This is a genomic window from Leisingera aquimarina DSM 24565, assembly GCF_000473165.1.
Classification (GTDB): domain Bacteria; phylum Pseudomonadota; class Alphaproteobacteria; order Rhodobacterales; family Rhodobacteraceae; genus Leisingera; species Leisingera aquimarina.
This window is the reverse complement of record NZ_KI421504.1, coordinates 1-55971: the sequence shown is the minus strand read 5'-3', so window position 1 is coordinate 55971 and position 55971 is coordinate 1. Positions and strand designations below refer to the sequence as shown.

General features: G+C 62.2%; 52 protein-coding genes (1 of these 52 only partly in view). 26 read left to right on the top strand and 26 right to left on the bottom strand.

Annotation, left to right across the window (positions count from 1 at the left end):
* The 4 genes from paaB to AQUI_RS27150 all read right to left on the bottom strand — a co-directional run.
* On the bottom strand, positions 1 to 276 hold the 5' portion of the coding sequence (gene paaB / locus AQUI_RS0104035; RefSeq protein WP_014879084.1) for a 1,2-phenylacetyl-CoA epoxidase subunit PaaB. The gene continues 9 nt to the left of window position 1, outside the view; the window shows 276 of its 285 coding nt (coding positions 1-276); it begins with the start codon at positions 274 to 276; its stop codon lies beyond the left edge, outside the window.
* A gap of 63 nt (positions 277 to 339) precedes the next feature.
* On the bottom strand, positions 340 to 1317 hold the full coding sequence (gene paaA, locus AQUI_RS0104030; protein WP_027256361.1) for a 1,2-phenylacetyl-CoA epoxidase subunit PaaA: 978 nt from the start codon (positions 1315 to 1317) through the stop codon (positions 340 to 342).
* Between the two features lie 23 nt (positions 1318 to 1340).
* The gene (gene pcaF, locus AQUI_RS0104025; RefSeq protein ID WP_027256360.1) at positions 1341 to 2543 is read right to left on the bottom strand and encodes a 3-oxoadipyl-CoA thiolase; all 1203 of its coding nucleotides are present in this window, start codon (positions 2541 to 2543) and stop codon (positions 1341 to 1343) included.
* Positions 2544 to 2680: 137 nt separating this feature from the next.
* Entirely contained in the window at positions 2681 to 3247 is a 567-nt protein-coding gene (locus tag AQUI_RS27150) for a GNAT family N-acetyltransferase (RefSeq protein ID WP_051371815.1), read from the bottom strand.
* A gap of 129 nt (positions 3248 to 3376) precedes the next feature.
* Between AQUI_RS27150 and AQUI_RS0104015 the strand changes: the two genes are divergently transcribed.
* Together AQUI_RS0104015 and AQUI_RS0104010 are read left to right on the top strand one after the other, a co-directional pair.
* Positions 3377 to 5002 (top strand): sulfatase-like hydrolase/transferase, encoded by a 1626-nt coding sequence (locus tag AQUI_RS0104015; RefSeq protein ID WP_027256359.1) that lies wholly within the window; start codon positions 3377 to 3379, stop codon positions 5000 to 5002.
* Positions 5003 to 5132: 130 nt separating this feature from the next.
* Positions 5133 to 5783, top strand: a complete 651-nt coding sequence (locus AQUI_RS0104010) for a GntR family transcriptional regulator (protein WP_027256358.1) — start codon at positions 5133 to 5135, stop codon at positions 5781 to 5783.
* A 71-nt stretch (positions 5784 to 5854) separates the two neighbouring features.
* Here AQUI_RS0104010 and AQUI_RS0104005 read toward each other — a convergent pair whose 3' ends face one another.
* Positions 5855 to 6565: a type 1 glutamine amidotransferase gene (locus AQUI_RS0104005; protein ID WP_027256357.1), complete on the bottom strand. Its 711-nt coding sequence runs from the start codon at positions 6563 to 6565 to the stop codon at positions 5855 to 5857.
* A gap of 81 nt (positions 6566 to 6646) precedes the next feature.
* On the opposite strand from AQUI_RS0104005, the gene AQUI_RS0104000 reads away from it, so the two are divergent.
* Together AQUI_RS0104000 and AQUI_RS0103995 are read left to right on the top strand one after the other, a co-directional pair.
* Positions 6647 to 7906, top strand: coding sequence for a cytochrome P450 (locus AQUI_RS0104000; protein ID WP_027256356.1), 1260 nt, complete (start codon positions 6647 to 6649; stop codon positions 7904 to 7906).
* A 109-nt stretch (positions 7907 to 8015) separates the two neighbouring features.
* Entirely contained in the window at positions 8016 to 9305 is a 1290-nt protein-coding gene (locus AQUI_RS0103995) for a type I glutamate--ammonia ligase (protein ID WP_027256355.1), read from the top strand.
* A gap of 199 nt (positions 9306 to 9504) precedes the next feature.
* On the opposite strand, the gene AQUI_RS0103990 is transcribed toward AQUI_RS0103995, so the two are convergent.
* Both AQUI_RS0103990 and AQUI_RS0103985 read right to left on the bottom strand, forming a co-directional pair.
* Complete coding sequence (locus tag AQUI_RS0103990; RefSeq protein ID WP_027256354.1) at positions 9505 to 10860, bottom strand: aspartate aminotransferase family protein; 1356 nt, start codon at positions 10858 to 10860, stop codon at positions 9505 to 9507.
* Positions 10861 to 10908: 48 nt separating this feature from the next.
* Positions 10909 to 11688 (bottom strand): IclR family transcriptional regulator, encoded by a 780-nt coding sequence (locus AQUI_RS0103985; protein WP_027256353.1) that lies wholly within the window; start codon positions 11686 to 11688, stop codon positions 10909 to 10911.
* Between the two features lie 172 nt (positions 11689 to 11860).
* Between AQUI_RS0103985 and AQUI_RS0103980 the strand changes: the two genes are divergently transcribed.
* The 6 genes from AQUI_RS0103980 (at position 11861) to AQUI_RS0103950 (ending at position 20046) form a co-directional block, all read left to right on the top strand.
* Positions 11861 to 12808: a tripartite tricarboxylate transporter substrate-binding protein gene (locus AQUI_RS0103980; protein WP_027256352.1), complete on the top strand. Its 948-nt coding sequence runs from the start codon at positions 11861 to 11863 to the stop codon at positions 12806 to 12808.
* Between the two features lie 72 nt (positions 12809 to 12880).
* Positions 12881 to 13411 carry a tripartite tricarboxylate transporter TctB family protein gene (locus AQUI_RS0103975; RefSeq protein ID WP_027256351.1) on the top strand — a complete coding sequence of 177 codons (531 nt, stop codon included), beginning with the start codon at positions 12881 to 12883 and terminating at the stop codon, positions 13409 to 13411.
* 9 nt (positions 13412 to 13420) lie between these two features.
* The gene (locus tag AQUI_RS0103970; RefSeq protein ID WP_027256350.1) at positions 13421 to 15040 is read left to right on the top strand and encodes a tripartite tricarboxylate transporter permease; all 1620 of its coding nucleotides are present in this window, start codon (positions 13421 to 13423) and stop codon (positions 15038 to 15040) included.
* Positions 14947 to 16389: an aldehyde dehydrogenase gene (locus AQUI_RS27145; protein WP_084294274.1), complete on the top strand. Its 1443-nt coding sequence runs from the start codon at positions 14947 to 14949 to the stop codon at positions 16387 to 16389. Before AQUI_RS0103970 ends, AQUI_RS27145 begins: the two co-directional genes overlap by 94 nt.
* A gap of 103 nt (positions 16390 to 16492) precedes the next feature.
* On the top strand, positions 16493 to 17725 hold the full coding sequence (locus AQUI_RS0103955; RefSeq protein ID WP_027256349.1) for a Tm-1-like ATP-binding domain-containing protein: 1233 nt from the start codon (positions 16493 to 16495) through the stop codon (positions 17723 to 17725).
* Positions 17726 to 17955: 230 nt separating this feature from the next.
* Positions 17956 to 20046, top strand: coding sequence for a 3-hydroxyacyl-CoA dehydrogenase NAD-binding domain-containing protein (locus AQUI_RS0103950; RefSeq protein WP_027256348.1), 2091 nt, complete (start codon positions 17956 to 17958; stop codon positions 20044 to 20046).
* A gap of 184 nt (positions 20047 to 20230) precedes the next feature.
* Here the strand turns inward: AQUI_RS0103950 and rpe are convergent, their stop codons facing one another.
* Positions 20231 to 20920 carry a ribulose-phosphate 3-epimerase gene (gene rpe / locus AQUI_RS0103945; RefSeq protein ID WP_027256347.1) on the bottom strand — a complete coding sequence of 230 codons (690 nt, stop codon included), beginning with the start codon at positions 20918 to 20920 and terminating at the stop codon, positions 20231 to 20233.
* Between the two features lie 215 nt (positions 20921 to 21135).
* Between rpe and phnC the strand changes: the two genes are divergently transcribed.
* From phnC to AQUI_RS0103920, 5 genes are all read left to right on the top strand, one after another.
* The gene (gene phnC / locus AQUI_RS0103940) at positions 21136 to 21954 is read left to right on the top strand and encodes a phosphonate ABC transporter ATP-binding protein (RefSeq protein WP_027256346.1); all 819 of its coding nucleotides are present in this window, start codon (positions 21136 to 21138) and stop codon (positions 21952 to 21954) included.
* 66 nt (positions 21955 to 22020) lie between these two features.
* Positions 22021 to 22923, top strand: coding sequence for a phosphonate ABC transporter substrate-binding protein (phnD, locus tag AQUI_RS0103935; RefSeq protein WP_027256345.1), 903 nt, complete (start codon positions 22021 to 22023; stop codon positions 22921 to 22923).
* A gap of 114 nt (positions 22924 to 23037) precedes the next feature.
* The gene (gene phnE / locus AQUI_RS0103930) at positions 23038 to 23907 is read left to right on the top strand and encodes a phosphonate ABC transporter, permease protein PhnE (RefSeq protein WP_027256344.1); all 870 of its coding nucleotides are present in this window, start codon (positions 23038 to 23040) and stop codon (positions 23905 to 23907) included.
* Positions 23904 to 25286 carry a phosphonate ABC transporter, permease protein PhnE gene (gene phnE, locus AQUI_RS0103925; protein ID WP_027256343.1) on the top strand — a complete coding sequence of 461 codons (1383 nt, stop codon included), beginning with the start codon at positions 23904 to 23906 and terminating at the stop codon, positions 25284 to 25286. Before phnE (AQUI_RS0103930) ends, phnE (AQUI_RS0103925) begins: the two co-directional genes overlap by 4 nt.
* Before the next feature lie 25 nt (positions 25287 to 25311).
* A complete protein-coding gene (locus tag AQUI_RS0103920) occupies positions 25312 to 25926 on the top strand; it encodes an LbetaH domain-containing protein (protein WP_027256342.1) in 615 nt (204 codons plus the stop codon).
* A gap of 223 nt (positions 25927 to 26149) precedes the next feature.
* Here the strand turns inward: AQUI_RS0103920 and AQUI_RS0103915 are convergent, their stop codons facing one another.
* Together AQUI_RS0103915 and gap are read right to left on the bottom strand one after the other, a co-directional pair.
* Positions 26150 to 27223 carry an Mrp/NBP35 family ATP-binding protein gene (locus tag AQUI_RS0103915; RefSeq protein ID WP_027256341.1) on the bottom strand — a complete coding sequence of 358 codons (1074 nt, stop codon included), beginning with the start codon at positions 27221 to 27223 and terminating at the stop codon, positions 26150 to 26152.
* A 265-nt stretch (positions 27224 to 27488) separates the two neighbouring features.
* Positions 27489 to 28517 (bottom strand): type I glyceraldehyde-3-phosphate dehydrogenase, encoded by a 1029-nt coding sequence (gene gap / locus AQUI_RS0103910; protein ID WP_027256340.1) that lies wholly within the window; start codon positions 28515 to 28517, stop codon positions 27489 to 27491.
* 143 nt (positions 28518 to 28660) lie between these two features.
* Here gap and AQUI_RS0103905 point away from each other — a divergent pair, with 143 nt between their 5' ends.
* On the top strand, positions 28661 to 29665 hold the full coding sequence (locus tag AQUI_RS0103905) for a LacI family DNA-binding transcriptional regulator (RefSeq protein WP_027256339.1): 1005 nt from the start codon (positions 28661 to 28663) through the stop codon (positions 29663 to 29665).
* A 147-nt stretch (positions 29666 to 29812) separates the two neighbouring features.
* Positions 29813 to 30028 carry a hypothetical protein gene (locus tag AQUI_RS0103900; protein ID WP_027256338.1) on the top strand — a complete coding sequence of 72 codons (216 nt, stop codon included), beginning with the start codon at positions 29813 to 29815 and terminating at the stop codon, positions 30026 to 30028.
* 68 nt (positions 30029 to 30096) lie between these two features.
* On the opposite strand, the gene AQUI_RS0103895 is transcribed toward AQUI_RS0103900, so the two are convergent.
* The 7 genes from AQUI_RS0103895 to AQUI_RS0103865 all read right to left on the bottom strand — a co-directional run bounded on the left by AQUI_RS0103895 (position 30097) and on the right by AQUI_RS0103865 (position 38222).
* Complete coding sequence (locus AQUI_RS0103895) at positions 30097 to 31242, bottom strand: iron-containing alcohol dehydrogenase (RefSeq protein ID WP_027256337.1); 1146 nt, start codon at positions 31240 to 31242, stop codon at positions 30097 to 30099.
* Positions 31243 to 31307: 65 nt separating this feature from the next.
* Positions 31308 to 32690, bottom strand: coding sequence for an aldehyde dehydrogenase family protein (locus AQUI_RS0103890; RefSeq protein ID WP_027256336.1), 1383 nt, complete (start codon positions 32688 to 32690; stop codon positions 31308 to 31310).
* Between the two features lie 100 nt (positions 32691 to 32790).
* A complete protein-coding gene (locus AQUI_RS0103885; RefSeq protein WP_027256335.1) occupies positions 32791 to 34143 on the bottom strand; it encodes a glutamine synthetase family protein in 1353 nt (450 codons plus the stop codon).
* Between the two features lie 115 nt (positions 34144 to 34258).
* Positions 34259 to 35293, bottom strand: coding sequence for a TRAP transporter substrate-binding protein (locus AQUI_RS0103880; RefSeq protein ID WP_027256334.1), 1035 nt, complete (start codon positions 35291 to 35293; stop codon positions 34259 to 34261).
* A 52-nt stretch (positions 35294 to 35345) separates the two neighbouring features.
* Positions 35346 to 36848: a TRAP transporter large permease gene (locus AQUI_RS0103875; RefSeq protein WP_027256333.1), complete on the bottom strand. Its 1503-nt coding sequence runs from the start codon at positions 36846 to 36848 to the stop codon at positions 35346 to 35348.
* Positions 36848 to 37444: a TRAP transporter small permease subunit gene (locus AQUI_RS0103870; protein WP_027256332.1), complete on the bottom strand. Its 597-nt coding sequence runs from the start codon at positions 37442 to 37444 to the stop codon at positions 36848 to 36850. The genes AQUI_RS0103875 and AQUI_RS0103870 overlap by 1 nt, the downstream gene beginning before the upstream one ends.
* Complete coding sequence (locus tag AQUI_RS0103865) at positions 37437 to 38222, bottom strand: N-formylglutamate amidohydrolase (protein ID WP_027256331.1); 786 nt, start codon at positions 38220 to 38222, stop codon at positions 37437 to 37439. Before AQUI_RS0103865 ends, AQUI_RS0103870 begins: the two co-directional genes overlap by 8 nt.
* Positions 38223 to 38376: 154 nt before the next feature.
* Between AQUI_RS0103865 and AQUI_RS0103860 the strand changes: the two genes are divergently transcribed.
* The 4 genes from AQUI_RS0103860 to AQUI_RS0103845 all read left to right on the top strand — a co-directional run bounded on the left by AQUI_RS0103860 (position 38377) and on the right by AQUI_RS0103845 (position 41401).
* On the top strand, positions 38377 to 39249 hold the full coding sequence (locus AQUI_RS0103860) for a MurR/RpiR family transcriptional regulator (protein ID WP_027256330.1): 873 nt from the start codon (positions 38377 to 38379) through the stop codon (positions 39247 to 39249).
* An 87-nt stretch (positions 39250 to 39336) separates the two neighbouring features.
* Positions 39337 to 39687 (top strand): hypothetical protein, encoded by a 351-nt coding sequence (locus tag AQUI_RS0103855; RefSeq protein ID WP_027256329.1) that lies wholly within the window; start codon positions 39337 to 39339, stop codon positions 39685 to 39687.
* Positions 39688 to 39738: 51 nt separating this feature from the next.
* The gene (locus AQUI_RS0103850; protein WP_027256328.1) at positions 39739 to 40089 is read left to right on the top strand and encodes a RidA family protein; all 351 of its coding nucleotides are present in this window, start codon (positions 39739 to 39741) and stop codon (positions 40087 to 40089) included.
* 265 nt (positions 40090 to 40354) lie between these two features.
* Entirely contained in the window at positions 40355 to 41401 is a 1047-nt protein-coding gene (locus tag AQUI_RS0103845; protein ID WP_027256327.1) for an Ldh family oxidoreductase, read from the top strand.
* A 308-nt stretch (positions 41402 to 41709) separates the two neighbouring features.
* Here AQUI_RS0103845 and AQUI_RS0103840 read toward each other — a convergent pair whose 3' ends face one another.
* From AQUI_RS0103840 to AQUI_RS0103800, 9 genes are all read right to left on the bottom strand, one after another.
* The gene (locus AQUI_RS0103840; protein WP_027256326.1) at positions 41710 to 42984 is read right to left on the bottom strand and encodes an aspartate aminotransferase family protein; all 1275 of its coding nucleotides are present in this window, start codon (positions 42982 to 42984) and stop codon (positions 41710 to 41712) included.
* Positions 42985 to 43049: 65 nt separating this feature from the next.
* The gene (locus tag AQUI_RS0103835) at positions 43050 to 44153 is read right to left on the bottom strand and encodes a mandelate racemase/muconate lactonizing enzyme family protein (RefSeq protein ID WP_027256325.1); all 1104 of its coding nucleotides are present in this window, start codon (positions 44151 to 44153) and stop codon (positions 43050 to 43052) included.
* Positions 44150 to 44764: a dimethylsulfonioproprionate lyase family protein gene (locus tag AQUI_RS29135; protein ID WP_051371813.1), complete on the bottom strand. Its 615-nt coding sequence runs from the start codon at positions 44762 to 44764 to the stop codon at positions 44150 to 44152. The genes AQUI_RS0103835 and AQUI_RS29135 overlap by 4 nt, the downstream gene beginning before the upstream one ends.
* 4 nt (positions 44765 to 44768) lie before the next feature.
* Entirely contained in the window at positions 44769 to 45878 is a 1110-nt protein-coding gene (locus tag AQUI_RS0103825; protein ID WP_027256324.1) for a mandelate racemase/muconate lactonizing enzyme family protein, read from the bottom strand.
* Complete coding sequence (locus tag AQUI_RS0103820; protein WP_027256323.1) at positions 45875 to 46159, bottom strand: cupin domain-containing protein; 285 nt, start codon at positions 46157 to 46159, stop codon at positions 45875 to 45877. Before AQUI_RS0103820 ends, AQUI_RS0103825 begins: the two co-directional genes overlap by 4 nt.
* Before the next feature lie 70 nt (positions 46160 to 46229).
* The gene (locus AQUI_RS0103815) at positions 46230 to 47342 is read right to left on the bottom strand and encodes a mandelate racemase/muconate lactonizing enzyme family protein (protein WP_027256322.1); all 1113 of its coding nucleotides are present in this window, start codon (positions 47340 to 47342) and stop codon (positions 46230 to 46232) included.
* Between the two features lie 17 nt (positions 47343 to 47359).
* On the bottom strand, positions 47360 to 47968 hold the full coding sequence (locus AQUI_RS0103810; RefSeq protein WP_035919786.1) for a dimethylsulfonioproprionate lyase family protein: 609 nt from the start codon (positions 47966 to 47968) through the stop codon (positions 47360 to 47362).
* Positions 47965 to 49047, bottom strand: coding sequence for an alcohol dehydrogenase family protein (locus AQUI_RS0103805; protein WP_035919784.1), 1083 nt, complete (start codon positions 49045 to 49047; stop codon positions 47965 to 47967). Before AQUI_RS0103805 ends, AQUI_RS0103810 begins: the two co-directional genes overlap by 4 nt.
* 101 nt (positions 49048 to 49148) lie before the next feature.
* Positions 49149 to 51608, bottom strand: coding sequence for an FAD-dependent oxidoreductase (locus AQUI_RS0103800; protein ID WP_027256319.1), 2460 nt, complete (start codon positions 51606 to 51608; stop codon positions 49149 to 49151).
* 71 nt (positions 51609 to 51679) lie between these two features.
* Between AQUI_RS0103800 and AQUI_RS0103795 the strand changes: the two genes are divergently transcribed.
* The 5 genes from AQUI_RS0103795 to AQUI_RS0103775 form a co-directional block, all read left to right on the top strand.
* The gene (locus AQUI_RS0103795; protein ID WP_027256318.1) at positions 51680 to 52567 is read left to right on the top strand and encodes a MurR/RpiR family transcriptional regulator; all 888 of its coding nucleotides are present in this window, start codon (positions 51680 to 51682) and stop codon (positions 52565 to 52567) included.
* Positions 52564 to 53664, top strand: coding sequence for an aromatic ring-hydroxylating oxygenase subunit alpha (locus AQUI_RS0103790; protein ID WP_027256317.1), 1101 nt, complete (start codon positions 52564 to 52566; stop codon positions 53662 to 53664). The genes AQUI_RS0103795 and AQUI_RS0103790 overlap by 4 nt, the downstream gene beginning before the upstream one ends.
* Positions 53665 to 53670: 6 nt before the next feature.
* Positions 53671 to 55125, top strand: coding sequence for an aldehyde dehydrogenase family protein (locus AQUI_RS0103785; RefSeq protein ID WP_027256316.1), 1455 nt, complete (start codon positions 53671 to 53673; stop codon positions 55123 to 55125).
* A gap of 1 nt (position 55126) precedes the next feature.
* Positions 55127 to 55504: a carboxymuconolactone decarboxylase family protein gene (locus tag AQUI_RS0103780; RefSeq protein WP_027256315.1), complete on the top strand. Its 378-nt coding sequence runs from the start codon at positions 55127 to 55129 to the stop codon at positions 55502 to 55504.
* A 91-nt stretch (positions 55505 to 55595) separates the two neighbouring features.
* On the top strand, positions 55596 to 55971 hold a 376-nt coding region (locus AQUI_RS0103775), incomplete at its 3' end, for a helix-turn-helix domain-containing protein (protein WP_027256314.1).

The following is a 55971-nucleotide window of genomic DNA, read 5'->3' as shown; positions in this document are numbered from 1 at the left end:
CCCCACTTCTTCGGGGATGTCGAAGAAAGTCGGGTGGCGGTAGACCTTGGATTCGGACGGCTCATAGAGCGGACCCTTGTCGCTGGGCGAGGAGGCGGCGATGTGGTTCGCCTCGACCACCCAGATCGACACACCTTCGTTGCGGCGGGTATAGACGTCGCGGGCGTTCTTGATCGCCATTTCGGCGTCGGGCGCATGCAGGGAGCCGACGTGGCGGTGGCTCATCCCGTGCTGGCCGCGGATGAAGACTTCCCAAAGGGGCCATTCGTTTTTCATGTCTCAAATCCTCCTGGCTGAGGGGGCGCTTGCGCTGTGGCCGGAGCGCCGGAATGCTTGGGGTTATTCGGCGGCGTGCTGGCGCCCGGCTTTCTTCTTGGCATGGGCCAGCAGCCCGTCGCGGACCCAGGCGCCGTCGTCCCAGGCCTTGTTGCGGGCAGCAAGGCGGTCCGTGTTGCAGGGGCCATTGCCCTTGATCACCTCAAAGAACTCGGACCAGTCCGGATCGGTGTAATCATAGTGGCCGCGTTCCTCGTTCCATTTCAGGTCCGGGTCGGGGACAGTGAGGCCGAGGTATTCGGCCTGCGGCACGGTCTGGTCGACGAACTTCTGACGCAGCTCGTCATTGGTGTTCATCTTTATCTTCCAGGCCATCGACTGGGCGGAGTGGACCGAATCCTTGTCGGACGGGCCGAACATCATCAGCGACGGGTACCACAGGCGGTTCAACGCATCCTGCGCCATCTTCTTCTGCTCCGGCGTGCCCTCGGCCATCTTGCGGATGGCGTCGTAACCCTGGCGTTGGTGGAAGCTTTCTTCCTTGCACACCCGGATCATCGCGCGGGAGTAGGGGCCGAATGAGGTCCGTTGCAGCGGCACCTGGTTCATGATTGCGGCCCCATCGACCAGCCAGCCCACCGCGCCGATGTCGGCCCAGTTCAGCGTCGGATAGTTGAAGATCGAGGAATACTTCATGCGCCCGTCCAGCAGCATTTCGGTCATCTCGTCCCGGGACACGCCCAGCGTTTCTGCCGCGCAATACAGGTACAGCCCGTGGCCCGCTTCATCCTGCACTTTGGCCAGCAGGATCGCCTTGCGCTCCAGCGTCGGCGCGCGGGTGATCCAGTTGCCTTCGGGCAGTTGGCCGACGATTTCGGAATGCGCGTGCTGGCCGATCTGGCGGATCAGCGTCTTGCGGTAACCTTCGGGCATCCAGTCCTTGGGCTCAATCTTCTCGCCCGCGTCGATGCGTGCCTGAAAGGCCGCCAGCTGTTCCGGATCGTCCTGGGTTGCCTCGGATTTGACCATCTGAGCATACATGTCTGGGACCTCCTTAAGGCTTGTTACACGCGTTCGAGGATCAGGGCGGTGCCCTGTCCGACGCCGACGCACATGGTGCAAAGCGCATAGCGCCCGCCGGTGCGTTGCAATTGATAGGCAGCGGTCAGCACCAGCCGCGCGCCGGACATGCCCAGCGGGTGGCCAAGCGCGATTGCTCCGCCATTAGGGTTAACATGGGGCGCATCATCCGCAACGCCAAGTTCGCGTAGCGTGGCGAGGCCCTGCGAGGCGAAGGCCTCGTTCAGCTCAATCACATCCATCTGATTTATGGTCAGGCCGGTGCGGGCCAGAACCTTGCGGGTGGCAGGCACCGGGCCGATGCCCATGATGCGCGGCTCAACCCCGGCGGCGGCCATGCCGACGATACGCGCCATGGGTTTCAAGCCGTTTTTGGCAGCGGCGACTTCATTCGCCATCAGAATCGCTGCGGCGCCGTCGTTGACGCCGGAGGCATTGCCTGCGGTCACGGTCTTGTCCGGCCCGTTGACGCCCTTGAGGCCGGAAAGCTTCTCGGCCGAGGTGCCGGGGCGGGGGTGCTCGTCGGTGTCCACAACGACAGGGTCGCCCTTGCGCTGAGGGATGGTGACCGGGGTGATCTCGTCGCTGAACAGGCCCATCTCATGCGCGGCGGCCCAGCGGGCCTGGCTGCGGGCGGCAAAGGCGTCCTGGTCTTCGCGGGAGATGCCATAGTCCTCAGCCACATTGTCAGCGGTCTGCGGCATCGAGTCAGTGCCGTAGAGCTTCTCCATCTTCGGGTTCACAAAGCGCCAGCCGATGGTGGTGTCATAGACCGCATTGGCACGGGTGAAGGCGCTGGCCGCCTTGGGCATTACGAAAGGCGCGCGCGACATGCTTTCGACGCCGCCGGCGATGGCCATGTCATAGTCGCCTGCCTTGATGCCGCGGGACGCCATGCCCACCGCATCCATTCCGCTCGCGCAGAGCCGGTTGATGGTGGTGCCGGGCACGGTGGCGGGCAGCCCCGCCAGCAGCGCCGCCATGCGGGCCACGTTGCGGTTGCTTTCGCCGGCCTGGTTGGCGTCGCCCAGGATCACGTCATCCAGGCTGCTCCAGTCCACATCCGGGTTCCGCGCGGCAAGCGCGGCAATCGGCAGGGCGGCGAGATCATCGGTACGCACCTGGCTCAGCGCGCCGCCGTAGCGGCCGATCGGGGTGCGGGTGGCATCGCAGATGAAAGCATCCATGGGTGTTCGCGTCTCCTGTGGCGGCGGCAGGATAAGCCGACCGTTGGGTCGGTATTACGCCGGAAGATGATTCGCGGCAAGTTAAATGTAACGAAAAAATACACTCATGTGAAATCGTGTAACGAGTTGGGCGGATTTCAACGGTTTCCCGATACCTGCCCTGTGATCCGGTTTTTGAAATCAGTGCAGAGCAGGACCTCGTTGAGGTAGCGTCTGCCCTGAACCTCAAAATGGGTCAGGCCCGCTTTTTCAAAGCCTTGGTTGAGATAGAAAGCGATGGCCCCTTTGTTTTCAGAGTTGGTAGCCAGCCACGGAGCGTCCCATCCGTTGGTGCAACACGCCTCAACCCCTGCGGCAAGTAAGGATTGCCCCAGGCCCTTCCCCTGGTGCCGGGGCTGAACGTAAAGGGTGGAGATTTCAGTTTCCGAGCCGCTGTCACCGGGGCACGGATTTCTGTGCGACACCCGGACGTAGCCGTCGATTCCCTCTTGGTTTTCTGAGACCAGCAGTATTTCGGCAGGTTGGTTCAGGAGGTCTAGGAAGTGTTCGCGGGTGAATTGGCCAAGCGCATAGTCCGCAAAGAAGCTGCTGACGCCCTGGCGCAGATATGTGCCGACCCACACTTCGATGGACAGGGCTGCCAGGCAAGAGGCGTCTTCGCTTCGGGCGGTGCGGATGGAGCCGGGATCGGGTGTGTCGGTCATAATGTGTTTAGCCTTTGGAAAAACTGCGGGTGGAGATTGCGCCGGTGGAATGCTTGGCGGCTGACGTAATTCATCCTCGCCATTTTGCTTCACGTGTTCAATAATCCCGGTACTTACCGGGAGGTGCCGATGAACATTCTCTACATCATGTTCGACCAACTGCGGTTCGATTACCTGAGCTGCGCGGGTCATCCGCATCTGCACACCCCGCATATCGATGCGCTGGCGGCCAAGGGCGTGCGGTTCACCCGTGCCTATGTGCAGTCGCCCACCTGCGGCTCGTCGCGGATGTCGAGCTATACCGGGCGCTACCCGTCCAGCCATGGGGTTCAGTTCAACAGCTATCCCTTGCGGGTGGGCGAGTGGACCATGGGGGACCATTTGCGCAAGGCGGGCATGGGCTGCCACCTGATCGGCAAGACGCATATGGTGGCCGATGCGGAAGGGATGCAGCGGCTGGGGCTGGCCCCGGACAGCGTGATCGGTGTGCGCCAGTCGGAATGCGGGTTCGACCCATTTGTGCGTGATGACGGGCTGTGGGCAGAAGGGCCGGACGGGTTCTATGACCAGAAACGCAGCCCTTATAATGAGTACTTGAAGGAAAAAGGCTACCCCGGCGAAAACCCCTGGAATGACTTTGCCAATGCCGGCGTCGAAGGAAATGAGATCGCCTCGGGCTGGTTCATGGCAAATGCGGATAGGCCTGCCAATATCGCCGAGGAGGACAGCGAAACGCCCTGGCTGACCACCCGGGCGATGGCGTTCATTGAACAGGCCGCAGGTCCCTGGTGCGCGCATCTGAGCTATATAAAACCGCATTGGCCTTATATCGTTCCGGCCCCCTATCACGGCATGTACGGTCCGGAGCATGTGCTGCCGGTAGTGCGCTCGGAGGTCGAGCGTGACGCGGCGCATCCGGTGTTCGACGGCATGATGAACAACCAGATCGGCAAGACCTTCAGCCGTGATGAGGTGCGCGAAAAGGTCATTCCCGCTTATATGGGGCTGATTAAACAGGCCGATGACCAGATGGGCCGGCTGTTTGCCTGGCTGGAGGAGACCGGCCGCATGCAGGACACGATGATCGTGGTAACCTCGGACCATGGTGACTATCTCGGTGATCACTGGCTGGGTGAGAAGAACCTGTTCCACGAACCCTCCATCAAGGTGCCGCTGATCATCTACGACCCGCGCGAGGATGCTTGTGCCACACGTGGAACAACCTGCGATGCGCTGGTGGAGGCGATCGACCTGTTGCCGACATTTCTGGAGGCGGCGGGCGGCGATCCGGCGCCGCATATCCTGGAAGGGAACTCGCTGATGCCTTTCCTGCGCGGTGAAAACCCGGCCTGGCGGGATTATGCAATTGCCGAGTTTGACTATTCCACCATGCCGCTCTGCGAAAAGCTGGGACTGGAGCCAAGGGATGCACGGCTGTTCATGGTTACGGACAAGCGCTGGAAGTTCATGCATGCCGAAGGCGGGTTGCGGCCGATGCTGTTCGACATGGAAAACGACCCGGATGAACTGGTGGATCTCGCCAAGGGCAATGCGCATCAGGAGGTCATTGGCGTGATGTATGACCGGCTTCTGGAATGGGGGCTGCGGATGTCGCAGCGTATCACCCTGTCGGATGCGCAGATCAAGATGCGCCGGGGAAAGTCGGGTCGCAAAGGCATCCTGCTGGGTGTCTATGAGGCGGATGAAGTGGCGCCGGAGCTGACGGAGAAATACCGCGGGCCGGTGCCGCAATAACCAGTCTGCACATTCACCTTTGCGCAAATACTCCGGGGGAGCCCGCAGGGCGGGGGCAGCGCCCCTAACCCGCGTTGCCAAGCAGCGACAGCGGGCATAAATTGGCCGGAAACGCATCAGGGGCGGCGCAATGGCTGGGCAGACAGAGCAGATTCTGAACGCAATCCTAGAGGACATTGAAGCAGGCCGCCTGGTGCCGGGCGCGCCGCTGGAGGAAGGCGAACTGGTGGAGCGCCACGGAGTCTCCCGCACGCCGGTCCGAGAGGCTTTTATCCAGCTGGAAGCCATTGGGCTGATCAAACGGCTGCCGCGCAAGGGGGCAGTGCTTTTCAAGCCGACGCTGGAGGAATTCCTGGCCATTCTTGAGGTGCATGCCCGCCTGGAGGGGCAAGCGGCGGCGCTGGCGGCGCGGCGGTTGTCTCCGGTGCGGGCGGAGGAGCTGGAGGCGGCTGTGGCTGCCTGCGAAAAGCACGCTGTGGAAAAGGGCGATGGTGATCCGGGTGGATACTACCAGTTGAACCTGCGGTTTCATGCCTGTGTGGCCGAAGGTTCTGGCAATCCGTTTCTGGTCGAGATGATCAAGACCAACGCACGCAAGCTGATGGCCTATTACCGGGCGCGCTACCGCTATCCTGGCGCTATTGCGCAATCAGCCAAGGAGCATCGTGAGATTGCCGCGCTGATCTTTGCCCATGACTGGAAGGCGGCGGAGGCTGCAATGATTTCCCATGTGCAATTCGATCAGGTCACGGTGATGGATCTGCTGGCAGCACTGGGGTGAGACGCTGCTGAACGGGGCCGGGCGGCCCCGTGCCTGCGGCGCGGGTATTTTACAAAGAAGAAGATGCGGGCTTAGTGGGCAATTGCTTGTTCGAAAAACCGGGCGAGACATTCCGCAAATACGAGCTGATCGGAGTGGTCTTTGAGGCTGTTCTTAGCGCGGGTATGGACCGCAGGGCCAAGAACTTCCCGCATTTCTTCGCTTAGCGCGATGATGAAGTCATGGGTCATCTCCGGATGGTGCTGGGTGGTGAAGATGTGGCGGCCTAGGGTGAAACCTGTGTTCGTACCGCCGCTTTCGCAGATAGGGGTTGCACCCGTCGGCAGCGTGCGGACGCATTCGCAGTGGGAGCCGTAGAGTTTGATTTCCTCCGGCAGGGCTGCGGCCCAATCCGGGCGGGCAAGCAGATGGTTGCGGGTTAGCCCATGGACCCAGCCGTCATGGTTGCGGTCCAGGCTGCCGCCGAGGGCCAGTGCAATGGCCTGATGGCCGAAACAGGCGCCGAACAGCGGGAGGTCGCGTGCGTGGGCGGTGCGGATCAGCTCCAGCAGCTGCGCCACCCACGGGGCGCCGGAGCGCACCGAGGCCGGGCTTCCGGTGATCATTGCGCCGTTGAATTCAAACAGATCCTGAGGGAACTCCCCGTCCTTCACGGAAAACACCGTGGTGCGCCAGTCTTGCCGGGCCATCTGGATCAGATCGGTGAATTTCTCGCCGTCCTTTGGATGCCTTTGGGCAAATTCGCTTTCGTCTGTGTTGGTCATCAGGATGGCCAAATGCATGAGAACGCTCGCAAGGTTTTTATTTACATATTTATAATGCTATTTAATATACATTAAGAAAGCAAATTAGGAAAGCCGGCAATGACAGTTTGGACCCCCACGGACGACGGCTATGCGGATCTGAGCAGCCATGATGCCTTTGCCGGTGGCGCGCCGCACAACACGTTTGCGAGGCTCAGGCGCGAGGACCCGTTACATTGGACCGAATACGAGGGCGGCAAGAATTTCTGGTCGGTCACCCGCTATGAAGACATCACGGTGATGAACAAGAACACCGAGGTGTTCACGTCGGCCCGCGGGATCCGGATGGAAGACCAGTCCTACGAGGAATACCTGGCGCGGCGCACCTTTCAGGAAACCGACCCGCCGGAGCATTCCAAAGTGCGGATGAAGCTGCTGAAGGCGTTCTCCAAGACCACCATGGCGCAATATGAGCAGGATATCCGGGACCTCTGTGCGGATATTCTGGATCAAGCGCTGGCCCAAGGGGAGTTCGACGCCACCAAGGAGATCGCCCGTCAGCTGCCGATGCGGATGCTGGGCCGGGTGGTGGGCCTGCCTGAGGCGGACCTGCCCTGGCTGGTGGAAAAGGGCGATGCGCTGATTGCCAATACCGATCCGGACTTCACCTCGCATGTGCTCGACAAGATGCAGACGGATGAGTTCCGGATGATGCCCTTCAACTCTCCCGCCGGGGCGGAACTGTACATCTATGCCAAGGAGTTGATGGAGGAGAAGGCGCGCAAAGGAGATACCTCGGGTGTGCTGAACCTGATCCTGGAGCCGGCCAAAGATGGCTCGGTCATCACCGAGACCGAGTTCCGCAACTTCTTCTGTCTGCTGGTGGCGGCGGGGAATGACACCACGCGCTATTCCATTGCCGCCGGGATTCAGGCGATGTGCCATCAGCCCGAATTGCTGGCGCAGATGAAGGAAGGCGGGGAGGTCTGGGACACCGCGGCGGATGAGATCATCCGCTGGGCGACACCCGCTCTCTACTTTCGGCGCACCGCAACGCGGGATGTGGAAATGCATGGCAAGACCATCCGCGAGGGCGACAAGGTGCTCTACTGGTTCGCCTCGGCGAACCGGGATGACAAGTATTTTGACGACCCATTTCACGTGAATCTCTACCGCAGCCCGAACCGGCATCTGTCCTTCGGCCAGTTCGGCCCGCATGTTTGTCTTGGCATGTGGTTGGCGCGGCTGGAAGTCACCGTGCTGTTCCAGGAACTGGCCAAGCGGATCCGGCATATCGAGCCAGCGGGGCCGCACAAGTTCCTGCGGTCGAACTTTGTCGGCGGTATCAAGGCACTGCCGGTGCGGGTGGAAGCAGCCTAGCAGCCAGGCCATCCCGTAGGAAAGACTCTGCGAAAACCGCTAAATATGTTAAGTAACATGGCACGGGAAACGATGCCGAAAACTGACCAACAGCGAAGGACCTTGAGCCATGAAGACCCGCCTGCGCGCGATGTTTTGCGATCACCTCAGCATCATGCGGGGGAAGTATCTGCCGAATTCCAAGATCGGAGACGACTCGACCCGGTTCTGCCGTTCGGTCTTTGGCACCCATTACGACAGGGACTTGCTGGACGCACCGGGTTCGATGGTGAAACAGGGGCTGCCGGATATGGAGCTGAAGTGGCTGCATGACGATATCCGGGACAGCTGGCATGCCTCGACCAAGGTGGTGCTGGGTAATCTTTATGACGATGAGGGGCAGCCGCTGGCGCTGTGCCCGCGTTGGGCGCTGAAGCGGGCTGTGGCGGACTGGCGGAAACACGGGCTGACGCCGAAGGTCGGGATCGAACTGGAGGCCTTTGCGCTGCAGGCGGACGATCGCGGACGGCTGATGCCCTATGATGCGCCGGGCGGGGTGGTTTACGGCACTGGGCCGTTTGCCGATCCGCTGCGGTTCAATGATCGGATCTGGGCGATGGCGGATGACATGGGCTTTTCGCTGGACATGATCACCGCCGAATTCGACAGCCCGCAGTTCGAATACACGCTGACCTTTGACGATGCGGTGAAGGCGGTGGATGACATAGTGCTGTTCCGCCTGATGGCGCGGGAGGTGGCGCTGGAATACGGCATTGTCCTGACCTTCATGCCAAAACCGGTGGCTGAGGCCGGCGGCTCAGGCATGCATATCAACTTCTCCTTCACGGATGAGGCGGGCGGCAATGCGCTGTCCGCGGGGCCGCGGGGCGGGCCAGCGCATATGAATGATCTGGCGCGCGGCTGCCTGGCTGGGCTGCTGCATCACCACAAGGGGCTGGCGGGGCTGATTGCGCCCACTGCCAACAGCTACATGCGGCTGCAGCCGGGCTCGTTGTCGGGATACTGGCAGAACTGGGGCGGCGATCATCGCAACGTGACCACCCGCATCAGCTCGGAAGGCGGTGCCAAGGCGCGGCTGGAGCACCGGATGGCGGATGCCTCGGCCAACCCCTATACGGCGGTGGCGGCGGTGCTGCAGGCGGCGCGGCTGGGGCTGGAGAATGGCCACCAGCTGCCGCCGATGGAGACAGGCGACGGCTTCGACCGCACTGATGCCCGAGAGGGAACAGCGGTGGACCTGAAGGGCGCTGTTGCGGATCTGGAACGGGACACTGTTCTGGCCGGGGCGGTCGGGCTAGAGCTGGTCGCCAACCACGTTTTCATGAAGCGCAAGGAAGTCCGCAAGACCCGTGACCTGGAAGGGGACGGGATGCGCGATTTCTACGTTCATTTCATCTGATCTTGCGCAGAGGGGGGGCTGCAAAGGGCATGGGAATGGGCGCGGCTGCGGCAGCTGCGCTCTTTTCCGTATCACGCCACCGCGCCGCGTCAGCGGCGCCGCCGAAGGCGCGGCCCCGAAGCATATGCTTCGGGGCCGCCACGGTATCTGGTGGCGCCCGGCACTGGCGGTCCGGGCGTGGCGGCATATGGCGCGGGTGTCAGCTCACCGCCGCCAAGCCTGCGTCCAGGGCAGAGAGGATAGTTGTTGCCTCGGCCTCGCTCAGCACCAGCGGCGGTGACAGGATGATGTTGGGGCCGGAGACCCGCACCATCGCGCCCGCCTCATAAGCCGCTTCCTGCAGCCTTGCGGTGGATTTTTTGTCCGCCGCGGCCTTGGCGGTGCGGTCGGACACCAGCTCCAGCGCGCTCATCAATCCGTGGCCGCCGCGGACATCGCCGATCAGCTCGTACTTCCGCTGCAATTCCAGCAGGCCCTGGTGGAGCTGGGTACCGCGGGCGGCGGCATTTTCGGGCACGTTCAGGCGCAGGGTCTCTTGCAGGCAGGCCAGCGCTGCCGCGGCGCCTACGGGATGGCCGGAGTAGGTGTAGCCATGGCCGATGGCGGCTTTGCCAGTAGTGTCCTTCTCAAAAGTCTCCGTCATGTGATCGGCGATCATCACGGCGCCAAAAGGGAAGTAACCGTTGGTGATCGCTTTGGCCGTCGCCATCATGTCGGGCTGCACGCCCCAGTGGCGCGATCCGGTCCATGATCCGGTGCGGCCGAAAGCGGTAATGACCTCATCGGCAATCAGCAGGATACCGTTCTTTGAGCAGATCTCGCGCACGCCGGGCATGAAGCTGGCATGCGGCGGGATCACACCGCCGGCGCCCAGGATCGGTTCCATGATGAAGGCAGCAATGGTGCCAGCGCCTTGAAAGGCGATCTCGTCCTCCAGTGCTTGCAGGCACAGCTGGGCGAGGCGTTCCGGGTCGGTCTCGTTGAATGGGTTGCGGTAGGTGTAGGGCGCGGGGATCTGGAAGCAGCCGGGCAAGAGCGGCTCGTACTGGGTGCGGAAATTGGCGTTTCCGTTCACCGAGGCGCCGCCCATGTGGGTGCCGTGATAGCCCTTTTTCAGACTCAGGAACTTGGTGCGCCCGGCCTCGCCGCGGATTTTGTGGTACTGGCGGGCGAGCCGCAGGGCCGTTTCCACCGAGTCAGAGCCGCCCGACGTGAAGAAGGCGCGGGTGAGGCCGTCGGGGGCGAAGAATTTGCGCAGCTCCTCGGCAAGCTGGATCACCTGATCGTTGGTGGTGCCGCGGAAAGTGGAATAGTAGGGCAGCACATCCAGCTGCGCGGCAATCGCGTCTTTCACGGGCTGGCAGGAAAAGCCAAGATTTACGTTCCACAGGCCGCCGACGGCATCCACCACTTCATGTCCGTCGATGTCGGTGATCTTCACCCCTTGTGCGGAAGTGATGATCGCAGGCGGATTGGCTAGGCTGTCGCCGGGATGCGCCATCGGGTGCCAGAGGGATTTGGCGTTGTGCTCTTTCAGGAAGTTGGAGTCTTTCATGGGGTCAGCTCCTGGATGCGGCCCGCGCCGGGGCCGGAGAGGGGGAAATCAGACGGCGCCGTCCTGCGGATAGTCCGCAGGTGCCGAGCCGCCGATGCGATGGGTGAGGGCGGCGCCCGCGCGGCGCAGGGCCGCGGGGATCCGTTGTTTCTGTTCTGGGGTCATGCGGGACACCGGCGCGGCCACGGCAAGCGTGCCGATCACCTGGCGGTCGGGGCCAAAGACCGGCACTGCATGGGAATGCACATCTGCCTCGAACCCGCCGATGGATTGGGCCATGCCGGTGCTGCGGACATCTGTTAGCTGGGCGCGGAGTTCCTGCGGATCAGTGATTGTCTCAGGCGTGTGAACCAGCAATGGCTGCGCCAGTGCTTCGTCAACAAAGCCGGGGTCGGCATAGGCCAGCACCGCCATACCGGAACTGGTGCCGTGAAAGGTTAGGACTTCGGCGTCCTCCATCATCACCTTGGTTGCGTGGCGCGGTGAATAGGCGTGCGACAATGAATTCAGCTGGCTGCCCTGCAACAGTGACAGGTGAGTGGTTTCGCCGGTCTCGTCGCTCAGATCGCGCAACACCCGGCGCGAGACCGAAAGTATTGGAACCGCCGCCTCTCGCAGGGCGGCCAGGCGCAGAACCTGGGGCCCAAGCCGGTACATGCGGTCGCCGTCGGTCTGTTCGACAAAGCCTGATTCCTGCAGCTCGCTCATCAGCCGGTAGACGGTGGCCTTGTTCATGCCGGACAGGCGCGTCAGATCGCTGAGCCCGATTCCGGTCCGCCCGTGGTTGAAATGCGTCAACAATGACAAGGCTTTGGATACCGTTCCCATGTGTCCGCCCGTACTCCCTGTTTGATTCTGGCAGGTGGTGCTTTTGGAAAAAGACGCACCTTTGATGCAATTTTGTTGACAGATAACGGGGCAGGCTGTCAATCTAAATTCAAACCAACGGTTCAAATAACGAACCATGGCTGAAGCCGAAAAGAAAACTGGGAGGAAAATCATGAAAGTCAAAACCCTCATGAAAGGTGCAGCCGCAGCGGCGGCGCTGGGGCTGAGCGCGGTTGCCGCGCAGGCCGAATATCCGGAGAAGCCGGTGAACTTCATCGTGCCGTGGCCGCCGGGTGATCTGGAGGACGTGCTGACGCGGATGATCGCCGAGGATTTCCAGAACGAATACGGCGTTGCGGCTGCTGTGGTGAACAAGCCGGGAGGCGGCGGCGGGCCGTTCCCCGGCGCCATTGAAGTCGCCAACGCGCCAAGCGATGGTTACACCGTCGGCTCTTTCGTGATCGGCGTGCCGGTGATGGGCCACCAGATCGACATCCCGCCGCTGACGCCCGAGAAATTCGACCCATTGGGAATCTTCCTGACTTATCCCTTTGTGATCGCCACGTCCGGTGATGCACCTTACAGCACGATGGAAGAGCTGGCGGCCTATGCCAAAGAAAACGACGTGGCGCTGGGCCATTTCGGCGATGTGCTGACCCCGACCCAGGTGACCAAGGCCTATGCCAAGAACGCCGGTTTCGAGTGGGGTTCGGACGCGGCTTTTGATGCGCTGGATTGCAACACGCTGGCCTCGGGCGATGCGGATGTGATCAACACCACCCTGCAGCTGGTGCTGCCCTGCCTGGATCAGGTCAAGGTGCTGGTCTCAATCACGGATCAGCGCATCCCGCTGGCCCCCGACGCGCCGACCATCGGCGAGTTGGACGAGAGCCTGAACATCGCGCTATGGAACGGTCTGTTCGTGACCAAGGACACGCCGCAGGATGTGCGCGACAAGATCATCGGGGTCGCGGAAAAGGCCGTGATGAGCGAGCGCGCCCAGAATGTCGCCAAGGAAACCGGCGCGCTGGTTTATTGGCAAAGCGCCGACGACAGCGCGGCACGGGTTGCCAATGATATCGGCACCATGGCCCGCATCAGCGGCCTGCTGTCGGAGTAATCCTCCCCCCTGCATCGGGGCCCCGACGGGTCCCGGTGACTTTTCAAATCGCGCGGACAAAGAACATCTCACATGCCTTCGGAACGTGAACACCGCTTTGCCGGACCGCGGCGCGGCCAGCTGGTTTTTGCCCTGTTTCTGGTGGTGGCCGCGCTGCTGCTGCTGGCTCTGATTGGGGATCAGACCGCCTGGGTCAATAAAACCAAGCTGTTCGCCCAGCCGCGGTTCTGGCCCGCGGTTGCAATTGGCGGCATGGTGCTTATGGGCGGGCTGCATCTGTACAAACTGCCCTGGCGGCGGGTCAGCCGCTATGACCTGCGGGAGGTCAAACGCTGGGCGCAGGTGCTGGAATTCGCGGGCTGGTTCATGGGCTATGTCCTCTTGGTGCCGATCATCGGCTATCTGCCCGTGACACTGGCCTTCATGCCTCTGCTCAGCTGGCGGATGGGCTATCGCAGCCCGTTCATGCTGTGGATCAGTGCCGCCTTTGCAGTGGTCGTGGTTGTGCTGTTCAAGGCTGTTCTGTCGGTCAAGATCCCGGGGGCGATGCTTTATGAGTATCTGCCGGGGTCATTGCGCAGTTTCTTTATTCTCTATCTCTGAGTGCCCGTCATGGACCTTATCCTTTCTGCCGTTGACATCCTGATGCGCTGGGACGTGGCGCTGGCGCTGCTGGCGGGCTCGGTCGGGGGCGTGCTGATCGGCGCCATTCCCGGCGTCGGTCCCGCTGTCGCCATTGCGATCCTGCTGCCTGCGACCTTTTCGATGGACCCGATTGTGGGCCTGACGGTGCTGCTGGGGATCTACGGCTCCTCCATGTACGGAGGTGCCATCCCGGCGATCCTGATCAATACGCCCGGCACCGCGGTCAACGCGCTGACCACATACGACGGCTACCCGATGACCGCGCGCGGAGAGCCGCGCCGCGCTCTGAGCCTGGCCTATTCCGCCAGTTTCTTTGGCGGTATCTTCTCGGTCATCTGCTTGATCCTGTTCGCGCCGGTGCTGGCCAAGATTGCGCCAATGTTCGGCTCGCGCGAGATATTCCTGGCGGCCCTTCTAGGCCTGATCCTGGTGGTGGTCGCACACCGCGGCCACGCGCTGATTGCGGGTGCCTTGGCCTGTTTCGGTATCTTTCTGCAGACCATCGGGCTGGAGCCGGTGAAATACACCCAGCGCTATACTTTCGGGCAGGACTTTTTGGGCGGCGGCATCAACCTGATCGTGGTGGTTCTGGGGCTGTTTGCCATCTCGCAGGCCTTTGTACTGCTGACGGATGAGGACGAGAAGGTGCGCATGACCCGCCTGCGCGGCGGCATGTTCCAGGGCCTGCGCGAACTGACGCGCCATCCCCGCGTTGCAGGGGTTTCAGCAACCTTCGGCGTGCTGATGGGGATGGTTCCCGGCGTGGGGGAGTTCACCGCGCAGTTCATCTCCTACACCTATGCGCAGAAAACCTCGAAACGGCCGCAAGACTTTGGCAACGGGTCTTCCGAAGGGCTGATCGCGGCAGAAACTGCCAACAACGCGGTTCCGGCTGCAGCCATGGTGCCGCTCTTGGCGCTGGGCATTCCGGGAGAAGCGCTGACGGCGATGATGCTGTCGGTCTTCTATGTGCATAACGTGGTGCCAGGGCCGGGACTGTTTCAGAACGACATGGATTTTGTCGTGGCACTGTACCTCGCACTTCTGGTGCTGAATGTCCTGGTTCTTGTCTTCCTGCTTTTTGCTACCAAGTCGCTGATCCAGGTGGTGCGCATCCCCAACCGGTTTTTGGGCGTCTGCATCCTGACGCTCAGCTTCGTCGGGGTCTATTCTTTGCGCAACTCCGCCACCGACTGCGTGATGGCGGCGGCGTTTGGAATCCTCGGCTATGTACTCAAGCGCCTGTCGCTGCCTTCAGTGCCGATCATCCTGGGCATGGTCCTGGGCGGCATCATGGAGGTGAAGCTGCGTGCGGCCATGGCGCGGGTAAAGGAACCCTTTGATTTCATTGACCGCCCGGTGGCGTTCTTTCTGTTTCTACTCATTATCATCGTTCTGACGGTCCACATCCTGCGGGTGCTGAAGGACCACAAGGAACTGAAGGAGGCCGAATGGCAGACCAACAGCGCATCGACAAGCTTCGCCAACTTGATGTGGCGCCGCAAAAACTCTTTCTTGAAGGATCATGGCAAGCGGGTTCGGGCCAGGCACTCGAAGTTACTTCGCCGGTTGACGGATCTGTTCTGACCACGCTGCAGGGCGCCTCTGCAACAGATGTGGAAAACGCTGTCGCCTCGGCGCGGCGGGCATTCGACGACCGCCGCTGGGCGGGACAGTCCCCCGCTGCGCGCAAACAGGTGCTGCACAGGATTGCCGACCGTATCCAGGCGGAAGCGGTTGAGCTGGCGGTGCTGGGCGTGCGCGATAACGGCACCGAGTTCAGCATGGCGCTGAAGGCCGAGCCGGGATCGGCTGCGGGCACGTTCCGCTATTACGCCGAGGCGCTGGACAAAGTACCGGGCGAGGTCGCGCCGACTGCGCCGGATGTGCTGGGGCTGGTGCACCGGATGCCGGTTGGCGTGGTGGGCGCCATCGTGCCCTGGAACTTCCCGCTGATGATTGGTGCGTGGAAGCTGGCGCCAGCGCTGGCGATGGGCAATTCGGTGGTGCTGAAACCGGCCGAAACCGCCTCGCTGTCGCTGCTGCGGCTGGCAGAGATTTGCTCGGAATGCGGCCTGCCGGACGGGGTGCTAAACGTGGTAACCGGCTCAGGCGCCGAAACCGGCGCGGCGCTGGCCGCCTCGATGGATGTAGATGTGCTGGCATTCACCGGCTCGGGCGCCACTGGACGCAAACTGCTGGAGGCCTCGGCGCGCTCCAACCTCAAACGCTGCTATCTGGAGCTGGGCGGCAAGTCCCCGAATATCGTCTTTGCGGATGCGCCGGATCTGGCCAAGGCGGCCAAAGTGTCTGCCGCTGGCATCTTTCGCAACTCCGGGCAGGTTTGTATCGCGGGCTCCCGCCTTCTGGTCGAGGCGTCGGTTCATGACGAGTTTGTCGAAATGCTGCAGGCCGAGGCCGAGGCGCTGCGGGTGGGAGACCCGCTGGACCTGGGCACCCAGATCGGGGCGGTGAATTCCGAGGATCAGCTGCGCCGCAACCTGTCGTTCATGGACATGGCACGGTCCGAGGGCGGACAGGTAGTGACCGGCGGCCAGCGCATTCTGGAGGACACCGGCGGCACCTTTATGTCTCCGGCGATTGTCACCCATGTAGCGCAGGACCACGCGCTGTTTCAGCGCGAGGTGTTCGGTCCGGTGCTGGCAGTGACCAGGTTCGAGAGCGAGGAAGAGGCGCTGAGTCTTGCCAATGCCACCGACTTTGGCCTGGCGGCTGGTGTTTGGACCGCAAACCTGTCCGGCGCGCATAGGATGGTGGCGGGCATCCGGGCCGGTGTGGTGCATGTGAATACCTATGGCGGGGCTGACAATACTGTGCCTTTGGGCGGTGCCGGGCAGTCCGGCAATGGCCATGATAAGTCGCTGCATGCGCTCGACAAATACACCGATTTGAAAACCGCCTGGATTCAGTTGTGATGCAGGTTTTGCAGGGCAAAACCTGCAGCCTCCGGCGGGAGTATTTGGACAAAGAAGAAGGGGCTGTTTGGCCGCAGAAGGCGAACCAAGGTGGGAGCGGGAAATGACATGTAAAACGATTCTGGTTGCCGGAACGTACGATACTAAAGACGATGAACTGAGCTATCTGGCGGAGGTGATCCGCGGGCAAGGCGGCAAGGTGCTGACGATGGATGTCAGTGTGCTGGGGGATCCCAGCCAGCCCGCGGATATAAGCAAACATGAGGTGGCGGAGGCTGGCGGCAGCTCTATCCGGGCGGCGATCGGTACTGGCGATGAAAACATTGCCATGCAGATCATGGGGGCTGGTGCGGCGGCCAAGGCACTGGAGCTGTACCGCGACGGCCGCATCGACGGAGTGATCGTTCTGGGCGGCACCATGGGCACCGATCTGGCGCTGGACATGTGTGCGGCATTACCGGTGGGGGTGCCAAAATACATCGTCTCAACTGTCGCATTTTCACCGCTGATGCCGCCCGAGCGGATCCCGGCGGATGTGCAGATGATCCTTTGGGCAGGTGGGCTTTACGGGTTGAACTCGATCTGCAAAGCGTCCCTGTCGCAGGCCGCCGGTGCGGTTCTGGGCGCAGCACGGTCGGTGGAACCGCCCAAGCGGGACAGGCCGCTGATCGGCATGACCTCCTTTGGCAAGACTGTGCTGCGTTACATGGTGACGCTGAAACCAGCGTTGGAAACGCGCGGGTTTGAGGTTGCGGTGTTTCACGCAACCGGCATGGGCGGGCGGGCGTTCGAAAGCCTGGCCGCTGAGGGCGCTTTCGCGGCGGTGATGGATTTTGCCCCGCAGGAAGTGTCGAACCACTTGTTCGGCGGGCTGTCGGCGGGGGCTGACCGGATGACCAATGCAGGCAGATATGGCACACCGCAGCTGGTGGCGCCTGGCTGTTATGATCTGGTGGATTTTGTCGGCTGGCAAGAGACGCCCGCGCAGTTGAAGGGACGGGAAACACATGCCCACAACCGGCTGCTTACCTCAGCGATGCTGGTAGCCGCTGAGCGGCGGCAGGTGGCGCAAGTGATTTGCGGTAAACTGGCGACTGCCAAGGCCCCTGTTGCGGTGCTGCTGCCCGCTGGCGGTTGCAACGAATGGGACCGCCCCGGTGCCCCTTTGCATGATGGGGAGGGGCTTGCGGCCTTTTGCGATGAAATGCGGGACTCCTGCCCGGTGACTGCCGAACTTCACGAGCTGGACTGCCACGTCAATGACGCTGAATTTTCAGCCAAGGCATTGGAAATCCTGGATGGCTGGATCTCCAGCGGGGTGGTGAATCCCGGCTGAGGTGCCTGGCGGCAGTGCTGCCGGACAAGGCGTTTCAATAAGTTTCCATTTTCCCCGCTTTCTGTTACGAAACTGCTGGCATGATTGGCCGCCGGAAGCTGTGAGCCCCGCGACGAGGGGATTGCGTGTCTTCTGCGGCCATTGGGGCTTTGCGCCGGTCCGGCTGCTGTGCCTAATCTGTTGGGAGCCGGGCGCAGCCGCTGCCGCCGCGGAAGAGAGAGGAAGACCGGATGAGTGAAGCCATTGCATATGAGCGCGTGGGCGAGATAGCAGTCTTGAAGGCGCAGAACCCGCCTGTGAACGCGCTGGGTATTGAGGTGCGCAAAGGGCTGCTGGCCGGGATTGAACGCGCTGAGGTTGAGGGCGCCAAGGCAGTGCTGATCTATGGCGCGGGCAGGACATATTTTGCCGGTGCTGATATCCGCGAGTTCGGCAAACCGCCGCAGGCCCCCTATCTGCCGGGGCTGTGCAGCCGGATCGAGGCCTCACCGCTGATCGTGGTCTCTGCATTGCATGGCACGGCACTGGGGGGCGGGCTGGAGGTGGCCTTGGCTTCGCATTACCGGATTGCGGTGCCATCGGCCAGGATGGGGTTGCCGGAAGTGAATCTGGGCATTCTGCCAGGTGCGGGCGGCACCCAGCGGCTGCCGCGTCTGGCGGGGACCGAAGCGGCGCTGGAGATGATCACCTCCGGTCGCCATGTCAGCGCGGCGGAAGCGCTGGAAAAGGGAATAATCGACAAGATCGAAGACGGCGATCCGCGCGGGATCGGCCTTGCTTACGTGCAAGAGCTGCTGCAGATGGGCGCCCTGCGCCGGGCCGTTGGGGAAATGCGCGCGCCGGAAGCGGTGGACTTTGATGCGGCCTATACAGCCACGCTGAAAAAGGGCCGCGGCCAGCTGTCTTCGGCCACGGCTGTGCGGGCGGTGCAGGCGGCGGCTGAGGCAGAGAGTTTTGAGGCGGGCCTCAAGCGCGAGCGCGCGCTGTTCATGGAGCTGATGGAGTCTGATCAGCGGCAGGGGCTGATCCATGCCTTCTTCTCGGAGCGCGCGGTCAGCAAACTGCCGGAGCTGGAGGGCATCGCGCCGCGCGAGGTGGCTTCGATGGGGGTGATCGGTGGCGGCACCATGGGGGCGGGGATCGCCACTGCGGCATTGCTGGCGGGTCTGCCGGTGGTTCTGATTGAAATGACTGATGACGCCACGGCTGCAGCACGCGGCCGGATTGAAGGCAACCTGAAGGGCGCCCTGAAACGCGGCAAGATAACCGAGGCTCAATATGATCAACTGACCGGGTACGGGCTGACGGTGTCCACAGATTATGCTGCGCTGTCACAAGCGGATCTGGTGGTTGAAGCGGTGTTTGAGGACATGGGCGTCAAGCGCGAAGTATTTGGCAAGCTGGATACCCATTGCAAACCGGGTGCGGTGCTGGCGACAAACACTTCTTATTTGGATGTGGACGAGATTGCCGCCTCCATTTCCCGGCCGCAGGAAGTGATCGGGTTGCATTTCTTCTCGCCCGCGCATGTGATGAAGCTGCTGGAAGTTGTCGTGGCAAAGGATACCGCGCCGGAGGTGTTGGCGACCGGTTTTGCCCTTGGAAAGCGACTGAAGAAAGTTGCGGTGCGCTCGGGCATTTGCGACGGGTTCATCGGCAACCGGATCATGAACGCCTACCGCAAGGCGGCGGAGTATCTGGTGCTGGACGGTGCCTCGCCTTATCAGGTGGACGCGGTTGTAACCGGGTTTGGCTTCCCGATGGGGCCGTTTGCGATGGGGGATCTGGCCGGGCTGGACATCAATTGGGCGGCCCGCAAGCGACGCGCGCCGGCACGGGATCCGCGCGAACGGGTGCCGCGGTTCTACGAGATGCTCTGCGAGGGCGGCGATTTTGGTCAAAAGACCGGCAAGGGATTTTATATCTACGAGGAGGGCACGCGCGGCGGCGTGCCGAACCCGCAGGTGGCCGGGCTGATTGCCCGGGATCAGGAAGAGCAGGATGTCACCCCGCGGGAATTCCCGGACGCGGAGGTGTTGCGGCGCTATATGTGTGCCATGGTCAACGAGGCCGCCAAGGTGGTGGGTGAAGGCATTGCCCGCCGCCCGCTGGACGTGGATATGGTGATGCTGTTCGGCTACGGCTTCCCGCGCTTCTGGGGCGGGCCGCTGAAATGGGCGGATCTGCAAGGTCTGGACGATATTCTGGCGGATATCCGGGCCTATGCGGCAGAGGATGATTTTTTCTGGCAGCCCGCGCCGTTGCTTGAGCAGCTGGTGGCGGACGGGAAAACCTTCGATGACCTGAACAAGGGCGGTTAAGCCGGGGGCGAGCGCCCTTCCGGCCCGTCGAGGGCATCAGGGCGCGGCCCGGCAATGCCGGGCTGGACGCGCAGACACTGGCCGTATCACGAAAAAGCGCCGCGCGGAACGCGCGGCGCTTGGGCCAACAAGAGCGGCGCATCTGTGATGCGCCTGGCGATTGACGGGAGTTGCCCTTTGCGTTTTAGGTCCAGGTGCCCTCGGTGGCCGCACGGATCTTGCGGATATTATCGCCGTAGACTTCGGGATCGTTGACCGAGCCGCCCTTGAACACAGCGGAGCCTGCCACCAGCACGTCGGCACCGGCTTCGGTGACCAGCGGCGCGGTGGCAGGGTCCACTCCGCCGTCGATTTCGATATGCACCGGGCGGTCGCCGATCATCGAACGCAGGCTGCGGATCTTGGCGGTCATGTCGATGAACTTCTGCCCGCCAAAGCCGGGGTTCACGGTCATCACGCAGACAAGATCGGTAAGGTCCAGCAGGTGCGCTACTGCTTCCGCCGGGGTGCCAGGGTTCAGTGCGACGCCTGCCTTCATTCCGGCTCCGCGGATCGCCTGCAGGGTGCGGTGGATGTGCGGTCCGGCCTCGATATGGGCGGTCAGCACGTCGGCGCCGGCGTCGGCATAGGCGTCAATATAGGGATCGACCGGCGCAATCATCAGATGCACATCCATCACCGTTTTCACATGCCGGCGGAACGCCTTCACCGCCTGTGGGCCGAAGGTGAGGTTCGGCACGAAATGCCCGTCCATCACATCCACATGCACCCAATCGGCGCCTTGGGCCTCAATGGCCCGGATCTCCTGGCCGAAGTTGGCGAAATCGGCGGAAAGGATCGAAGGCGCGATCTTGATATTGCGGTCAAAGGACATCTGGCAGCTTCCTTTTGCAAAGGGAATTGAGGAGTCGATGGCCGTATAGACCGTCCCGGCCCCTGTGGACAGGGGCAGAATGCGCAGCAGGCCCGTAACCCTGTGCTGTACGCCCGTGGATTGCGCGGGGCGGCGTTACAAAACTTTCACGGCAGTGACACATGAGGTTTGAGCAAGCGCACTAGGCAAGTCCCGAACGAAGAGGGAGCGCCCCGGTGCTGCGCATTGATAAACTGACAAAACGGTTCGGCGGCAAGATTGCGGTGGATACTGCCACGCTGGACATCGACAAGCCCTGCATGATCGGCATTATCGGCCGCTCCGGTGCAGGCAAATCCACGCTTTTGCGGATGCTCAACCGGCTGGAAGATGCCAGTGACGGGCGCATTCTGTTTCAGGACCGTGAAATCACAGGCCTGAACGGCAAGGACAAACGGGCCTGGCAATCGGACTGCGCGATGATCTTTCAGCAGTTCAATCTGGTGCCGCGGATGGATGTTGTGTCCAACGTGCTGCACGGCACGCTGAACCGGCGCAACGTGATGGCGACGCTGTTCAACCTCTACCCGATGGATGACATTCACAGGGCAATCGACATCCTCGACCGTCTTGGCATCGCCGAACATGCTGCCAAACGGGCCGAGGCGCTGTCGGGCGGCCAGCAGCAGCGGGTGGCGATTGCCCGTGCGCTGATGCAGGACCCCAAGATCATTCTGGCGGATGAACCGATTGCCTCGCTTGATCCGATGAACGCCCAGACCGTGATGGAGGCGCTGCGCCGTATTCACGAGGAAGACGGCCGCACGGTGATCGCCAACCTGCACACGCTGGATACTGCGCGCCGCTATTGCGACCGGGTTGTCGGAATGCGCGACGGGCGCATCGTCTTTGACGGGCTGCCCGAGCAGCTGACCACCGGTGTCGCCCGCGAAATTTATGGCGCCGGGGATGAGTTCTCTGAGGCGGCTACCTCAACCGAGATCGAAACACTGGAAAAGACGGACGCGCTGCGCGCCGCCATTCCTGCCGAATAACCCCGAAATGTTTTCATCGACCCCGGGGGCTGCTCCCCGGGGATTGACCAACCGGAGAGACAAAAGATGAAGAAACTGATTGCTGCCGTTCTGGCGACCACCGCGCTGACCGCCCCCGTTGCGGCAGAAGAAATCAAGGAATTCCGTATCGGCATCCTGGGCGGCGAGAACGCACAGGACCGTCTGAGCAAACAGGAATGCCTGCGTGAGCAGACCGAAGAGCTGCTGGGTGTCGAAACCAAACTGTTTGCACCTGCCGATTATAACGGCGTGATCCAGGGTCTGCTGGGCGGCACCATCGACATGGCCTGGCTGGGCGCATCGGGTTATGCCAAGACCTATCTGTCCAACCCCGAAGCGGTTGAGCCGGTTCTGGTCAAGGTCAATTCGGACGGCGGTTTTGGCTACTATTCGGTTGGCTTTGCGCGCAAGGACAGCGGCGTCGCTTCGCTGGAAGACCTGAAGGGCAAATCCTTTGGTTTTGGCGATCCGAACTCCACCTCGGGCTACCTGATCCCGTCGATCGAAATCCCGCAGGTCACTGGCGCCACCATGGACTCGGGTGATTACTTTGGTGAAGTGAAATTCACCGGCGGTCATGAGCAGACCATTGTTGCCGTGGCCAATGGCGATGTCGCTGGCGGTGTCAGCTGGGCCGATGGTCTGGGCGAATGGGAGGACGGCTACAATTCCGGAGCTCTGCGCCGTGCCGTGGATGCGGGCCTGGTGGACATGAACGATCTGGTCGAAATCTGGAAATCCGCGCCGATCCCGGAAGGCCCGTTTGTGCTGCGCACCGAATTGCCTGCGGATGTGAAGGTCAAGATGACCGGTCTGCTGGCCTCAATGAACTCAATCGACCCGGACTGCATGTACAACGTGCTGGGCGGTGAATCAAAAGGCCTGATGCCGATCACCCATGACGCCTATGAGGTGATTATCGAAGCCCGTAAGCTGAAGTCCCAGTAATTTCAGCCCAGTACCTTTGATATTGCGCTCTGCGGGGTCCGGATTTTCCCCTGGATCCCGCAATTTTCTTGATGGCGCCTGCATTCGCCATCCCTTCAAAACCAGGACCCTTACATGGCAGATCTGACAGCCGCCCGGCCGGGCATCGAGGACATCCGGCAGCAATACACCGCCCATACCCAGCGCAAGCGGCTGTACGGCGGCATACTGCTGGCCATTTTTGTGGCGCTGATGGCGGCGGGGTTCCGCACCGCGGATGCGCGCAATGCCGGCTCTTTTGCCGATGGGTTCACCCGCATCTTCGACTACCCGGCTGAGGTTCTGGCAGAAGCGTCCCAGAAGGCAGCCCAGCTGCCCGGCCATGTGGTGCATTTCTTTCCTGCACTGGTGGAGACGCTGAATATCGCCGCGGCATCGACCCTTGTCGGTGCGGTGTTTGGAACCCTGTTGTCGCTGCTGGCGACCCGCGGGATGGCGCCCTGGCCTGCGCTGATCCCGCTGTTCCGCAGGATCAGTGACATCTGCCGCGCGATCCCGGAAATCGTCATCGCGCTGGTGCTGATCTTTGTCCTTGGCGGCGGTCCGGTGCCTGCAATGATCGCCATCGCCATCCATACCGCCGGCGCGCTGGGCAAGCTGTTTTCCGAGGTGAACGAAAACGCCTCGCTGAAACCTGTAGAAGGTCTGTCATCGGTCGGCGCCACCTGGGCGCAGCGGATGACGCTGGGGGTGATCCCGCAGGTCGGACCGAACTACGTCAGCTACGCGCTGCTGCGGTTTGAGATCAACATCCGTGCCTCGGCCATTCTTGGTTTTGTCGGGGCGGGCGGCATCGGCTACGAGCTGAAAAACGCCATGTCCTGGGGGCAGGGGCGTTATGACGAGGCCGCCGCGATTTTCCTCCTTCTTTTTGTCACCATCGTTGCCGTCGACCAGCTGTCCGGCATCCTGCGCGACCGTCTGACCCATGGAGCGAAAGCATGACCACTTTCGATACCACTCTCACTCCGGCAGAGCTGAAGCTGGATATCTCAAGGCTATTCCTGAAGAAGCGGCTGATGGGTTTTGCGCTGCCTGCCGCGGTGCTGGTCTATCTGGCTTATGTCTTTGTGGCCTTTGATGTTCTCGGGCTATGGGAGAAAGCGAGCCTTGAGAACGCCAGAACCCTGGTCAGCGACAGCTACAGCTATAAGACCCATGTGACCCGCGACAACCGCAACGGCGCGGTTTCGGTCTCGATCGAAGGGGAGCGCAAGGGGGCCTACCCCGATGGAACTGCACCGGATTGGGTTGCCTTAGGCGAGGCGGGCGAGACTACGGTGATTGACCTTGAGGACGGCCATTCCGTTACCTTTGGTCCGGAAACCATCGAATACGCGATCCCCGGCTATGGCATCGTGCGCGCCACTCCCAGCCGCAGCGCAGGCGTTCAGGCCGAGCTGCCGGCAGGCAGCGTGCCGGAATGGATCAGCGTCTCCAAGAACCGGCTGGCGGTCAAAACCGGGGCCGGGCGTCTGACCGTGACCCGCAACCGGGCCGAAGTGTTCCGCTATTTCGCAGGCTGGGAGCTGTTCTTCTTCACCCTCGACAGCCCCTATTACGGCATGGGGGCAGGAGAGCTGCTGCAGCGTGCTGCCACGGGTGAGGCAGGCGCGATTTTCCAGGAGTTCTGGACCAACAAGATGTGGCGTCATCAGGACGTGGCCTGGGCGATTGCGGAAACACTGCTGATGGCGTTTCTGGGCACTATCGGCGCAGGGATCATCGCACTGCCGCTGGCCTTTGCCGCCACCCGGAACTTCATGCCGTTCCGTGCCTTGCGCTTTGCTATGCGTCGGCTGTTCGATTTCTTCCGCGGGGTGGACTCGCTGATCTGGACCGTGGTGCTGGCGCGTGCCTTTGGCCCCGGTCCCCTGACCGGTGCGCTGGCGATCCTGGTCACGGACACGGGCACATTCGGCAAGATATTCTCGGAAGCGCTGGAGAATGTCGACCGGAAGCAGATTGAGGGTGTTGCTTCCACCGGCGCCAAACCGCTGCAGCGTTACCGGTTCGGAGTGATCCCGCAGATCACCCCGGTGCTGCTGAGCCAGCTGCTGTATTTTCTGGAATCCAACACCCGCTCTGCCACCATCATCGGTGCAATCACGGGCGGCGGCATCGGCTTGCTGCTGACCCAGGCGATCATCACCCAGAAAGACTGGGAGGAGGTGGCCTATTACATCACGCTGATCATCCTGATGGTAATGCTGATGGACTGGTTCTCGGGCTGGCTGCGGCGGAAGCTGATCACAGGCGGCAGCGGACCGGGCAAACGCAAGGCGGTCAAAGGGCAAGAGGGCGGCACCTTCCTGCTGCCCTGATCCCGGATGTTTCAGAGGAAAGACTATGGCCCGTTTGCAGGCAGAAGCCCCGTTCCTTCACCCGGAATGCCAGATTACAGACAGCTGGTTCGGGCGCTACGTGGAGATCGGCGCAGGCAGCCGGATCGCGAATTCAGCGGTTGGCGACTACAGCTATTGCGACCGCACCTGCGATATCGCCAATGCAAAGATTGGCAAGTTTTCTAACATCGCCAGCTTTGTCCGGATCGGCGCGACCGATCACCCGATGGAGAAGGCCTCGCTGCATCATTTCCACTATCGTTCCGGCGACTACTGGGACGATGCGGAGCATGATGCAGAGTGGTTCTCCCATCGCGCCGGGCGCAGGGCCTTTATCGGCCACGACACTTGGATCGGCCATGCTGCGATCATCAAGCCCGAGGTGACCATCGGTCATGGTGCGGTTGTGGCTTCGGGCGCCATCGTGACCAAGGATGTGGCACCCTACACGATAGTGGGAGGTAACACCGCCAAGGTGATCCGCCGCCGCTATACCGAGGCTGTTGCCGTTCAGATGATGGATCTGGCCTGGTGGGACTGGGACCACGACACTTTGCGCGCCGCATTGCCGGATTTCCGAACCTTGCGGGCGGAGGCGTTTCTGGAGAAATATGCCTGATCCGGCGGGCGGGAGGCTCCCGCCTGTTCCTGCGCATTCACAGAATGCGCTTCACGGTTGGGCGTGGCGCCGCTGAGCGGCGAAAAGGACCTGCTGAGACGCGCTTGATGGGCAATTCTGCCCGTCAAGCGTCTTATCCATTGTATTGTCTGCTATCCCCGCCTCAAGGGTAAACGGCGCTGCGCGCCGCCGCTTTGCGGCCCTTGACCCGGGGACGGCACGGCTATGCGGCGCCTGCGTCCACCAGCTGGGTGGCGATATCAAGGAATACTCTGGCCTGGGCGCTGTCAGGCTGCGCTGCCACAATCGGTGTGCCGTTGTCGCCGGCCAGGCGCACATCCAGGTGCAGCGGCACCTCGCCCAGCAGCGGGACATTCAGCTTATTCGCCTCCTGCGCCACGCCGCCATGGCCGAAGACATGTTCTTCGTGGCCGCAGTTCGAGCAGATGTGGGTCGACATGTTCTCGATCATGCCCAGGACCGGCACGTTCATTTTGCGGAACATGTCGATGCCCTTGCGTGCATCGATCAGCGCCACATCCTGCGGAGTGGAGACCACAATGGAGCCGTCCACATGGGTCTTTTGCGCCAGCGTCATCTGCACGTCGCCGGTGCCCGGCGGCAGGTCGACGATCAGAACGTCCAACTCGCCCCATTGCACCTGCAGCAGCATCTGCTGCAGCGCGCCCATCAGCATAGGGCCGCGCCAGATCACCGCCTGGTCTTCGCCGGTCATCAGACCCATCGACATCATGGTGACACCATGGTTGCGCAGGGGCAGGATGGTCTTGCCGTCAGGGCTGGCAGGCCGTCCGCTCACTCCCAGCATCTTGGGCTGCGAGGGGCCGTAAACATCTGCATCCAGCAGCCCCACCTTGCGCCCCTGCATTGCCAGCGCACAGGCAATATTGGCCGAGACGGTGGATTTTCCGACCCCGCCTTTGCCGGAGGCCACCGCGAGGATCCGCGCCACGCCCGGAACCTTCTGGGGTGCTGCCTGCTGCTGGGCCTGGGCGGGTTGCCTTGGCTTCAGATCCGGCGGCGCCTTCTGTGAATGGGCGGTCAGCATGGCCGAGACCCTCTCGACCCCCGCCAGCGCAGCCACCGCGGCGTCAGCCTGATCGCGGACCGGGCCATAAGCCTCGGACTTGCCAGGGTCGATCTCCAGCACAAAGCGGACGGTGCTGCCCTCGACGGTCACTGCACGCGCGATGCCTGCGCTGATTATATCTTTGCCGCTGACAGGGTCGGCGATGGATTTGAGCGCCTCAAGGACGGTTTCACGGGAGATGGTCACGCCGTTTTTGCTCCTGTAACTGGTCATGCTTTGCGCCTGTTCTGGCGCAATTCAGCGCGGTATGCCAGCGCTTCGCTGCGTGGAGTTTGATTTGGCGCATCCTGGAGTCAGCTTTTGCGCCAGCTGGTCTTGTCCGGCAGACGGCACGGAGAGTCAGCGGCAGAACGCAACCGCGCCGCGCGTCAGCGCGGCGCTGGGCCCAACGGGAGGAGGGCACCCGCGGGTGCCGGACGACAGGCGGGAGCCCCCCGTCAACTGGCCCTTGTTAGCTGGCCAGTGCGACCTCGGCGGACCTCATCACCTCGCCAATACGGCGGCCGGTGTCCACCATACGGTTGGAAAAACCCCATTCGTTGTCATACCAGCTGACCACCCGCACCAGACCGTCGGCGGTGACAGCTGTCTGGGCCGCGGCAAAGCAGCTGGAATGCGGATCGTGGTTGAAATCGACCGAAACCAGAGGGTCTTCTTCATACGACAGAATGCCCGCCAGGCCGCTCTCGGCTGCCGTCTTCATCGCGGCATTGACGGCCTCCACGGTGGCGGCGCGTTCCGGCACAAAGCTGAGGTCTGCCACGGATACATTCGCGGTCGGCACCCGGATTGCCGAGCCTTCCAGCCGCCCCTTCAGATGCGGCAGCACCTCGGAGATCGCCCGGGCCGCCCCGGTGGAGGTGGGGATCATCGACAGCGAAGCAGCGCGGGCGCGGTACAGGTCCGAGTGGCTGGTGTCATGGGTCGGCTGGTCGCCGGTATAGGCGTGGATCGTGGTCATGTAGCCGGTCTTGATGCCAAAGGCATCGTCCAGCACTTTGGCCAGCGGCGCCAGGCAGTTGGTGGTGCAGGAGGCGTTAGAGACGACTACGTCGTCCGTCGTCAGATCCATGTGGTTGACGCCGTAGACCACGGTGCGGTCGGCATCTTTGCCGGGGGCGGAGATCAGCACCCGCTTGGAGCCGTTTTTCAGATGCTGCGCGGCGTCACCGCGGGCCGTGAACAGTCCGGTGCATTCATAGGCGATATCGACATCCTGCCAGGGCAGCTCCTCCGGGTTGCGGATGGCGCTCAGCCGGATGCTGTGACGGCCCACCCGGATCAGGTCATCGGCCAGGAACACGGGCGTCTTCAGGCGTCCATGCACGCTGTCGTATTTCAGCAGATGCACCAGGGTCTCGGGCGGCGACAAGTCGTTGATGGCAACAACTTCGATGTTTTTTTCGCCGCTTTCCAGAAGCGCCCGCAGCACCCCGCGGCCAATCCGCCCAAACCCGTTGATTGCGATTTTCAGTGTCATGCCTCACCTCTGGCTGCTGGACCGGAATGATCCCGGTAACGATAACGGTTTCGATACCGATATCGCTAACGAAAAAAATAATCAACCCCCGCGCCGGCAGAGCAGCCCTTGCGGCTGCCGGCAAAGTGCTTGACCATGGGCAGATGACCAAGAAACTGCTGCTGAAAGACGTGGCCCACCTGGCCGGCGTCAGCGAGATGACCGCCTCCCGTGCCCTGCGCGGGGCCCCGGATGTGTCCGCCAAAACCAAGGCCAAGGTCGAGGAAATCGCCCGCAGCCATGGCTATGTGCCCAATCGGATTGCCGGCTCGCTGTCCTCGCAATCGGTCAATCTGGTTGCGGTGGTGGTGCCGTCGCTGAACAGCTTTGTCTTTCCTGAGGTGCTCTCGGGTATCTCCGCCGTTCTGAAGGGCAGCCCGCTGAAGCCGGTGGTGGGGATCTCCGGATATGACCTTGAGGAAGAGGAAGGCGTTATCCGCGAAATGCTCAGCTGGCGCCCGTCCGGGTTGATTGCCGCAGGTCTGGAACATACCGAGACGACACGGAGGATGCTGCAGCAGGCCGATTGTCCGGTGGTCGAGGTGATGGATGTGGACGGCGACCCGGTCCGCCACTGCGTCGGCATTTCACATCTGCAGGCAGGCCGCGACATGGCAGAGCAAATTCTGGCCTGCGGTTACCGCAAGATCGGCTTCATCGGCACCAAGATGCCGCAGGACTTCCGCGCCCGGAAACGCTTTGACGGCTTCACGGATGGTTTGGCCGCCCAAGGTGTCGCCCTAGGTGATATTGAGCACTACGCCGGCGAAAGCGCGATTCTGACCGGCCGCCAGCTGACAGCGCAGATGCTGGCGCGCAACCCGGATCTTGATTGCATCTATTATTCCAGCGATGTGATGAGCGTTGGCGGCTTGATGCATTGCCTGGCCGCAGGCCTGTCGGTGCCGGGCAATATAGCGCTGGCCGGCTTCAACAATCTGCAGATCCTGCAGGGCATGCCTCAGCAACTGGCCACGACGGACGCCTGCCGCCGTGAGATTGGCGAGCGCGCAGCGCGGGTCATCCTGCAATCGCGCGAGGCTGGCAACACGGACAGTCTGGTGTTCGACCGGCTGTGCCCCGCGATCAGCCTAGGTGAGACACTCTGACAGCCTCCCGGCGGCTGAAACCGGCGGCGTTTCCGGCATTCGGGGCAGGGCGGGGCTGTTTTTGGCGCTTTCCTGTGGCTTTGCGGCCCGCCATGGGGCAGCCTGTAGGCAGCCAGTTCAGTCCAGCCAACCGGAAAAGGAGCCCAGATGCCCCAGTACAACGATATGTTCGAACTGTCCGTTACGGATATGGAGCTGATAGAAACCGCTCTGCAAACCACAAGGGACACTCTGTCAGAGGCCCAACCGGCAGCGGGCAGCAGCGAGGACGAGACGCTGCGCCGCGTGCATGAGCTTTTGGGCCGGCTGCACAATCAGAAAATCTTCTACTACCCCAAGGACAAAGTTTACGTCAGCGGCTGACGCTGTGCCGGAACGAAACAGCGCTCCCCGCCGGGCGGAGAGCGCTGTAACCTGTCATAAGGCCTCTTTTACATCGCGGCTTTGAACAGCTGGGTGAGGTTTTCCTCAGTGAGCTTGATGGGGTTGCCGCCACAGCTGGGGTCGACTATCGCGCCTTTGACCAGGTCGGGGATTGCAGTCTCGGTGACGCCCAGATCTGCCAGCTTACGGGGGATGCCCAGGGAGTCGTTCAGCTCCTGCACAAAGCTGCGGAAGCCGTCAAAGCCGCCCTCGATTCCGAGGTAGGCCGCTGCCATGGTGAAGCGGTTTGCAACCGCGGGGGCGTTGAGCTCCAGCACGCTGGGCATGCAGACCGCGTTGGTAGTGCCATGGTGGGTGTTGAAATGGGCGCCGATCGGATGGCTCATGGCGTGGATGGCGCCGAGGCCCTTCATGAAGGCGGTGGCCCCCATCGCCGCGGCAGACATCATCTGCGCGCGGGCCTCGATATCGGTACCGTCGGCATAGGCGCGCGGCAGGTAGTCCTTGACCAGCCGCATCCCCTCCAGCGCGATGCCCTGGGACATCGGGTGGTAGTGCGGGCTGGAAAACGCCTCAACGCAATGGGCAAAGGCATCCAGGCCGGTGCCTGCGGTGATGAATTTGGGCATGCCCACCGTCAGCTCGGGATCGCAGATCACCACCGCCGGCAGCACCTTAGGGTGGAAGATGATCTTCTTCTGGTGGCTGACACTGTCGGTGATGACGCTGGCGCGACCCACTTCAGATCCCGTGCCTGCGGTGGTTGGCACCGCGATGATCGGCGCAATTGCGTCAGCATCCGCGCGGGTCCACCAGTCGCCGATGTCCTCAAAATCCCAGACCGGCCGGGTCTGGCCGGCCATAAAGGCAACCATCTTGCCCAGATCCAGGCCTGAGCCGCCGCCAAATGCGATCACCCCGTCATGACCGCCCGCCTTATAGGCTTCGACACCGGCCTCCAGATTCTTCTCATTCGGGTTCGGGTCCACGTCCGAGAACATACCGCGGCCCAAGCCTGCGGCGTCCATGATGTCTAGGGTGCTCTGGGTGACAGGCAGATCCGCCAGCCCCTTGTCGGTGACCAGCAAAGGCTTCGTGATGCCAGCAGCGGCGCAGGCATCGCCCAGTTCCTTGATCCGGCCGGCGCCGAACTTGATTGCGGTCGGATAGGACCAGTTTCCGTTAAGGCTCATGTTGTCGTTCCTTTGATTCAATGGCCCGCCCCGGGGTGGAGACGCCGGGGCAGGCGGGGCCGCCCTTAGCCGGTCACTTTTTTCAGGTGATAGGACTTCGGACGGGTCAGATTGTGATAGCCGATGACCGAGAGGCCGCCGCCGCGGCCTGTATCCTTGCAGCCGGTCCAGCACAGACCAGGATCCAGGTAATCGGCGCGGTTCATGAAGACGGTGCCGGTCTCGATCCGGTCCCCGACGCGCTGCGCCCGCTCCACGTCCCTGGTCCAGAGCGAAGCGGTGAGGCCGAAGTCGCTGTCGTTCATCAGGGCAACGGCTTCGTCGTCCGAGGCGACCTTCATGATGCCAACCACCGGGCCAAAGCTTTCCTCGCGCATCACCCGCATGTCATGGGTGACTCCCGTCAGGATCTGGGGTGTCAGATAGGCGCCGCCGTCGTCCTCGGCAAAGGGATCGATATGGGTCACGGCACCAGCCTCGACCGCCTCGGCGATCTGGCCACGTACTTCGCCTGCAAACCGCACATTGGCCATCGGGCCAATCGTTGTTTCCGTGTCCAGAGGATTGCCCAGCTTGTAACCCTTCACGATGGCAATGGCCTTCTCCAGGAAGGCATCATAGAGGCTTTCATGCACATAGATCCGCTCGATGCCGCAGCAGCACTGGCCGGAGTTGAACATCGCGCCGTCAATCAGCGTGTCCACCGCCGCGTCCAGATCAGCATCCTCCATCACATAGCCCGGATCCTTGCCGCCCAGCTCGGTGCCGACGCCGGTGAAAGTTCCCGCCGCAGCGCGCTCCATCGCCTGGCCGCCGCCCACCGAGCCGGTGAAGTTCACGAAGTTGAACGCCTTCTCTGCAATCAGTGCCGAGGTGGTGCCATGGTCCAAAAAGACATTCTGGAACACATCCGCAGGCACACCCGCCGAAACAAAAGCCTGCGCCATGCGTTCGCCTGCCAGCAGCGTCTGGGTAGCATGTTTCAGCACCACCGCATTGCCTGCGATCAGGGCAGGGGCCACAGTGTTGATTGCGGTCATATAGGGGTAGTTCCATGGCGCCACGACAAGCACGACCCCATGCGGGACACGCTTGATATAGCGTTTAAAGCCGGCGTCCTCACCAACCTCGATATCGGCCAGCGATTCCACAGCGATCTTCGCCATATGCGAGGCACGTTCGTTAAAGCCGCCGAACTCGCCGCCATAACGCACCGGCCGGCCCATCATATGGGCCAGTTCCGGCACGATTTCATCGTTCATCGCGCCAACGGCAGCGACGCCTGCCATCACCAGGCCGATTCGCTCCTGCAGGGAGCGAGCGGCCCAGGCGGTCTGGGCCGCTCGGGCGCGCGCCGCCGCGTCAACAGCCGCCTCTCGCGACAAGGTTTCGCGTTCGGCAAAAACCGATCCGTCGATCGGCGAGATGCACTTTAGTGTCTGGCCCATGCCATCAACTCCATTCCAAGGGACACTGCCGCCCCTGCTTCTTTCTGGTCAAAAATACCTCGTGGGTCAGGGGGCTGGCCCCCGGTCCGCCGGGGCCGGATCACGCCCGCTCGAAGCCGCGTGCGATCTCGTAGTCGGTAACCACGCGGTCAAACTCCTCGATCTCCACCTCGGCGGCGCGCACATAATGGCCGACCACATCTTCGCCAAGGGCGGAACGCAGCATTTCCGACCCTTTCAGCGCCGCCGCTGCGTCGCGCAGGGTGCCGGGGATCATGCCGCTGTCGCCCTGGTAGACATCCCCCTTGGCCGGCGGCTGCAAATCCAGCCCTTCCTCAATGCCGGCAATGCCCGCCGCCAGCATGCCCGCCATCGCCAAATAGGGGTTCATGTCGGAGCCCGGAATGCGGCATTCGACCCGGATCGCCTTGGTCCCTGCGCCGCACAGGCGGTAGCCGGCGGTGCGGTTGTCCACCGACCAGATGATCCGCGTCGGTGCAAAGGTGCCCTTCATGAAGCGTTTGTAGCTGTTGATATAGGGCGCCATGAAGGCGGTATAGTCGGGGGCGTATTTCAGCAGCCCGGCCATATATGCTTTCATCAGCGGCGACATGCCCAGCTCATCCGACGGGTCGTGAAACACGGGCTTGCCGTTCTGCCACAGCGACTGATGCACATGGGAGGAAGAGCCGACCTTTTCGTGGCTCCATTTCGGCAGGAAGGTTACCGCATGGCCCTGCTGGTGGGCGATTTCCTTCACCGCGTGTTTCGCGATGGTGTGGTATTCTGCCGTGTCCATTGCCGCGGCGTATTTGATGTTCAGCTCTTCCTGGCCGGTCTCGGCCTCGCCCTTGGAGTTTTCGATCGGCAAGCCTGCGTCCCACAGGTGGTTGCGGATCGGGCGCATCACATGCTCCTCGCGGGAGGTCTGCAGGATGCTGTAATCCTCGTTGTAGCCCGAGATCGGCGCCAAATCTCGAAAGCCCGATTTGCGGATCTCGTCAAAGCTCTTTTCGAACAGGAAAAACTCAAGCTCAGTGGCGCACATGGCGTCATAGCCCATCGCCTTAAGCCGGTTCACTTGGGCCTTCAGAATGGCGCGGGGGGAGTGCGAAACCTCTTCATGCGTGTGATGATCCAGCACATCGCAGAGCACCATCACTGTGCTGTCCAGCCACGGCACGGGCCTGAGGGTGGCGAGGTCAGGCTTCATCACATAATCGCCATAGCCGTTTTCCCAGCTGGTCGAGGCATAGCCGTCCGGCGTCGCCATCTCCAGGTCCGTCGCCAGCAGATAGTTGCAGCAATGGGTCTCTTCCCAGGCGCCGGCAACAAAATGCTTGGCGTGGAAACGCTTGCCCATCAGCCGACCCTGCATGTCCACAAGACAGACCAGAACGGTGTCGACCAGACCCGAAGAAACCTGGGATTTCAAATCATCGAAGGAGAGCATGAGCAGCCCTTTGCGTGTTCAGGCCAAAACTTTTCTTCAAAAGTTTTGGCAAATTCCTTGAGTAAGGAATTTGGCCCGCTGCGGTGCAGGCCAAATCCTGTTTTTCAACAGCCCCTTAGCCGTAGCGGTAGGGGCGGCCCGCTTTTTGCATGTCGGCGTTGTACTTCTTGAAGATCTCGACAACCTTTGCCTTTGTTTCGGATTCGGCTGCGATCTCGTCCCAGAACTTCACTGCCGCGTCTTCGACTTGTGCCCATTCGTCATCCGGAATGGTGGTCAGCTTCATGTCGCTGCCGTTAACGCGCAGGTTGGCTTCACCGCCCCAGTACCACCACTGGCGGTAGTAGTGCGACTGGTCGCAACAGACGCGGAACAGGGTCTGCAGGTCTTCGGGCAGTTCATTCCAGCGGCCCTGGTTTGCAAAGAACGACCCCGCCCAGGCGCCGGAGATGTTGTTGGTCAGGAAGTAGTCGGTGACCTTGGACCAGCCGACGGTGTAATCCTCGGTGATGCCGGACCAGGCGATGCCGTCCAGCTCTCCGGTCTGTACTGCGACCTCGATGTCTTCCCAGGGCAGGGTGACCGGCACAACACCGAACTGCGACAGGAAGCGGCCCGCGGTCGGGAAGGTGAAGACGCGCTTGCCCTTCAAATCCGCCAGCGAATTGATCGGGTCCTTGGTGGCAAAATGGCAGGGATCCCAAGCACCGGCAGAGATGTGCTTGACGCCGACCTTGGAATACTCTGCGTCCCAGATCTCGTTCAGGCCGTACTGGTTGAACAGCACCGGCACGTCCAGCGAATAGCGCGAGGCAAAGGGGAAGTAGCCGCCGAACACGGTGACCTCGGTGGGCGAGGCCATCGAGTCATCATCCGACTGCACCGCGTCGATGGTGCCGCGCTGCATGGCGCGGAACAGCTCGCCGGTGGGGACCAGCTGATCGGCGTAGAAAAGCTCGATCTGCATCCGGTCGCCGGCGATCTTGTTGAACATGTCGATGGCGGGTTTGATCACATGTTCACCCAGCGCCGCACCGGCATAGGTCTGCATCCGCCATTTGATGGTGGACTGGGCCAGGGCCGGGGTGGCCAGCGGTGCCGCCATGGCGCCAACGCCGGCGGTCTTCAGAAACTTACGTCTTGTTGTCATAACTCTCACTCCTTGTTGAAATATCCGGCCCCTTGGCAGGACTCTTGCTTGGTTATTTTCCGTAGACATATCCCGGCAGCCACAGGGCGATTTGCGGGAAGACCATGATCAGGGCCAGGGCCAGCACCATCACCGCGGCAAAGGGGATGATTGAGACATAGATGTCCTTCAGTCCGATTTCCGGCGGTGCCATTGCCCGCATCAGGAACAGGTTATAACCGAAGGGCGGCGTCATATAGGCGATCTGGGTGGTAATAGTATAAAGCACCCCGTACCAGATCAGATCGAACCCAAGCGCGCCCACCAGCGGCACATACAGCGGTGCCACGATCACCAGCATCGCGGTGTCATCCAGGAAGGTGCCCATCACGATGAAGCTCAGCTGCATCAGGATCAGTATCATCCAGGGGGAAAGGCCCAGCTTGGTAGTGAACAGGTCTTCGATGGCTTTGACCGCGCCGAGGCCGTCAAAGATCGCGCCAAAGGCCAGCGCTGCCAGGATGATCCACATGAACATGCAGGAGATGCCAAGGGTTGAGCGCACCGAAGTCTCAAACACATCCTTGGTCATCCGCCCCTTCAGCACCGCGGCAATAAAGGCGGTCATGGCACCGATGGCCGAGCTTTCCACCAGTGACGTCCAGCCGTTCACAAACGGCACCATCATCGCGGCAAAGATCGCCAGCGGCAGCACCCCGGAGAACAGCAGGCGGTATTTTTCCTTCATGAACACGTCTTTGTAGAACAGGGTGTTCTTGCGGGTCAGGAAGGACAGTGCTCCTAGGGCCAGCGCCACACCAAGCGCGGGTTTGGCTTCCATCGTGCCGGTCTTGATCAACAGCGGCACCAGCACCAACGCGCCCAGCACGATGTAGTTCAGGCGCAGCGGGTGGTCGGTGATCTGCTCGTATTCCGCCAGATCCTCAGGGTGCATGGCCGGACCCAGATCGGGCTGCATGCGGGAGCGGACATAGATGTAGATGATGAACATCGTGGCCATAAGCAGGCCCGGGATCACGCCGGCCAGCCACAGCTGGCCCACCGGCTGGCGGGCGATCATCGCATAAAGCACCAGCACCACAGACGGCGGCACCAAGATGCCAAGGGAGGAGCCTGCCTGGATGGTGCCGGTCACCAGGATCTTGTCATAGCCGCGGCGCAGCAGTTCAGGCAGGGCGATAGTTGCACCAATCGCCATGCCGGCCACCGACAGGCCGTTCATCGCCGAAATCAGAACCATCAGACCGATGGTGCCGATCGCCAGACCACCCTTCACCGGCCCCATCCAGACATGGAACATCCGGTAAAGGTCGTCGGCGATCTTTGATTCAGACAGAACGTAGCCCATGAAGATGAACATCGGCAGGGTCAGCAGCGGATACCATTTCATTAGCTTCATCGCTGCGGAAAAGGGGATCTCCACCCCGCCGGTGCCCCACAAGAGCATGCCCGCAACTGCCCCGACAAAGCCGATGGCGCCAAACACCCGCTGGCCGGTCATCAGCATCAGCATCATGCCGGCAAACATGACGATAGCAATCCATTCGTAGGACATCAGATTTCAACTCCGCGCAGGCGTCCGATATCCCGGAACAATTCGGCAAGGCATTGCAGCAGCATCAGAAAGACGCCGAAGCAGAGGATGGTTTTGACAGGCCACAGGAACGGCCTCCAGGCGGTTGAGCTGCGCTCGAGATAGCCGAGCTTTTCACCCGCAGCGGCGGGGCCTTCGCTCAGCAGGGTTTTGAGCAAGTCCCAGAAGAACTGCACAGGCTCCAGCCCGAAGTAACCCAGGGAATAGGCGGTGGAGCTGAGTGCCCCGTACATCAGGATCACCAGATAAGTTATCAGGAACAGCACGGTGAAAGCATCGACCAGCGCCTTGGTTTTTGTCGACCAGGCGCCATAAAACAGATCCATCCGGACGTTTGATCCCATCTGGATCGAATATGGTCCGCCTAGAATGTAATAGGCCACCATCACAAACTGCGCTGTTTCCAGCGTCCAGTGCGACGGGTCGAAAAAGGTCTTGGACACCGACGACCACAAAAGGACCCCGATCAGGGCAAAGATCAGATACATGGCGAAGCGGCCGATGAAACGGTTCATCGCATCGATGCCGCGGACATAGGCCCTTATTACTTTAGGCATCAAAGCCCCCTTCTGCCGCCAGCGCGGCCAGGGCCGGGCGCAATAATGTCAGCATTTCTTCTGCCATGGCCTCTTCTTCTTGCGGTGTGGTCACCAGATCATTGCGGATTTCGATCATCACATTGGCCAGTCCGTGCGCCAGCCCGTGGATCTTCAGCGAATGGGTGACGCCATCCGCAGGGCCATAGGGCTCATTCCGTTCCACCCGGCGGTGCGGCAGGGCAGTGGCCGCGGCCAGCATTGCGTCGGCCAGGTGGCTGTCGGTGTCATGCAGGATGCCGATTTCAACCGCGCGGGTTTCGCCGAAGTAGACCGGGGTGAAGCTGTGCATGGTAACCAGAACGGTTTGCAGCCCGGCATCTTTGCGGGCCTTGATGATCTCGGTGACAGTGCCGCAGAACGGTGCATAAACCGTGTCCGCACGCTCCTGCCGCTGCGCTGCGGTCAGGTCTTTGTTGCCGGGCACCTCTACCAATTCGGATTTCTCCGGCATCGCCGAGGCCGCCTCGGGCGGGCGGTTGCAGTCGTAAACCAGCCGCGACACGGTGCTGGCCACCAGCGGTGCATTCAGGGCTTTAGACATATGCAGAGCAATGGCCCGCGCGCCGGGATCCCAGGCGGCATGGCTCAGCCGGTCCTCGTCCCGCAGCCCCAGTCCGCTATAGCGTGCCGGGATATTGCTTGAGGCGTGCTCGCACAACAGCAGAACCGGGCTGGTGCCCTTACGGTTCACCACCTCCACTGCCTCCCCCTGAGCGTGAGAATCGCTCTCTCGCATATGCCGCCTCCCTGCGATTTGGAAAAATGTTTCCATGAAGAGATATTTGTGTCAATATCTTTTCATGATCGGTTCCGCACAGGGATTCCTGAAACTTTCTTTTCAAGCCGGATCCGAGTAGGAAAATGTCTGTTCAAAAAGCAGGAATGCCCCGTTGACGAAACCGCCAGCCACCGTTCGCGAGTTGATCCGCGAGACCTATTCCACGCTCACCCAATCCGAACGCAAGTTCGCAAATCTATTGCTGGAAAATTACCCTGCGGCAGGTTTGGCTTCGATCACGATTGTGGCCAGCAATGCTGATGTCTCGACACCGACAGTGGCGCGGATGGTGCAGAAACTGGGCTTCAAAGGATATCCGCAGTTCCATCAGGCGCTGCTGAAAGAGCTGGAGGCCAAGGTTTCAGGCCCGACCAAGCGGCGGGACAATTGGGCGACCGAGGCACCCGAGGGCCACCTGCTGAACAGATTTGCACAGGCCGTCACCGACAACCTGCAACAGACGTTTTCCAACATCGACACCGCGCAATTCGATGCAGCGGTCCATCAGCTCTCAAATACAGAGGGGCGGCTATATGTGGTTGGCGGCCGCATCACCCGCGCCTTGGCGGATTACGCCTTTACCCATTTTCAGGCGATCCGGCAGCGGGTCACCCATATGACGTCTTCCTCCGCCACCTGGCCCCATTACGTGCTGGATATGGTCGAGGGCGACACCCTGCTGCTATTCGACGTGCGCCGCTATGAAACCAACTTGCAGCGCCTGGCTGAACTCGCCTCTGAACGCGGAGTGAAGATCGTTCTTATCACGGATCAATGGGCCAGCCCGATTGCGTCGGTTGCCGAACATACCTTCAACTGCTGGGTCGAGATCCCGTCCGCCTGGGATTCCAACATCTCCACCATGATGCTGCTGGAAGCGATGATCGCGGCCACCCAGGAGGAAAGCTGGGACAAAACCAAGGACCGCTATGACCGCCTGGATGAGCTGTTCGACATGACCCGCCTGTTCCGGAAATTCTCCTGATCAGGAAATCGGCAGCCGCATGGACATTGCCTTCCGGTTGCGCCTTACTGTGTATCAAGCCGGTTTCCTTCAGGCAGGAGTATTCAAATGCGATTTTCAAGAATTCTGGCCGTTGCCGCTGTTGCAGCACTTGCAGCCGCACCCGTGGCTGCCAACCCGCTCAGCCGCATTTTGGCCAAATCCGGGCTGACGCCGCAAGACACCAACATCATGCGCCAGGCAGAACAGTCTCTGCTGGCCGAGGCGCAGGGCGGCACCGGCAAACGGGCCAAATGGACCAACCGGGACAGTGGCGCCCATGGCGAGGTTCGGGTCGCCGACAAGGAGGGTGATTGCCTGCTCTTGCAGCATCAGGCCTTCCTTAAGGACAGCCAGGATCCCAAGCAGGTCCGGCGCAAGTTCTGCCCGTCGGGGGCTGACTGGCTGCTGACCCAGTAATCCGACGCACAAACACAAAAACGTTCCATTCAGTCCAAGAGGGATAACGTGATGTCTGATATTACCCGCAAACATATTGGCCCGCGCATGAGCCAGATCGTGACCCACGGCGATACCATCTATCTGGCAGGCCAGGTCGGCACTGCCGGTGCCAGCGTGGCGCAGCAAACCCAGGATTGCCTGGACAAGATCGACGCGCTGCTGGCCGAGGCTGGCAGCAGTAAGACCCGCATCCTGCAGACGGTGATCTGGCTTGCCGACATGAAGGATTTTACCGAGATGAACGCTGTTTGGGACGCCTGGGTCCCCGAAGGCCACACCCCGGCACGCGCCTGCGGCGAAGCGAAGCTGGCCCGCGAGGATTTTCTGGTCGAGTTTATCGTCACCGCTGCCAAGGCCTGACCCCGGCGGCAGTCCTGTTCAGGACCCCCATCGCTCCTGCGCCGCCCGTGAATGCCCAAGGCGGCGCGCAACGGCCTAAATGGCGGCAATCTGGTGGAACGGGATAATAGTCCTTGCAGCACAGATCGTTCAAAGCTGCCCTCTTTTCCTGCTGCTGCAAGACCGTAGAGTGATTGGTGCAGGCAGGGGGCGGATTACGCGGCATGGCAGTTTATTCTCTTTCACACAGCAGCCAGGGTCCAATACTCAATTCGGGGCTTACGCGTTGATACAACCAACAGCTTCCAAGCTTACCCTGCGGGGGAGCCGCACATCCGTTGAAGCGGCTGAGGCGGAATGCCTGATCCGCAAAATTTTCGTCAGCCTGGGGTACAGCCCCGAAGTCTCGGCGCAGGTGGCGCATCATTTGACCGACACCAGCCTGTGCGGCGTGGAAAGCCACGGCGTCATGCGCGTGCTGGAATATGCCAACCAAACGCGGTCAGGCTATCTTGACCCCAAGGGCACAGCGCGTGCCTTCCGGGACAGCCGCGGAGTGATGCGGGTCGAGGGCGGCGGCGGCATTGGCATCCCGGCGATACAGCTTGCCTACGAAACCGGCATCGCGGAGGCGCGGGAGCGCGGGATTTCGGCGCTTTCCATCCGTCATGCGGGCCACACCGGTCGCCATGGCGCCTTTGCCGACCTGGCGGCAGAGCAAGGTTTCCTGACCATCTGCATCGGCGGCGGCAACCGTCAGACCTGGCGCCAGGTGGCGCCCTATGGCGGGGCTCAGGCCAAGCTGCCCACCAACCCCTGGTGCGCAGGCATCCCGGGAGGCGCACAGGGGCCGGTGGTGCTGGATTTTGCGACATCCAAGATTGCCGGCGGCTGGATCTACGCCGCAAAATCCGCGGGCGCGCTGCTGCCAGAGGGTTGCGTGATCGACCGCAATGGCAACCCGACCCGCGATCCCGAAGACTATTTTGCGGGCGGCGCCATCCTGCCTGCTGGCGCGCAAAAGGGCTATGCGCTGGCGCTGGTGGCTGAACTCATCGGCGAGGCGATGCTGGGGCCGTCAACAACCGAATGCAACTGGCTGCTGATCACCTTGGAGGCCACCCGGTTCCGCGAGGCACCGACCATGCAGGCTGCGGCCGAAGAGGTGCTGGCCGATCTGCGCAGCTGCCCGCCGGCGCCGGGGGTTGAGCGGGTGGAGATCCCGGGGGAGCGTGAACGCAATCATCGCGCGGCTTCGGAGGGGCGGATCGCGGTGCCAATGGAGACCTGGCGCCAGATCCAGAAGCTGGCCGAAAGCCTGGGGGCGGCATGATTCGATGAACGGTGGTGCCTATGCAACCCTCCGGAACATCTGGGTTTTGCAGCCTAGCCAGATGGGCGGCCGAGGGTAAGCCTGCCAGCATTTCCCCGGTTCGCCGCAGCCGCTGAAGCTCGCCAATGCCGTGGTCCGTTGCCCGCGCCGTTGCTGATTTCGTCAACTGCATCAGGGAAGGATCTGGCACACCCAATCCCGCCGCCGGGCAGCGCCGGCCTGCTCTGTTAAACCGCAGGTCAGCCTCCGGCGAAACAGGCGGGCGCTGCGCACCCGCCCACGGACGGGCCTGGCCATAACCGCCTTGATTAGTCCAGTGCCATAGCAGCCTTGCGGATGGATGCCTCGGTCTGGTCCAGATCCTCTTCGGTCAACGCCAGGCTGGGGTAGGTCTTGCCTGGGGACTTGAATATGCCTTCTTCGCGCAGCACCGCATTGTACCGTCTGGTGCGTTCCGCATTGCCCGCTTGAGTATCGCGGTAGTCCCGAACTTTGCTGTCCGTGAACACAACTTCGAACAGCGCAGGCTCGCCTACGATCCGGAACGGTACCCCGGCCTCTTCCAGTGCTGCACTTGTTGCCTGCATCAGCCGCTTGCCAGTTCCGTTCAGCCGGTCATAGGCACCCTCGCGGCGCAGAACCTCCATGGTCTTGAGGCCGGCCGCAGCCGCCACCGGGTTGCCCGACAGCGTACCCAGCTGCATCAGCCAGCCCTCGGCACCGACTTGTGCCTTGTCGAAATGCTGCATGACATCGGCGCGGCCAACGATGGCAGCCAGCGGGAAACCGCCGCCGATCACCTTGCCCAGCGTCGCCAGATCCGGTGTCACGCCATACAGCTCTTGCCCGCCGCCATAGGTGGAGCGGAATCCGGTCACCACTTCGTCGAAAATCAACAGGCTGCCGTGTTTCTGCGTCTCCTCGCGCAGAAGCTCCAGGAAACCCGGCAGCGGCGGCACGATGCGCTGCAGCGGTTCGGCGATGATCGCGGCAATCTCGTGCCCGTGCTCCGCCATCAGCTGCTTGATGTACTCAAAATCGTTGAACGGTGCGACCAGCACCTCGGCAGCCACCGACGGCGGGATGCCTGCGCTGTCCGGCACTGCCTGCGGGAAATTCACCCGCACCGAAGGCGCCAGGCTCATCTGTGCCTCCGCCGACATGCCGTGATAGCCGCCCTCGAACTTCACGATCTTGGTGCGCCCGGTGAAGGCACGGGCCAAGCGGATCGCATACATGTCCGCCTCGCCGCCGGTGGAGACATAGCGCAGCTGCTCACCGCACGGCACGGCGCGGCAGATTTCCTCGGCCAGCTCGACCCCGCGGGCATTGCTGGCAAAGAAAGTCATGCCCTTCGGCAGCTGCTCCAGCACCGCCTCCATCACCTCCGCGTGGCCATGGCCCAGCATCATCGGGCCCGAGCCGATCAGATAGTCGATATACTCCTTCCCGTCTTCATCCCACACGCGCGAGCCCTTGCCCTCGCGGATGACGATACCGGGATCAAAATTGCCAAAGCCGCCCGCGGGCAGCACCGCACGGGCGCGTTCGGTCCATTCGGCCTGTGAGAGGATCTTTTCCATGTCTTCAGTTCCTGTTGAGGGCGGGTTGCCCATTGTTAGGTGAGATTTGACCAATAAGTCAAAAATTAATCGATCACAGCTGCGGGAGCCCCCAGGCCCTCGCGGTCGGGACGTACACCCAGGCCAGCGCCTTCCGGTGGGGCGATACGGCCGTTGCGGCGCTCCGGCCCGGCTGGGTCCAGCCGCGGGCTGACATAGGAAGAGAGGTCGCAGACATTCATCAAGCTCAACGGATCAGTCGAGGCTCCCAGATGCAGCAGCGCCGCGGTGGTGATGTCGGAGCCCCAGGTGTCCTCGATGCACATCTTGGCGCCCAAATGCAGGCACAGGTCGCGCGCCCGGCGTGAGGCCGACAACCCGCCGAATTTCGAGAGCTTAATGGCGACCGCATCCATCACGCCTGCCGCGTGGCCAGCCAGCAAGGAGGCAGTATCATGGGCGTTTTCATCCAGCTTCATCGGCAGGCCGCAGGCCGCGCGCACCCGGGCGCAATCCTCAATGGTGGCGCAGGGTTGTTCCAGCATGATGTCCAGACCGGCAACGGCCCGGCCCACGCGGGAGGCATCCAGCGAGGTTGCGCCGCAGTTCCAGTCGCCATAGACCAGCGGGCCATCGCCTACCGCCTCGCGCACCAGCCGCAGCCGGGCCACATCGGCGAGCCAGTCGCGGTCGGCGCCGAGTTTCACCTGAAACTGGGTGATGCCGGTCTCCTGTGCCTCGCGGGCGATGTGCGCCATCTCCTCGGGGGCGACGCAGGTGATCGAGTGATAAAGCGGCATATCCGCCTGCCGCTGACCGCCCAAGAGCGCATGAAGCGGCAGCCCGGCGGCCTGCGCGGTCAGGTCCCACAGGGCGATGTCGATGGCGGATTTGGCGTAAGCGTGCCCCTGCAGCCAACAGTCCAGTTTCGCCATCACCGCCTCTGGTCCCACCGGATCGGCACCCATGAGCACCGGCGCCATCTCCTCAACCGCGGGCACCACGCCGCGGGCATAGGCGGGCAGGTAATGCGGGATCGGGCAGACCTCGCCCCAGCCGGTCAGGCCCGCGTCCGTGTCCAACGCGAGCACCATGCTTTCGACGGTGCCGCAGGTCTTGCCTTCGGCCATGTAATAGGCGGTGTGGCTGGTCAGCGGCACATGCCACAGGGAGATCCGGGTGATTTTCATTTACGTGCTCCAAGGTCGGATTTTCTCAGCAGGTCTTCTCCGCGCCAGAAGGCGGCGGCCAGCAGTGGCCCCGGCACCATATCAATGGCATGTTTCTGATGCAGCGCGTGGTGGATAGTGTCTCCGGGGATGGCATCCCGCGGCGGGCGGCCTTGAGAATGGAACCGGGCCTGGCCGGCCAGGATCAGATAGGTCTCCTCAGGTGCATGCGAATGCTCGGTATAATGCTGTCCGGCGCCCCAGTAGCCGATCGACAGGCGCATCTCGTTGCTGTGGTACAACCCCTCGGGTGAGATCAGATTGACCCAGCCGTAATTGTCCAGCCAGTTGCGGGAGAAGCCATCCGCCTTGGTGTAGGTCTGCTGCCATTTGAGGCGGGGAAGCGCGGCAATCAGAGCTTTCACAACGGGTAGCGTGCCCGCCGAAACAGATGGCCCGGGCCGGGACGCAAGCGCCGCGGCTGGCAGAAGTTTGGATATCCTCGTGCACACAGGCAATTGGCGCGGCTCTGCGTCCAGCAGCGGCAGGTCCTGCATCCGCGGCGCAAACCACTCCAGCCCTTCGGTCCGGGCGGCCAACTGTGTCAGCTCCTGCAACAGCCGTGCGGGCATCGCACTAGCCTCCGTAGACCGCAACCGGGTCCCCCAGCACGCCGTCTTCCGGGGTCACGCCGAGGCCGGGCAGGGAGGGCGGCACGGCAATGCCCGCGTCATTGCGCGCGCCCTGGCCGGGGACCGGATCCGCATCCAGATGGTAGTGGCAGAGCCAGCTTGCCAGCCGGTTGGCCTCCGGCGTCGAGGCCGCCAGGTGGATCGCTGCGGTATCCGCCAGCGCCGATCCGCCCAGATCCTCGATATGCATCTGCCAGCCGACGGAGACGCCAAAGTCGCGGATCTGCCGCGCCCGGGTCAGCCCGCCGACGCGGTTGGGCTTCACCTTCACGCCTTCGCACGCGCCGCGCTTCCAAGCCTCCAGGTGGTCGCCGAACGTTTGCATGCATTCATCCAGTATGATCGGGTTGGAGACCCGCGCCGCCACATGGGCGCACTGATCCAGCGTCTCGCAGGGCTGCTCCACCCAGTCGCGTGCTTTGACCGAGTTCAGCACCTCCACCGCGACGCCGGGCTGCCAGGCGCGGTTTACGTCAAAGGTCACCTTGTGGCCCTTGGGCAGGCCTTCGGAAATCGCCTCGATCCGGTCAATGTCGAGGCCGATGTCAGTGCCGCCCACCTTGGCCGAATGCACGGTATAGCCCTTTTGCGCGGCACGGGCGATCAGCGCCAGCATTTCCTCCGGACTGCCGGTGGAGATCGACGAGTTCACCAGCACCGGCGCGGCCTCTGCCCCGCCCAGCAGTTGCCACAGCGGCAGGCCCGTGGCTTTGCCGAGAATGTCCCAGCAGGCCATATCGATCGGGGATTTCACATACGGATGGCCCGGCAGCTGCACATCCATAATCCGGTTCACGTGATCCAGGCTGCGCGGGTCCAGCCCGATCAGCGCAGGCGCCAGTGTTGCGATGCCGGCCCGGATCCCCGGCCCGTGTGCGGGCAGATAGGTATGCCCCCAAGGGCAGCCCTCGCCCCAGCCCGAGATGCCCTCGTCGGTATCAATGCGCAGGAATGTGCTGTCGAGGCGCTCGAACTTCAGCCGCCCGCCCGACAGGTAATAGGGTTCGACCAGCGGCATATCGAGCTGGTAGACAGTGATTCGGGTGATCTTCATTTCAGTTCCACTTCCACGAAACTCATCGGGGCGCTGCCTGCGTTGATGACATTATGCTCGACGCCTTCGTTACGGCGGTAGGCTGTCCCCGCGGGGACAGTGACGTCCTTCACTTCGCCGCCCGGCATCTCCAGCCGCATATGGCACTCGGTGACGGCGGTGATCACGTAGTCCATCGCGTGCCGGTGCCAGCCTGTCTCGGCTCCGGGGGCAAAGTCGAAACGGGTTACGCGCACGCGGGCGTCGTCGATCATCTGGGTGGCTTGGGCTGCGGTACTCATGGGCGGTGGTCCTTGTTGCGGATGCGGGAGCCTCCGGCGGGGATATTTGAGGCAAGAAGAAAGGTGGGCGTCAGGCGTTTTCTCCAAACGTGGCAATTGGGGCGCCGAGCCTTTCGAAGTCGGGGGTCACACCCAGCCCGGGCGCATCCGGCGCATAGAGCTTGCCGTTCTCGGCACGCGGGCCGCCGATGCCGGTGGAGCGGGTGTTGTAGTTCATCAGGTCGGTGGTGTTGTGCAGGTATTCCTCAGGCGTGGTGGCGGCGAAATGGGCAAGCGCGGCGCTGGCAATCTCGCCGCCCCAAGTGTCCTCGGCCACCACGGGCAGGCGGTTTTCGACAAGGTAGTCCCGTACCCGGCGTGCCTTGGAGATGCCGCCGAGGTTGGAGATCTTGAGACAGACCAGATCGGCGCCGTGATCGGCGACGATGCGCTGGGCAGCGTGCATCCCGGTCACGCATTCATCGAGCTTCATTGGCAGGTCGGTGCGCATCCGCACCTGCTGGCATTCCTCGTAAGTGCGGCAGGGTTGCTCGAGGATGTAGTCCAGATCCCTGGTTGCCCGCGCCACCCGCAGCGCATTGTCGACCCGCCAGCCCTGGTTGGCATCGGCCATCGCCTTTTCGCCCGGTTTCAGCAACGGCACGGTAGAGCGGATGCGGTCGATATCTGCGGCCCAATCGCCGCCGACCTTGACCTGGAACTGGCGATAGCCCTGCGCCCGGTAGCCATCCATTTCGGCAATGGTCTCCGCGGTGCCCTTCTGCGGTGCCACCCGGTACATCGGCGCGCCGTCGGTCAGCTTGCCGCCCCAGAGCCGCCACAGCGGCGCATCCAGCGATTGGCCCAGAATGTCCCAGCAAGCGGCGTCAAACGGGCCCTTGGCATAGCCGTGCCCCTGCACCAGGTGGTCCATGACCTGCTCGATCCGGGCCGCATCGCGCGGGTCCTCGCCGATGAGCGCAGGCGCCACCAGCCGGGCCAGCGCTGGCACGCCTTCGGAATGCGCCGCCATGTAGTTTTCGCCGCAGGGGGTGAACTCGCCGCAGCCTTGCGGTCCTGCGTCGGTGTCGATCACCACCACCGAGGCAGTGGCGGTTTCAATCGCATTGCCTGCGCCCCAAACATAGGCGCCGCCTACATAAGGAAGGCCGGTCTGGAACACGCGGATACGAGTGATCTTCATGGATTACGCTCCTGTGGTCAGCCCGGGGACATTGCCGGATCATCCGCCAGCCCCTCGCCGCGCCAGAAAACGAAGCAAAGGATCGGATGCTCATTAGTGATCATCGCATGCGGCTGATTGGGCCCATGCATCTTGGTGTCGCCCGGCACCAGGCGGCGCACCTCTTCGCCTTTGGCCATGAAATCGGCGCTGCCGGAGAGAATGGTGTAAAGCTCTTCCGGTCCGTGCTGATGCCAGGGGTAATCAAGCCCCGGACCCCAATAACCGATGGTCATACGGGTTTGCAGCGAGTGGAAGTGGCCGGTTGGCCCCACCAATTCAAACCAGCCGAAGCGCTGCAGGAAATCCTGGCCGACTTCCTCCTCCGTATAGGTGAGGCGCCATTCGGCAACGGGCGCCAGCGCCATGACCGCCTGCTGCAGCGCGCGAACCTCGGCGGCTGCCGGGATGCCCTCGGCGGCAAAGCCAGGGTCCGATTGCACCAGCGCTGCGCCGGTGACCTGGTTTCCGCCCCGCCCGGCCCAGGAGAGGTCATCCGGCCAGGGCTGGAATTCCGCCACCGCGGGCAGCGCTGCATGATACGCTTCGACGGCCGCCAGCGCCTGATCGAACAGCGCCCGGGTCATGGCACCACCACAATGTTGCCGGTGTGTTTTTTGGCAATGAAGGCAGCCTGCGCTTCCTTCAAGTCTGAAAGCGGGTAGGTTGCCGCCAGCGCCGGTTTGATCTCGCCTTTCTCGATGTAGGAGACCACATCGGTGAAGTTGCGGTGCGGTGTCACAGTGGAGCCAGTGAAGGTCAGGTCGCGCAGGTAAAAGGTTCGCAGATCCAGCTCCACCATCGGTCCGGCAATCGCACCCGAGCAGGTGTAGCGGCCGCCGCGCTCCAGCACGCCGATCAGTTCGGGCCAGGCGGCACCGCCAACCACATCGGCTGCAACGGTGACGTTCTCATCGCCAAGTGCGGCCCGAAGGTTTTTCGGCGACCGCGGCAGGATCAGGTCGGGGCCGAGTTCGGCCACCTCTGCGTGTTTGGCTTCGGAGGCCATCGCGATCACCCGTGCGCCGCGGCGTTTGGCAAGCTGGATCAGCGCGCCGCCAACCCCGCCCGAAGCTCCGGGGATCAATACGGTGTCGTCCTCGCCAACATTGGCTCGGCTCAGCATGCCTTCGGCGGTGACATAAGAGCAGGAGAAGGTTGCAAGCTCCGCATCGCTGATTGGGCTTTCAACCACCGCAACACCACGGACATCCGCCTTGGTGTATTCGGCAAAACCGCCATCGCATTCGGAGCCGAAGTAGCCCGCCTTGTTCATATTCTCCCGGTCATCCCAGTCGCGGACCCAGCCGCCGACCATGACACGCTTGCCGATCAGCGCGGGGTCGGCGCCCTTGCCCGCAGCCACCACTTTGCCAACCGCGTCGGCCCCCTGGATGCGGGGGAAGGTGAGGGGGCGGCCGCCCCAGGTCGGGTCTTCCTCGCCCGCTTCGTCAAAGGCGCCGCCGGTGGTGGCGCCCTCAACTGCCTTGGAATACCAGCCGGAGCGGGTGTTCACATCGGTGTTGTTCAGGCCGCAGGCGCCGACCTTGATCAGCACCTCCATCGGGCCGGGTTGCGGCACCGGCCAGTCCTCGTGCCATTCGTATTTGTCCAGATCGCCATGGCCGGTCAGAACCATCGCCTTCATGGTATCGGGCAGGGTCATTTTTCGCGTTTCCCTTTTTGGCTATGGAGGAGGGGGCGCTGCCCCCGCCTTTGGCTCCCCCGGAGTATTTTTGAATAGATGAAGGGGAGCCTGTTGTTTGCTCATTCTGCCGGAGCGAGTTCCGCGTCGGTACGGGGCCGCAGGCTTTCGGGGTCATAGGCGGGGGCGCCCAGGATCCGGCCCTTGCGCGGCTCTCCGGCAACGATCACTTCGATCTGCGTGCCCGGCACATTGGCGTGCGGTTTCACATAAGCAAAGGCCAGGATCTTGCCGACGGTATGGCCATAGGCGACCGAGGCGGTGGAACCCACGACCTGGCCCTCCAGCAGGACGGCCTCACCGCCGTGGCCGTCCTCAATGCCGTCCGGCTCGATCTCCAGATAGGCGCAGACCCAAGGCAGGGCGTCCGCGTTCAGCGTCTTGTCCTTGCCCAGGTAGTCCTTGTCGGTACGGGCAAACCGCAGCACATCGGCCTCGGCCAGGGTCACCTCATTGGTGAGTTCACCGGCGCCCTTGAAGCCCTTCTCCATCCGCATCGCGTTCATGGCGAAGGAGCCGTAGTCGGCAATGCCATGTGCTTCGCCCGCAGCCCAAAGCGCGTCGTAGACCGCCAGCGTGCTATCGCGGGGGATATGGAGTTCCCAGCCAAGCTCGCCCGCATAAGACATACGGAAGGCCCAGAGTGTGTGGCCTGCAACCTTGATCTGCTGCGCCGTCAGCCATTTGAAACAGGCGTTTGTGAGGTCGGCATCGGTGCAGGCGGCCAGGACCTCGCGGGCTTTCGGACCATTGAGAGCGATGGCGGCCCAATCGGTGGAGAGGGTTGTGATCGCCACCTCTTCGCCCGCGAGGTTCTGATTCAGGTGGTCCAAGAGCCGCTGTTCAAAGAAGGCCGCGCAGACGAGGTAGTAGCTGTCCTCTGCCAGTTTCACCACGGTGGTTTCCAGCTCAATCCGGCCGCGGCGGTTCAGCATATGGGTGAGGGCGATGCCGCCGACCTTCTGCGGCAGGCGGTTGGCGGTCAGCCGGTCCAAGAGGGCGGCGGCGCCGGGGCCCGAGACCTCGACCTTGGTGAAGGCGGAGATGTCCATGATGCCGACGCCGTCGCGCACGGCCTTGCATTCCAGCCCGATCATATCGTGCACTTCATTGCGGCGGAAGGAATAGTGATCGCGCTGTTCGACACCGTTTTTGGCAAACCAGCGCGGGCGCTCGTGGCCATAGACTTCCTCATAGACAGCGCCTTTTTCCTTCAGCCGTTCATAGAGCGGCGACGGCTTGATCGGGCGGCCTGCGAGACGGTTGAAATGCGGGAAGGGGATCTCGTGGCGCAGTTTGTAGTCCTCATGCGCTTTGGTCACCTGCCAGTCCTTGGTGGCATAGGTGCCAAAGCGGCGCGGGTCGTACTCGCGCATGGAGATGTCGGCAGCGCCATGCACCATCCAGCGTGCCAGCTCGCGGGTCAGACCCGGGCCCCAGCCAATGCCGATCTGGGTGCCGCAGCAGCACCAGTAGTTCTGGACGCCGGGCGCCGGGCCGATCAATGGGTTGCCGTCCGGCGGATGGGAGATCGCGCCATGCACCTCGCGCTGAATACCGAGGTCAGCAAAGATCGGCATCCGGTTCAGGCTTTCCTCTAGCCACGGCATCACCCGGTCGTAATCGGCATCAAACAGCCAGTTCTCATATTCCCAGGGGCAGTGGTCGTGCCAGACTGAGTTGCTGCCCTCTTTCTCGTAGATCCCGATCAGCCCGCGCTTCTGCTCCATACGGATATAGCCTGAGACCTTTTTGTCGTCGCGGATCACCGGCAGCTCTTTGTCCAAGCTTTCGAACTCCGGTACCGGTTCAGTCACAAAGTAATGGTGGGTCATTGAGGTCATCGGCAGCTGCAAACCGGACCATTCGCCCATCTGGCGGGCATAGGTGCCGCCGGCGTTGACAACATGCTCGCAAGTAATGGTGCCTTTTTCCGTTTCAACGACCCACTCGCCGTTCTTGGCTTGGGTGATGTTGGTGGCGCGGCAGTGGCGGATGATCCGCGCGCCCAGCTGGCGGGCGCCTGCGGCCAGTGCCATGGTGACGTTGGTCGGGTCCACGTGGCCGTCATCGGGTGTATAAAGCGCGCCCAGCACGCCATCCAGATTATAGAAGGGGTGCAGTTCAGCGACTTTCCCGGGGCCGACCAGTTCGATGTTGAACCCCAGCGAGCGCCCGACGGACAGGGTGTGGCGCAGCCAGTCCATCTCGTCCTCGGTATAGGCCAGGCGGAACGAGCCGCAGCCGTGCCAGGTCACCGCCTGGCCGGTCTCTTCCTCTAGCTTCCCTGAATAAAGTCCGATGTTGTAGTCAACGCATTTGCCAAGGCCAAAGGAGCTGGTGGAGTGTGTGATCTGCCCCGCTGCGTGCCAGGTCGAGCCGGAGGTCAGCTCAGCCTTCTCCAGCAGCACCACCTCCTCGCCCCAGCCCTCATGCGCCAGGTGATAGGCCAGGCCCACTCCCATCACGCCGCCGCCCACGATGACCACTTTGGCCTGTGTCGGGAATTCTTTCTCAGCCATTTCGCCGTTCCTGATTGCAGAGTCGCTTTTCTGCTCGACAGGCTAATTCCATTTTTGTACCATCGTCAATCATGAATGGCACAAATGTATCATCGACTGTTTTAGAGCGCCTCACCGAAGAGTGGGAGGCGCTGACCCCTGAGGCACAGAAGGCGGCCCGCTATGTGCTGGAAAACCCTGCGGATGTTGGGGTTTCCACCGTGCGCGAGATTGCCGAGGCGGCGAATGTGAAGCCCAACACCTTTGTCCGCATGGCGCGGCAGGTGGGGTTTGACGGCTACGAGGATTTCCGCGCCCCGTTCCGCGAAGCGATTCGCAGGGGCGGGGTGTCATTCCCCGACCGGGCGCGCTGGCTGCAGGACATCGGTAAGTCGGGTGAGTTGGGCGGCCTATATGCCGATATGGTGGGCGCCGCGATCCAGAATATCGAGGAAACCTTTGCCGGTATCGATGCGGGCAGCCTGGAGGTCGCGGCGCATGCGATCTGGAATTCCCGCCAGGTCTTCACGCTGGGCGTGGGGGTGAACAACGCCAACGCCCGCAACTTCACCTATCTTGCCTCCACTGGCATGAAGCAATTCCACGCCATCCCGCGGCCCGGCTCCACGGCGGTCGATGACCTTGCCTGGGCGGACAGCCAGGATGTGCTTATCGCGATGACCTGCAAGCCATATAGGGCTGAGGTGATCGAGGCGATCCAGATCGCACGCGAACAAGGGGTCACCATCGTCGGCATTTCCGACAGCCCCGCCAGCCCCTTGGTCCTGCACGCAGACCACGGATTTGTCGTCTCGGCGGACACGCCGCAATTCTTCCCTTCATCCGTCTCGACCATCGCTTTTCTGGAAACGCTGCTGTCCTTTGTTATTGCTGTCTCCAGCGAGGAAATCGTCGAGCGGGTGGAGAAGTTTCACAAACGCAGGCACCAGCTTGGCATCTACGCGGAGGACCCTGAATGAACACAGCCCCGACCCATTCTCTTGAGGCGCGGTATTACACTGACCCGGTCCTCTTTGAGGCCGAACGCAAGGGTCTTTTGGCGCACAGCTGGCAATTTGCAGGCCATGCCAGCCAGCTTGAAAACACTGGCGACTATTTTGCTTTTGAAATGGCCGGCGAAAGCCTGTTCAGCATCAAGGGGCGCGATGGTGAAATCCGCACTTTCTATAATGTCTGTCAGCATCGTGCCCACCAATTGGTTTCTGGCGAAGGCACCACGCGGGTTGTGGTCTGCCCCTATCACGCCTGGACCTATGAGCTGACCGGCCAGCTGCGCGCCGGGCCGAACCTCAAATCTGTGCAGGGTTTCGATAAATCCAAGGTCTGCCTGACAGAGGTCCGCACCGAAGTTTTCCTGGGCTTCATCTTTGTGAACCTCGATCCCGAGGCCAAGCCGATGGACGAGTGGTTCCCGAATGTGCGGGGGGAGCTGGAAAGCTTTGTGCCCAACTGGGGTGATCTGAAACCGCTGGAATGGGTGGACATCCCGGAGAACTGCAACTGGAAGGTTTCGGTCGAGAACTACTCCGAATGCTATCATTGCAGCCTGAATCATCCGACTTTTTCGACCGGGGTGATCAAGCCGGAAACCTATGACATCCAGCCCCAGGGCTTTTGCCTGCGCCACACCACCGAGTGCAATTCGCTGGAGCAGATGAGTTATGACATCAACTCCGGTTTTGAAAACAACGAGAAATACTCCAGCTGGTTCTTGTGGCCGATGTTCTCCTTCCAGGTCTATCCCGGCAATCTGCTGAACACCTATCACTGGCGGGCGGTCGATGCCGATCATGTGGTGGTTTGGCGCGGCTGGTATTCCATCGGCGGCGAGGACAATGAAACCGTGCGCCGCATGGCGGTTCAGGACCGGGCCACCACGGTGGAGGAAGACATCCATTTGGTGGAATCTGTCCAGCGGGGGTTGAAAAGCCGCGGCTATGTTCCCGGGCCTTTGGTGGTTGATCCCTCTTGCGGAGTGAACTCGGAACATTCAATCCTGCATCTTCAGAAGTGGATGCGCGAAGCGGCAGACCACGATCTCGCAGCGGAGACCTAACGGATAATGACACAGCTTGATGCCGAATGGCTGAACTACATCGATGGCGCCTGGGTGCCCGGCGGGGCAGGGTGGATTGATGTAACAAACCCGGCCAATGGCGAGGTGCTGGCGCGGCATGCGCTGGCAGATGCCGCCGACGTGGACCGCGCCGTGCAGGCCGCCCGCCGGCTGCACCTGTCAGGGGAGCTGTCCGCGCTGCGCCCGATTGCGCGCGGGCGCATGGTACAGGCGATGGGGCGTTACCTTTTGGACAATCTCGACGAGATCGCCCGCGTCCTTACTTTGGAACAGGGCAAGCCGTTGTGGGAATCCCGGATCGAGGTTGAGGGCGCCGCGCTTTACTTCGAATACTACGGAAACCAGGCTAGCACCGTCGAAGGCCGCTCGATCCCGCTGGGTGGCGGTTACTTCGACTGGACCGAGAACGAGCCGATGGGCGTCTCGGCCCAGATCATCCCCTGGAACTACCCCGTGGAGATGACCGCGCGTTCGCTGTCCGCAGCGCTCGCCACCGGCAACACTTGCGTGATCAAGACACCTGAGCTGACACCGCTTACCAACGCCTGGCTCGCCCGTGCAGCCGAGGCTGCCGGTTTCCCGGCTGGCGCGGTCAATATCCTGTGCGGTTGCGGCCACGAAGCAGGCGCGGCACTTTCCGGTCACCCGCAGGTGAACCAGATCGTCTTTACCGGCTCGGTTCCCACCGGCATCCGTATCGCCACCGCGGCGGCGCAGAACGTGGTGCCGTGTGTGCTGGAACTCGGCGGCAAATCCGCCGCTATCGTGCATGAGGACGCCGACCTCGACGCCTTCGAGAACGACATCCGCTGGGGAATCTACTTCAACGCAGGCCAGGTCTGCAGCGCCATGAGCCGGGTGATTGTGCACGAAAGCCGCCACGACGAGCTGGTCGAGCGCGCGGTGAATGTGGCCCAAAGCCTCAGCGTTGGCCCCGGCATCGACCGGCCAGAGTTCGGCGCCAACATGGGCGCCATGGTCTCCATGCCCCAGCGCGACCGCGCCCTGGGCATCGTCCAGCAGGCGCAGGCAGACGGCGCCACCGTTGCCACCGGTGGAACGCCGGTTAGCAATGCGGGTGCCTTCCTGGCCCCGACCATTGTCTCCGGCATCACACCGAACGATAGCATCTCCAGCGAGGAAATCTTCGGCCCTGTGCTGTCGGTACTCAAGTTCCGGTCCGATGCAGAGGCAATCGAGATCGCCAATAGCACCGAGTACGGGCTGGTCGGCGGCGTCTTTACCCGCGACCTGGACCGCGCCACCCAGTCGGCCCGCAAGATCCGGGCAGGCCAGGTGTTCATGAACGAATGGTACGCGGGCGGGGTCGAGACTCCGTTCGGGGGCTACGGCAAATCCGGCTATGGCCGCGAAAAGGGCCGTGAGGCGCTGTGGAACTATGTGCAGACCAAAAACATCGCCATGAAACTGAGAGGCTGAGATGAGCGCATTTGACGAAGACCTGTTCCTGAAGGGAATGGAGCAGCGCAAGGCAACCCTTGGCGCCGAATATGTCGAAAAGAACCTGGCCGCGGCGGATGATTTCACCCGCCCCTTCCAGGAGGCAATGACTGCCTGGTGCTGGGGCTTTGGCTGGGGCGATGATGCGATCGACGCCAAAACCCGCTCGATGATGAACCTTTCAATGATCGGAGCGCTGGGCAAGATGCACGAATGGGAGCTGCACTGCCGCGGCGCCATCAACAACGGCGTCACAAAAGAGGAGATCCGGGCGATCATCCATGTGATCGGGATCTACTGCGGTGTTCCGCAAGCGCTGGAATGCTTCCGGGCCGCGCGCAAGGTTCTGGAAGAGTAGCGCTGAGGCACTGGCGTTGGATAATGTGTAGAACACGCGACTTGATCTGACATTTCTGCTCTTCTGGAGCGCAAGCAAAGAGTGCCGATCAATGACGAGTATTCAGGACAAGATCATCAAGCCGAAGCTGGGGCTGCTGGAGCCTGCGAAGCAGCTCGGCAGCGTTTCGCAGGCCTGCAAGGTGATGGGGTGCAGCCGGGACAGCTGCTACCGCTTCATGGAGCTCTATGAACAGGGCGGCGGGCAGGCGCTGATGGATCTCAGCCGCCGCAAGCCGATCCTGAAGAACCGGGTGCCGGAGCACGTTGAGCGGGCGGTGATCGAACTGGCGATTGAAAATCCGGCGCCGGGGCAGAAGCGCGCCTCGCGGGAACTCCAGCAGCAGGGCATCATGGTGTCATCTTCCGGCGTCCGCTTGATCTGGCTGCGCGACGGTCTGGAGGCCATGAAGAAACGCCTCAAGGCAT

What these genes read in the sequence shown, in the direction of transcription:
- paaA (WP_027256361.1), bottom strand. Translation starts at nt 1,317, where the DNA reads ATGTATGCTCAGATGGTCAAATCCGAGGCAACCCAGGACGATCCGGAA.
- pcaF (WP_027256360.1), bottom strand. Translation starts at nt 2,543, where the DNA reads ATGGATGCTTTCATCTGCGATGCCACCCGCACCCCGATCGGCCGCTAC.
- AQUI_RS27150 (WP_051371815.1), bottom strand. Translation starts at nt 3,247, where the DNA reads ATGACCGACACACCCGATCCCGGCTCCATCCGCACCGCCCGAAGCGAA.
- AQUI_RS0104015 (WP_027256359.1), top strand. Translation starts at nt 3,377, where the DNA reads ATGAACATTCTCTACATCATGTTCGACCAACTGCGGTTCGATTACCTG.
- AQUI_RS0104010 (WP_027256358.1), top strand. Translation starts at nt 5,133, where the DNA reads ATGGCTGGGCAGACAGAGCAGATTCTGAACGCAATCCTAGAGGACATT.
- AQUI_RS0104005 (WP_027256357.1), bottom strand. Translation starts at nt 6,565, where the DNA reads ATGCATTTGGCCATCCTGATGACCAACACAGACGAAAGCGAATTTGCC.
- AQUI_RS0104000 (WP_027256356.1), top strand. Translation starts at nt 6,647, where the DNA reads ATGACAGTTTGGACCCCCACGGACGACGGCTATGCGGATCTGAGCAGC.
- AQUI_RS0103995 (WP_027256355.1), top strand. Translation starts at nt 8,016, where the DNA reads ATGAAGACCCGCCTGCGCGCGATGTTTTGCGATCACCTCAGCATCATG.
- AQUI_RS0103990 (WP_027256354.1), bottom strand. Translation starts at nt 10,860, where the DNA reads ATGAAAGACTCCAACTTCCTGAAAGAGCACAACGCCAAATCCCTCTGG.
- AQUI_RS0103985 (WP_027256353.1), bottom strand. Translation starts at nt 11,688, where the DNA reads ATGGGAACGGTATCCAAAGCCTTGTCATTGTTGACGCATTTCAACCAC.
- AQUI_RS0103980 (WP_027256352.1), top strand. Translation starts at nt 11,861, where the DNA reads ATGAAAGTCAAAACCCTCATGAAAGGTGCAGCCGCAGCGGCGGCGCTG.
- AQUI_RS0103975 (WP_027256351.1), top strand. Translation starts at nt 12,881, where the DNA reads ATGCCTTCGGAACGTGAACACCGCTTTGCCGGACCGCGGCGCGGCCAG.
- AQUI_RS0103970 (WP_027256350.1), top strand. Translation starts at nt 13,421, where the DNA reads ATGGACCTTATCCTTTCTGCCGTTGACATCCTGATGCGCTGGGACGTG.
- AQUI_RS0103955 (WP_027256349.1), top strand. Translation starts at nt 16,493, where the DNA reads ATGACATGTAAAACGATTCTGGTTGCCGGAACGTACGATACTAAAGAC.
- AQUI_RS0103950 (WP_027256348.1), top strand. Translation starts at nt 17,956, where the DNA reads ATGAGTGAAGCCATTGCATATGAGCGCGTGGGCGAGATAGCAGTCTTG.
- rpe (WP_027256347.1), bottom strand. Translation starts at nt 20,920, where the DNA reads ATGTCCTTTGACCGCAATATCAAGATCGCGCCTTCGATCCTTTCCGCC.
- phnD (WP_027256345.1), top strand. Translation starts at nt 22,021, where the DNA reads ATGAAGAAACTGATTGCTGCCGTTCTGGCGACCACCGCGCTGACCGCC.
- phnE (WP_027256344.1), top strand. Translation starts at nt 23,038, where the DNA reads ATGGCAGATCTGACAGCCGCCCGGCCGGGCATCGAGGACATCCGGCAG.
- phnE (WP_027256343.1), top strand. Translation starts at nt 23,904, where the DNA reads ATGACCACTTTCGATACCACTCTCACTCCGGCAGAGCTGAAGCTGGAT.
- AQUI_RS0103920 (WP_027256342.1), top strand. Translation starts at nt 25,312, where the DNA reads ATGGCCCGTTTGCAGGCAGAAGCCCCGTTCCTTCACCCGGAATGCCAG.
- gap (WP_027256340.1), bottom strand. Translation starts at nt 28,517, where the DNA reads ATGACACTGAAAATCGCAATCAACGGGTTTGGGCGGATTGGCCGCGGG.
- AQUI_RS0103905 (WP_027256339.1), top strand. Translation starts at nt 28,661, where the DNA reads ATGACCAAGAAACTGCTGCTGAAAGACGTGGCCCACCTGGCCGGCGTC.
- AQUI_RS0103900 (WP_027256338.1), top strand. Translation starts at nt 29,813, where the DNA reads ATGCCCCAGTACAACGATATGTTCGAACTGTCCGTTACGGATATGGAG.
- AQUI_RS0103895 (WP_027256337.1), bottom strand. Translation starts at nt 31,242, where the DNA reads ATGAGCCTTAACGGAAACTGGTCCTATCCGACCGCAATCAAGTTCGGC.
- AQUI_RS0103890 (WP_027256336.1), bottom strand. Translation starts at nt 32,690, where the DNA reads ATGGGCCAGACACTAAAGTGCATCTCGCCGATCGACGGATCGGTTTTT.
- AQUI_RS0103885 (WP_027256335.1), bottom strand. Translation starts at nt 34,143, where the DNA reads ATGCTCTCCTTCGATGATTTGAAATCCCAGGTTTCTTCGGGTCTGGTC.
- AQUI_RS0103880 (WP_027256334.1), bottom strand. Translation starts at nt 35,293, where the DNA reads ATGACAACAAGACGTAAGTTTCTGAAGACCGCCGGCGTTGGCGCCATG.
- AQUI_RS0103875 (WP_027256333.1), bottom strand. Translation starts at nt 36,848, where the DNA reads ATGTCCTACGAATGGATTGCTATCGTCATGTTTGCCGGCATGATGCTG.
- AQUI_RS0103870 (WP_027256332.1), bottom strand. Translation starts at nt 37,444, where the DNA reads ATGCCTAAAGTAATAAGGGCCTATGTCCGCGGCATCGATGCGATGAAC.
- AQUI_RS0103865 (WP_027256331.1), bottom strand. Translation starts at nt 38,222, where the DNA reads ATGCGAGAGAGCGATTCTCACGCTCAGGGGGAGGCAGTGGAGGTGGTG.
- AQUI_RS0103855 (WP_027256329.1), top strand. Translation starts at nt 39,337, where the DNA reads ATGCGATTTTCAAGAATTCTGGCCGTTGCCGCTGTTGCAGCACTTGCA.
- AQUI_RS0103850 (WP_027256328.1), top strand. Translation starts at nt 39,739, where the DNA reads ATGTCTGATATTACCCGCAAACATATTGGCCCGCGCATGAGCCAGATC.
- AQUI_RS0103840 (WP_027256326.1), bottom strand. Translation starts at nt 42,984, where the DNA reads ATGGAAAAGATCCTCTCACAGGCCGAATGGACCGAACGCGCCCGTGCG.
- AQUI_RS0103835 (WP_027256325.1), bottom strand. Translation starts at nt 44,153, where the DNA reads ATGAAAATCACCCGGATCTCCCTGTGGCATGTGCCGCTGACCAGCCAC.
- AQUI_RS29135 (WP_051371813.1), bottom strand. Translation starts at nt 44,764, where the DNA reads ATGCCCGCACGGCTGTTGCAGGAGCTGACACAGTTGGCCGCCCGGACC.
- AQUI_RS0103825 (WP_027256324.1), bottom strand. Translation starts at nt 45,878, where the DNA reads ATGAAGATCACCCGAATCACTGTCTACCAGCTCGATATGCCGCTGGTC.
- AQUI_RS0103820 (WP_027256323.1), bottom strand. Translation starts at nt 46,159, where the DNA reads ATGAGTACCGCAGCCCAAGCCACCCAGATGATCGACGACGCCCGCGTG.
- AQUI_RS0103815 (WP_027256322.1), bottom strand. Translation starts at nt 47,342, where the DNA reads ATGAAGATCACTCGTATCCGCGTGTTCCAGACCGGCCTTCCTTATGTA.
- AQUI_RS0103810 (WP_035919786.1), bottom strand. Translation starts at nt 47,968, where the DNA reads ATGACCCGGGCGCTGTTCGATCAGGCGCTGGCGGCCGTCGAAGCGTAT.
- AQUI_RS0103805 (WP_035919784.1), bottom strand. Translation starts at nt 49,047, where the DNA reads ATGACCCTGCCCGATACCATGAAGGCGATGGTTCTGACCGGCCATGGC.
- AQUI_RS0103800 (WP_027256319.1), bottom strand. Translation starts at nt 51,608, where the DNA reads ATGGCTGAGAAAGAATTCCCGACACAGGCCAAAGTGGTCATCGTGGGC.
- AQUI_RS0103795 (WP_027256318.1), top strand. Translation starts at nt 51,680, where the DNA reads ATGAATGGCACAAATGTATCATCGACTGTTTTAGAGCGCCTCACCGAA.
- AQUI_RS0103790 (WP_027256317.1), top strand. Translation starts at nt 52,564, where the DNA reads ATGAACACAGCCCCGACCCATTCTCTTGAGGCGCGGTATTACACTGAC.
- AQUI_RS0103785 (WP_027256316.1), top strand. Translation starts at nt 53,671, where the DNA reads ATGACACAGCTTGATGCCGAATGGCTGAACTACATCGATGGCGCCTGG.
- AQUI_RS0103780 (WP_027256315.1), top strand. Translation starts at nt 55,127, where the DNA reads ATGAGCGCATTTGACGAAGACCTGTTCCTGAAGGGAATGGAGCAGCGC.